The sequence below is a fragment of the Gimesia fumaroli genome, from assembly GCF_007754425.1.
Classification (GTDB): domain Bacteria; phylum Planctomycetota; class Planctomycetia; order Planctomycetales; family Planctomycetaceae; genus Gimesia; species Gimesia fumaroli.
In genome coordinates this window covers 1,087,501-1,145,171 of the sequence record NZ_CP037452.1, presented here as the reverse complement: position 1 = coordinate 1,145,171, position 57,671 = coordinate 1,087,501, and the positions used below count along the sequence as shown (strand labels likewise).

47 protein-coding genes (2 of these 47 only partly in view) are annotated in these 57,671 nt (G+C 50.6%); 14 read left to right on the top strand and 33 right to left on the bottom strand.

Annotation, left to right across the window (positions count from 1 at the left end):
- The 5 genes from Enr17x_RS04455 to Enr17x_RS04435 form a co-directional block, all read right to left on the bottom strand.
- Positions 1-451 carry the 5' portion of a PSD1 and planctomycete cytochrome C domain-containing protein gene (locus tag Enr17x_RS04455; protein WP_145306280.1) on the bottom strand. Its footprint begins 2,459 nt before the window's first position, so 451 of the gene's 2,910 nt are visible here — the first part of the coding sequence; it begins with the start codon at positions 449-451; the stop codon falls past the left edge of the window.
- Positions 452-740: 289 nt separating this feature from the next.
- Positions 741-2,192: a DUF1501 domain-containing protein gene (locus Enr17x_RS04450; protein WP_145306278.1), complete on the bottom strand. Its 1,452-nt coding sequence runs from the start codon at positions 2,190-2,192 to the stop codon at positions 741-743.
- A gap of 41 nt (positions 2,193-2,233) precedes the next feature.
- Positions 2,234-5,467, bottom strand: coding sequence for a DUF1549 domain-containing protein (locus Enr17x_RS04445; RefSeq protein WP_198000965.1), 3,234 nt, complete (start codon positions 5,465-5,467; stop codon positions 2,234-2,236).
- A gap of 79 nt (positions 5,468-5,546) precedes the next feature.
- Complete coding sequence (locus Enr17x_RS04440; RefSeq protein ID WP_145306274.1) at positions 5,547-7,244, bottom strand: FecR family protein; 1,698 nt, start codon at positions 7,242-7,244, stop codon at positions 5,547-5,549.
- Positions 7,241-7,798: a sigma-70 family RNA polymerase sigma factor gene (locus Enr17x_RS04435; RefSeq protein ID WP_145306272.1), complete on the bottom strand. Its 558-nt coding sequence runs from the start codon at positions 7,796-7,798 to the stop codon at positions 7,241-7,243. Before Enr17x_RS04435 ends, Enr17x_RS04440 begins: the two co-directional genes overlap by 4 nt.
- A gap of 474 nt (positions 7,799-8,272) precedes the next feature.
- Here Enr17x_RS04435 and Enr17x_RS04430 point away from each other — a divergent pair, with 474 nt between their 5' ends.
- The gene (locus tag Enr17x_RS04430; RefSeq protein ID WP_145306270.1) at positions 8,273-9,277 is read left to right on the top strand and encodes a DUF1559 family PulG-like putative transporter; all 1,005 of its coding nucleotides are present in this window, start codon (positions 8,273-8,275) and stop codon (positions 9,275-9,277) included.
- Positions 9,278-9,492: 215 nt separating this feature from the next.
- Positions 9,493-9,924, top strand: a complete 432-nt coding sequence (locus tag Enr17x_RS04425; RefSeq protein ID WP_145306268.1) for a transthyretin-like family protein — start codon at positions 9,493-9,495, stop codon at positions 9,922-9,924.
- A 123-nt stretch (positions 9,925-10,047) separates the two neighbouring features.
- Here the strand turns inward: Enr17x_RS04425 and Enr17x_RS04420 are convergent, their stop codons facing one another.
- The 3 genes from Enr17x_RS04420 to coaD all read right to left on the bottom strand — a co-directional run bounded on the left by Enr17x_RS04420 (position 10,048) and on the right by coaD (position 14,012).
- The gene (locus Enr17x_RS04420) at positions 10,048-12,321 is read right to left on the bottom strand and encodes a peroxidase family protein (RefSeq protein WP_145306266.1); all 2,274 of its coding nucleotides are present in this window, start codon (positions 12,319-12,321) and stop codon (positions 10,048-10,050) included.
- Positions 12,322-12,853: 532 nt separating this feature from the next.
- Positions 12,854-13,447, bottom strand: coding sequence for a thioredoxin family protein (locus Enr17x_RS04415; protein ID WP_145306264.1), 594 nt, complete (start codon positions 13,445-13,447; stop codon positions 12,854-12,856).
- Between the two features lie 52 nt (positions 13,448-13,499).
- The gene (coaD, locus tag Enr17x_RS04410) at positions 13,500-14,012 is read right to left on the bottom strand and encodes a pantetheine-phosphate adenylyltransferase (RefSeq protein ID WP_145306262.1); all 513 of its coding nucleotides are present in this window, start codon (positions 14,010-14,012) and stop codon (positions 13,500-13,502) included.
- Between the two features lie 265 nt (positions 14,013-14,277).
- On the opposite strand from coaD, the gene Enr17x_RS04405 reads away from it, so the two are divergent.
- Positions 14,278-15,612, top strand: a complete 1,335-nt coding sequence (locus tag Enr17x_RS04405) for an alpha/beta hydrolase (RefSeq protein ID WP_198000964.1) — start codon at positions 14,278-14,280, stop codon at positions 15,610-15,612.
- Between the two features lie 166 nt (positions 15,613-15,778).
- On the opposite strand, the gene Enr17x_RS04400 is transcribed toward Enr17x_RS04405, so the two are convergent.
- The gene (locus Enr17x_RS04400) at positions 15,779-15,973 is read right to left on the bottom strand and encodes a hypothetical protein (protein ID WP_145306260.1); all 195 of its coding nucleotides are present in this window, start codon (positions 15,971-15,973) and stop codon (positions 15,779-15,781) included.
- Between the two features lie 25 nt (positions 15,974-15,998).
- Between Enr17x_RS04400 and Enr17x_RS04395 the strand changes: the two genes are divergently transcribed.
- Positions 15,999-16,232 (top strand): BON domain-containing protein, encoded by a 234-nt coding sequence (locus Enr17x_RS04395; RefSeq protein WP_145306258.1) that lies wholly within the window; start codon positions 15,999-16,001, stop codon positions 16,230-16,232.
- 107 nt (positions 16,233-16,339) lie between these two features.
- On the opposite strand, the gene plsY is transcribed toward Enr17x_RS04395, so the two are convergent.
- Positions 16,340-17,032: a glycerol-3-phosphate 1-O-acyltransferase PlsY gene (gene plsY / locus Enr17x_RS04390; RefSeq protein ID WP_145306256.1), complete on the bottom strand. Its 693-nt coding sequence runs from the start codon at positions 17,030-17,032 to the stop codon at positions 16,340-16,342.
- Positions 17,033-17,308: 276 nt separating this feature from the next.
- Between plsY and amrS the strand changes: the two genes are divergently transcribed.
- Both amrS and Enr17x_RS04380 read left to right on the top strand, forming a co-directional pair.
- Positions 17,309-20,485, top strand: coding sequence for an AmmeMemoRadiSam system radical SAM enzyme (amrS, locus tag Enr17x_RS04385; RefSeq protein ID WP_145306254.1), 3,177 nt, complete (start codon positions 17,309-17,311; stop codon positions 20,483-20,485).
- 148 nt (positions 20,486-20,633) lie between these two features.
- Positions 20,634-22,547 (top strand): redoxin domain-containing protein, encoded by a 1,914-nt coding sequence (locus Enr17x_RS04380; RefSeq protein WP_145306252.1) that lies wholly within the window; start codon positions 20,634-20,636, stop codon positions 22,545-22,547.
- Positions 22,548-22,645: 98 nt separating this feature from the next.
- Here Enr17x_RS04380 and Enr17x_RS04375 read toward each other — a convergent pair whose 3' ends face one another.
- Positions 22,646-23,389 carry a HisA/HisF-related TIM barrel protein gene (locus tag Enr17x_RS04375; RefSeq protein ID WP_145306250.1) on the bottom strand — a complete coding sequence of 248 codons (744 nt, stop codon included), beginning with the start codon at positions 23,387-23,389 and terminating at the stop codon, positions 22,646-22,648.
- 169 nt (positions 23,390-23,558) lie between these two features.
- On the opposite strand from Enr17x_RS04375, the gene Enr17x_RS04370 reads away from it, so the two are divergent.
- Together Enr17x_RS04370 and Enr17x_RS04365 are read left to right on the top strand one after the other, a co-directional pair.
- On the top strand, positions 23,559-24,038 hold the full coding sequence (locus Enr17x_RS04370) for a GNAT family N-acetyltransferase (protein ID WP_145306248.1): 480 nt from the start codon (positions 23,559-23,561) through the stop codon (positions 24,036-24,038).
- 38 nt (positions 24,039-24,076) lie between these two features.
- The gene (locus tag Enr17x_RS04365) at positions 24,077-25,000 is read left to right on the top strand and encodes a carbohydrate kinase family protein (RefSeq protein WP_145306246.1); all 924 of its coding nucleotides are present in this window, start codon (positions 24,077-24,079) and stop codon (positions 24,998-25,000) included.
- Here Enr17x_RS04365 and Enr17x_RS04360 read toward each other — a convergent pair.
- The 13 genes from Enr17x_RS04360 to Enr17x_RS04300 all read right to left on the bottom strand — a co-directional run bounded on the left by Enr17x_RS04360 (position 24,997) and on the right by Enr17x_RS04300 (position 38,671).
- Positions 24,997-25,869 (bottom strand): fumarylacetoacetate hydrolase family protein, encoded by an 873-nt coding sequence (locus Enr17x_RS04360; RefSeq protein ID WP_145306244.1) that lies wholly within the window; start codon positions 25,867-25,869, stop codon positions 24,997-24,999. The two genes, Enr17x_RS04365 and Enr17x_RS04360, sit on opposite strands and share 4 nt — an antisense overlap.
- Before the next feature lie 2 nt (positions 25,870-25,871).
- Positions 25,872-26,897 (bottom strand): RluA family pseudouridine synthase, encoded by a 1,026-nt coding sequence (locus Enr17x_RS04355; protein ID WP_145306242.1) that lies wholly within the window; start codon positions 26,895-26,897, stop codon positions 25,872-25,874.
- Entirely contained in the window at positions 26,897-27,862 is a 966-nt protein-coding gene (locus Enr17x_RS04350) for a tetratricopeptide repeat protein (RefSeq protein WP_145306240.1), read from the bottom strand. The genes Enr17x_RS04355 and Enr17x_RS04350 overlap by 1 nt, the downstream gene beginning before the upstream one ends.
- A gap of 226 nt (positions 27,863-28,088) precedes the next feature.
- A complete protein-coding gene (locus tag Enr17x_RS04345) occupies positions 28,089-28,766 on the bottom strand; it encodes a hypothetical protein (protein ID WP_145306238.1) in 678 nt (225 codons plus the stop codon).
- 113 nt (positions 28,767-28,879) lie between these two features.
- Complete coding sequence (locus Enr17x_RS04340) at positions 28,880-29,563, bottom strand: hypothetical protein (RefSeq protein WP_145306236.1); 684 nt, start codon at positions 29,561-29,563, stop codon at positions 28,880-28,882.
- 259 nt (positions 29,564-29,822) lie between these two features.
- Positions 29,823-30,482, bottom strand: coding sequence for a hypothetical protein (locus Enr17x_RS04335; protein WP_145306234.1), 660 nt, complete (start codon positions 30,480-30,482; stop codon positions 29,823-29,825).
- 115 nt (positions 30,483-30,597) lie between these two features.
- Positions 30,598-31,665 (bottom strand): DUF1559 family PulG-like putative transporter, encoded by a 1,068-nt coding sequence (locus Enr17x_RS04330; protein ID WP_145306232.1) that lies wholly within the window; start codon positions 31,663-31,665, stop codon positions 30,598-30,600.
- Positions 31,666-31,728: 63 nt separating this feature from the next.
- Entirely contained in the window at positions 31,729-32,370 is a 642-nt protein-coding gene (locus Enr17x_RS04325) for a hypothetical protein (RefSeq protein WP_145306230.1), read from the bottom strand.
- Between the two features lie 87 nt (positions 32,371-32,457).
- Positions 32,458-33,498 carry a DUF1559 family PulG-like putative transporter gene (locus Enr17x_RS04320; RefSeq protein ID WP_145306228.1) on the bottom strand — a complete coding sequence of 347 codons (1,041 nt, stop codon included), beginning with the start codon at positions 33,496-33,498 and terminating at the stop codon, positions 32,458-32,460.
- A gap of 49 nt (positions 33,499-33,547) precedes the next feature.
- A complete protein-coding gene (locus Enr17x_RS04315) occupies positions 33,548-34,159 on the bottom strand; it encodes a pyridoxamine 5'-phosphate oxidase family protein (protein ID WP_145306226.1) in 612 nt (203 codons plus the stop codon).
- Between the two features lie 81 nt (positions 34,160-34,240).
- On the bottom strand, positions 34,241-35,590 hold the full coding sequence (locus tag Enr17x_RS04310) for an MFS transporter (protein ID WP_232101060.1): 1,350 nt from the start codon (positions 35,588-35,590) through the stop codon (positions 34,241-34,243).
- Between the two features lie 283 nt (positions 35,591-35,873).
- Positions 35,874-37,448 (bottom strand): tetratricopeptide repeat protein, encoded by a 1,575-nt coding sequence (locus Enr17x_RS04305; protein WP_145306222.1) that lies wholly within the window; start codon positions 37,446-37,448, stop codon positions 35,874-35,876.
- Positions 37,445-38,671: a hypothetical protein gene (locus Enr17x_RS04300; protein ID WP_145306220.1), complete on the bottom strand. Its 1,227-nt coding sequence runs from the start codon at positions 38,669-38,671 to the stop codon at positions 37,445-37,447. The genes Enr17x_RS04305 and Enr17x_RS04300 overlap by 4 nt, the downstream gene beginning before the upstream one ends.
- 344 nt (positions 38,672-39,015) lie before the next feature.
- Between Enr17x_RS04300 and Enr17x_RS04295 the strand changes: the two genes are divergently transcribed.
- The 3 genes from Enr17x_RS04295 to epmA are packed head-to-tail and all read left to right on the top strand — an operon-like array spanning position 39,016 to position 44,771.
- Complete coding sequence (locus Enr17x_RS04295) at positions 39,016-43,170, top strand: FHA domain-containing protein (RefSeq protein WP_145306218.1); 4,155 nt, start codon at positions 39,016-39,018, stop codon at positions 43,168-43,170.
- A 44-nt stretch (positions 43,171-43,214) separates the two neighbouring features.
- Positions 43,215-43,673: a DUF1499 domain-containing protein gene (locus Enr17x_RS04290; protein WP_145306216.1), complete on the top strand. Its 459-nt coding sequence runs from the start codon at positions 43,215-43,217 to the stop codon at positions 43,671-43,673.
- Between the two features lie 36 nt (positions 43,674-43,709).
- On the top strand, positions 43,710-44,771 hold the full coding sequence (gene epmA, locus Enr17x_RS04285; RefSeq protein WP_145306214.1) for an EF-P lysine aminoacylase EpmA: 1,062 nt from the start codon (positions 43,710-43,712) through the stop codon (positions 44,769-44,771).
- A gap of 46 nt (positions 44,772-44,817) precedes the next feature.
- On the opposite strand, the gene Enr17x_RS04280 is transcribed toward epmA, so the two are convergent.
- Positions 44,818-45,807, bottom strand: a complete 990-nt coding sequence (locus Enr17x_RS04280; protein ID WP_145306212.1) for a DUF1559 family PulG-like putative transporter — start codon at positions 45,805-45,807, stop codon at positions 44,818-44,820.
- A 350-nt stretch (positions 45,808-46,157) separates the two neighbouring features.
- Entirely contained in the window at positions 46,158-46,733 is a 576-nt protein-coding gene (locus Enr17x_RS04275; protein WP_198000962.1) for a 3'-5' exonuclease, read from the bottom strand.
- Positions 46,734-46,979: 246 nt separating this feature from the next.
- Here Enr17x_RS04275 and Enr17x_RS04270 point away from each other — a divergent pair, with 246 nt between their 5' ends.
- Positions 46,980-48,998 (top strand): C1 family peptidase, encoded by a 2,019-nt coding sequence (locus tag Enr17x_RS04270; protein WP_145306210.1) that lies wholly within the window; start codon positions 46,980-46,982, stop codon positions 48,996-48,998.
- Positions 48,999-49,135: 137 nt separating this feature from the next.
- Positions 49,136-51,310, top strand: a complete 2,175-nt coding sequence (locus Enr17x_RS04265) for a hypothetical protein (RefSeq protein ID WP_145306208.1) — start codon at positions 49,136-49,138, stop codon at positions 51,308-51,310.
- Positions 51,311-51,326: 16 nt separating this feature from the next.
- Here the strand turns inward: Enr17x_RS04265 and Enr17x_RS04260 are convergent, their stop codons facing one another.
- The 7 genes from Enr17x_RS04260 to Enr17x_RS04230 form a co-directional block, all read right to left on the bottom strand.
- A complete protein-coding gene (locus Enr17x_RS04260) occupies positions 51,327-52,592 on the bottom strand; it encodes a tetratricopeptide repeat protein (protein WP_145306206.1) in 1,266 nt (421 codons plus the stop codon).
- Positions 52,593-52,655: 63 nt separating this feature from the next.
- Positions 52,656-53,174, bottom strand: a complete 519-nt coding sequence (locus Enr17x_RS04255) for a hypothetical protein (RefSeq protein ID WP_145306204.1) — start codon at positions 53,172-53,174, stop codon at positions 52,656-52,658.
- A gap of 48 nt (positions 53,175-53,222) precedes the next feature.
- On the bottom strand, positions 53,223-53,540 hold the full coding sequence (locus tag Enr17x_RS04250; RefSeq protein ID WP_145306202.1) for a hypothetical protein: 318 nt from the start codon (positions 53,538-53,540) through the stop codon (positions 53,223-53,225).
- Between the two features lie 129 nt (positions 53,541-53,669).
- Positions 53,670-54,221, bottom strand: a complete 552-nt coding sequence (locus Enr17x_RS04245; RefSeq protein WP_145306200.1) for a hypothetical protein — start codon at positions 54,219-54,221, stop codon at positions 53,670-53,672.
- Positions 54,222-54,337: 116 nt separating this feature from the next.
- A complete protein-coding gene (locus tag Enr17x_RS04240) occupies positions 54,338-54,973 on the bottom strand; it encodes a tetratricopeptide repeat protein (protein WP_145306198.1) in 636 nt (211 codons plus the stop codon).
- A gap of 165 nt (positions 54,974-55,138) precedes the next feature.
- On the bottom strand, positions 55,139-56,464 hold the full coding sequence (locus Enr17x_RS04235; RefSeq protein WP_145306195.1) for a Gfo/Idh/MocA family protein: 1,326 nt from the start codon (positions 56,462-56,464) through the stop codon (positions 55,139-55,141).
- Positions 56,465-56,705: 241 nt separating this feature from the next.
- The gene (locus Enr17x_RS04230; RefSeq protein WP_145306193.1) at positions 56,706-57,122 is read right to left on the bottom strand and encodes an SMI1/KNR4 family protein; all 417 of its coding nucleotides are present in this window, start codon (positions 57,120-57,122) and stop codon (positions 56,706-56,708) included.
- 141 nt (positions 57,123-57,263) lie between these two features.
- On the opposite strand from Enr17x_RS04230, the gene Enr17x_RS04225 reads away from it, so the two are divergent.
- On the top strand, positions 57,264-57,671 hold the beginning of the coding sequence (locus Enr17x_RS04225; protein ID WP_145306191.1) for a hypothetical protein. 720 nt of this gene lie beyond the right edge of the window; the window shows 408 of its 1,128 coding nt (coding positions 1-408); the start codon lies at positions 57,264-57,266; the stop codon falls past the right edge of the window.

Below are 57,671 nucleotides of genomic sequence, written 5' to 3'. Positions count from 1 at the left end.
TATTTTTCACCGGTTGAAAAGACCAGAACGCCAATTCATCCGGGAAAACGTAATCAGCGTCAATTTTTTCCGGCTCTGGTCGCAGCGTGTGTGCACCCTGATCAACCCAGCGTTTGAGAATCGCCAGTTCTTCCTCGGGCATATGTTTGCCTTCGGGGGGCATTTCCTTGGCTTCAATGCGGGCAATTAATTCGCTTTCGCCACTTTTTCCGGGAACGATGGAGGGGCCGCTGTCGCCGCCTTTGACCATCAGACGTTTGAGACGCAGGTCGAGACTCCCCTCAGTTTCACCATTCTCACCGTGACAGTGCAGACAGTGAATTTTGAGAATTTTGCGCACATCATTTTCAAAAGAGAGGGTATCCGTTTTTTTTGCAGTGTCTTCGGCTTGAGCAGCACTCAGACTAAAAGAAACTGAAAACAGACACGCCAGGAAAAGTCGCCCGTTCATAGAAGAAGACTCTCTTGGTTATGGTTTAAGTGTGGGCTATCCCTGATGACGGGATAGTATTTTATGGAGGGCACATCGCACTCAAAGAACAATAATATCTTAGAGTTGCTTATATATTATAGTATCGGTTTAACGCGTAAGTGCAAGAGAGGATTTTCAAACGAGTTTGATTCAAGGAAAAGAGTGAAATTATCTGGTTTATGCAAAAAGCAAGGGTTTGAGCATCTTGAGACACTCAAACCCTCGCATATATCACGTAACTCTTTTTCAGAATGAGACTTAGGAACGACTAACCAGTCACCAGTTTTTTCATGAACTCACCTTCGTTCAAGGTGGGTCGTTCCGGGCTTCCCTTGTGGCGGTATTCGAGTTTCATGTTGCTCAGGCCCATCAAGTGATAAATGCTGGTATGAATGTCACGGACATGCATCCGGTCTTCCACCGCATAGAGCCCCAGCTCATCGGTTCCACCAATGGTCTGGCCGCCTTTGACACCGCCGCCCGCCATCCACATAGTGAACCCGGTCGGGTTATGATCGCGGCCGTCTCCTTTTTCACTCATGGGAGTTCGACCAAATTCGCCGCCCCAGACCACGAGCGTGGAATCTAACAGGCCGCGTTGCTTGAGGTCGGTCAGTAGACCGGAAACACATTTATCCATGCCTTTGCAAAGCGCCGCATGACGTTTCTCGATGCCGGAATGAGAATCCCATTTACTACCGGCACCATTGTAAAGTTGAACAAAGCGGACACCCCGCTCGACCAGACGACGTGCTAACAGACAGTTCGTACCATAGACCTTGGTCTCTTTCTCATCCATGCCATACATCTTATAAGTGGCTTCCGTTTCCTGCGTCAGATCGACGGCTTCCGGAGCAGCAGCCTGCATGCGAAACGCCAGCTCATAAGACTCCATCCGGGCAGCCAACTCCGACTGCTGTTTTCGCGACTCTGCATGACGTTTATTTAACTGCGCCAGTAAGTCCAGCTTGCCGGATTCCTGGGATGGGAAAATTTCTTCGGGCCGGTACAAATTGGAAATCGGTGTTTTCCCGGTATTCAAACGCGTCCCCTGATAAACGGCAGGAATAAACGCGGTTCCCCAGTTACGCGGACCGTTGACCACAGTTCCATTGTTGTCCTGAATCACAACGAATGCAGGCAGGCTTTCATTTTCCGTTCCCAGACCATAGGTCACCCAACTGCCTAAAGAAGGACGTCCGGCGAGCGGAATGCAGGTATTCATCTGACAGACGCCACCTGCATGATTGATTCCGTTCGTCCAGCAACCGCGTAAGACAGCAATGTCGTCGGCGCACTTCGCGGTGTGGGGCAACCAATCGGAAATCCAGGTTCCCGCTTCGCCATGCTGTTTCCATTTTCGTTGGGAAGGAAGCAGTGGTGCGTTGATTTCGCCCATCGCGGTAATCGGTTTTTTAAAACTCTCCGGAAGCGGTTTCCCGGCCAGTTTCTGCAATTGTGGTTTGGGATCAAACAGGTCGATATGGCTCGGGCCCCCTTCCATAAACAGGAAGATGACACTTTTCGCCGTCGCCGGAAAGTGTGTCTGTTTGGCTGAGAGAGGCGACAGTGGTTTAGCACTGGCTTTGGCAGCCGCATTGGCCTGTTCCGCCATGATCGCATTCAAGGCAAGCCCGCCGAAACCGGCACCAGCCGAATACAGCAGTTGACGTCGGCTCATCGTCGAATCAGGAAATGCCTGTGGTGATTGATTGCTCATAAGTCTATCTTTCCGCTATTACTATCGTGAGTCACGAATGATTAATCGATGTAGAGAAATTCATTGGAGTTCAAGAAGACGTGACATAAATCTGCCAGTGCCTGATGGCGAGCATCGCTGGCGCCCATCGAAGTTTCAGAGGGAGGCAAGATATGCAGTGCATTTGCCAGACTGTTTTTCAAAAGTCCGCTCTTGGTATTGAATTGCCAGAACGCAATCGTCGCTGAGGGGTTTTTCCCACTATCTTGAATCAGGAGTTCTTCCTGACTCAATGCAGCTCCCGACAGCCGCACGTTATCCAGCAGGCCATTCCAGTTACTGCCAGATGTTTTATCGCGTCCGCCCAGTACCAGATTGTTCTCAGGACGATAGTCACTGATGACTTTATGTTTGACAGAGACGCTCTGGAGCGGTTTCTTGGAAAACAGTTCTTTCACGTAAAACTGAATTCCCGATTCACCGGCTTCAGAAATTTTAACAGTCGCTGCAACATAATAAGGCTTGTTCAATTCCAGGTGCAGGTTGGAGGGCACCACTTCATAGGTCAGTTTCCCGGCCTTGTTGTTGCCCACCAGTTGTAGAATCAAATTCCGAGGTTTGTAAGCCGACTTCTTGCTGGTCACGCCCAGCGACCAGCCTCGCTGTTTGTTGTTTCCCGTCCATTGTGAGGCAATAGTACTGACGGCGGCATTGTCATAGATCGACTCTAATTGCACGTAAGCTTCGATCGTGAAATCCTGATCGGGAAGCGATTTTGATTGGGCAACATGCAGGTTGCTCAGTGTAGAACCTTTCCCGAGCTTGACGGCTTCGCCGGTCGTTTGTGTTATTTGACCGATAAAAGTTTGTTCCTGGCTGTCAGCTTCGGCTTTGATGCGTTTTTCCTGAGACTTCAGGAACCCGGACAGTAACTCAACTTCAGCAGGTTCGGGGGCTTTGCCATACGTCTTCTTATGCAAATACGTAATCAGCTCTTGATCATTGGCAAAGGACTTGGCTTTCAAAGCACGGGCCATCGCATTTGCTCGTTTGAGGAACCAGTCACCATTGATCATTAACAGGGCCTGATTTGCCGTGGTTGTAACGTCCCGTTGCGCGACGCTTTTAATCCCGCCGGGCAAATCAAATGCACCTAAAACTGGGTCTTGTACGTTACGTTTCATAATCGTATAGATACTGCGGCGTGTCTGGCTGGCTCTGACACTGGGACCTCCCAGTTTCATATCGAGTTCACCTGAGAGGAAGAGTGCCGAATCACGAATATCCTCTGCATTCAGTCGGCGAATATTGGCACGCCAATGCAGACGGTTTTGTGGATCTTTGAGTTCTGCCTGTTTCGCCGCAGGATGAAACGCAGACAGGCGATAGGTCTGCGAATTCATGATCAGACGGTGCAGATTTTTGATGCTCCAGCCGTTGTCGACAAAATAACTGGTCAGCCAGTCCAGTAGTTCGGGATGGGTGGGTGATTCGCCCATATGACCGAAGTCATTGGCAGTCGAAACCAGTCCGGTACCAAAGTGATACTGCCACACTCGATTCGTCATGACACGCGTGGTCAATCGGTTCTGAGGATCGACCATCCAGTTGGCCAGCGCTGTGCGGCGGCCTGAAGAATGGGGGGCCGTTGAAATCGGGACAATTTCCGCTTCGCCTGGCTTTAACAAAGATAGAAAGCCGGGATCAATCGGGCGATGTTCCGGATCATCGGGGATGGTTGTGATGGGGGCTGCGCCGCGCGCATCGGTTACACTCATGCCGGTCGGCAATGGTTTTGGTTTCAGATCATCAAAGGCTGCCAGTTCCTTGAGCAGCTCATTGTATTTTTTCCCATTGGGCTTCTCACTCTTTTTGAGCGATCCCAAAGCGGATTTCTGCTTGAGGTCGACCTGACGCTGTACGAGATCTGCCAACTGATGTTCCAGTGCAGTCCGTTCCAGTTCCGGTTTGGCCATAACTTCCTGCAAGTCAGGCGGGAACATTTTAATCTGACTTTTCGCGGCTTTTTCCAGTGTGCTCTTCGTCAATTCGTCAATTTGTTTACGAATCGCCGCCGTCTTCTTTTCCCAGGCATCTAATTTCTGATTGTATTCTGCCAGTTCACGTGGTGTGACAAAAGGAACATCATCGCGAGGCATGAGCGGAGCAAAGAAGGCACGCAGGCGGTAGTAGTCCTGATGCGGAATAGGATCAAACTTGTGATCGTGACAGCGGGCACATCCCATGCTGACCCCCATAAACACATCGCCGGTGGCATCGGTGATGTTGTCTAGAATATCATTCCACTGCGTACGGGAATCGCGTTGATTATATTCGTAAAGATAATGTCTGAGAAAACCGGTCGCCGCCAGTGCCTCGGGATCTTCCGGGGCAATTTCATCACCGGCCAACTGTTCTTTGACGAACTGAGAGTACGGCTTGTCGCTATTGAAGGAACGGACCACGTAGTCTCGGTAACGCCAGATTTGCGGACGAAATGCATCCTGGTTAAACCCATCGGACTCGGCGTAACGTACGACATCCAGCCAGTGCCGCGCCCACTTTTCGCCGTAGTGCGGACTCTCTAAAAGTTCATCAATCAAGCGAGGCCAGGCGTCGGGAGACGGATCATTCACGAAAGCATTGATTTGCTCTACCGTAGGCGGCAAACCGATTAAATCATAATAGGCACGTCGAATCAACGTTGTACGGTCCGCTTCACCAGCGGGGGTCAGTCCTTCTTTTTTCAAACGAGCATAAATGAAGGCATCAACCGGGTTCTTCGACCAGGCCTCTGCTTTTACTGCGGGAACTTTGGTTTGTTTCACAGGCTGAAACACCCAGAAACTGCGATCTTCTTCGGTAAAGAACGTTTCGTTCTTTCGTTGCTTGATTACAAAACCGGCGTTATCAGGCCAGTAAGCACCTGTGGTGACCCAGCGGGTTAGCGTGGCAATTTCTTTGTCTGACAGTTTCTGTTCCGGTGGCATTTCAAAGGATTCAAAGTTAATTGCTTCCACCAGCAGGCTTTCATGCGCCTTACCGGGAACGATGGCCGGTCCGCTTTCGCCCCCTTGCAACATGGCCTTGAGGGAATCCAGTCGTAATTCCCCTTTCTGCTTTTTCTCGCCGTGACATTCCAGACAGTGCTTGATCAGCAGGGGGCGTACTTCTTTCTCGAAGAAGTGGAGTTGCTTCTGATCCACTGCCGCCGCTTTGTCCGGTTTCGTTTTTTCTGCAGCATTCACCAGATTTGCAGAAACGAAAAGAAACAGACTTAGTGTAAGGAGTCGCATGAACAAGGCCTCTTTCATTATTTCGATGCGGAAGACAAAACGATTTCTATCCTCGGGTCACATCACATTAAGTTCGCTATTATTTTTTGGAGTGTTTCAAAGGGGGGAGCCCGGCAATAAATACCGGATCAATCACATCAGCGTTATCCTGGGCATCCTGAATAAACAAACCTTCGACAGTTTCCCCTTCAGCAAAACCCAGGTCAGACAGATCAATGCCGACCGCCAATGCCTTGGCACCGACGATATGCAGGTTGCCTCCGTTGCCGGAAGCAGATTCCAGCTCACTGCGGGAACCAATACCTGTCTGTTGATTTTTATTAAACAAGTGTAACCAGAATTTCTCTAACGGCTTCGCTTCAGGTGAAGCAAGGTCGATATCAAACTGCTCAATTTTGTGAGTTTTCCGTTTCGAAGTGAATGGTAACGGACTGACATAAAATGCATCGCCGGCTGTGGCATGCACGATGACCTGCAGATCAAACAGAACAATATCCGGCCCTGCGTCATTCACGACGGGCTCGCGAAACCGAATTGCCATCCCGGGTGTATTAGGCTGGTTCGGATCTTCGACTTCATTCATCACGGGAGGTTCTGTTAGCGGCGTTTCTGAACCAAAGGGATTCACCACTCCGGTCAACAGACTGCGATCCTGATCCAGCAGATGCCGGCGTAACGTCAGCGGATTCCCATCGGTAGCAGGATCAACGCCATCGTCTCGGGTCAGAAAGGATCTGCCTTTGTAATGTGTCAGCTCAATCCCGATCAAATCCTCGACCGCGTACTCATAAGCAGTTCCCCCGCGCTGAATTTTGACACTCGTCAGATCTTCTGCTTTGCGGCGCGGCCCTAAAGTCGTGTTATATGAAATCACACGATCGGGTAATTTGGAAACATATTGTGCACGGTCAAAGGGAATCTCATTCACAACAAGACCGTTGTTGGTTGTTAAACGTTGTGCCATGCCTTTGGTTAAGCGCTTGGCGGCAACCCCGGAATTCTCATCCAGCTTGATCGGTCGGACATCGGTTTCGCCTTCGATGACTTGCACATCCGTATTACCGGCTTCCGAAACATTTACAGAAAACCGGGTACCATAATCGACGACATTGGAAAGCGGCGTTTCCACCGTAAAGCCTTCGGCGCCTTCAGGAGCAAACACAGAACAGGAACCTAAGCGAACCGCCAGATGCTCGTCCCCTTCACTTTCAAACACAGCCGGTCCTGTCAGGATGACTTCCGCACCATTGGAAAATACAAGCTGTATCTGTCCTTCAGAAATCGCATATTCCTGATAAGCATCGATACACGAGCCGACTTTCAGGAACGGTGCCCCTTCTGCAAACCGCACGGCTGCAGTTTGCGTGACTTTAGCAACAGAAATATTCTCTGGTACCACATCCAGGCTGATTTGCCGGGGTGTTTCAGGAGTCTGTTTCAGAAACAGAAGTCCAATGACGGCCGCAGCACAGACAGTCGTCAATAGCAGCCACAACGCCTGAGGTGCTTTTGCCGGACGACTTGCAGGAGCCTTAGCTCCAACTGCTGGCAGTGTCTGTGTGTGAAAATGAAAATCGATCTCTGGCTCTGGCTGTTCATCGTGCAACCGCTCCAGATTCAGATGCAGTTCCATGTAGTTAAAATACTTCAATCGGGCATCGGAGTCTGTAGACAGAATTTCCTGCAGTTGTTGATGTTGCTCTGGTGTAATGCTTTCGTTACACAGCGCGCCGAAAAGTTCATACAGGAGTTCGTTTTGCTTATTGCTTTGATTCATTTTCCCTCTCCTGTATAAGACATTGTGCGTTCAATACAGTGAGTTAATTGCTGACGAATCTGGTTGAGCCTGTTATATAATGTTTGAACGGCGGACCCGACTGTTTCGGCGACATCTTTCACTGGAGTCTGATCCCGGTAGACCTGATCCACCAGTTGACGATCTTTCTCCTTCAGTTTTTTGATGCAGTCCTGTAAGGCAGTGGCCCGCTGATTGAATTTCAGCTGAGGAACCCCAGCTCTTTCATCAGCCAGTTGCTGAATCACATCTTCTCGAAATTGTAACCGTTTTCTTTGTGCAACTCGAATAAAGTTTTTCACTTCATAGAAGGCTACACCACAGGCCCACGAGAAAAAACTACATGTCGCATCATATTCCGGAAACTTCTTCCAGAGGATCAGGCTGGTTCGCTGAAAAACGTCTTCTGCATCATCCCGATTAGGCAGCAGAGAATAGATATAGGAATAAATCTGATTCCGATGCTGTGTAAACACATGCAGAAACTGCATATGTAAATCGTCGGGCAAGGCGGCATTTTCCAGATCGTTGCTCATGATACCTTCTTTTTAACGATACAAACTCTCAGCTTCTGACAAAAAACGAAGCCGCCCTATCAAGCTATCGTACAAACTTCCGCCGACTTACTTCCGAATTCTATTCATAAATGATCTTTAATACGAAAACTCGCCACTCGCTTGTCGATTCTAAACTAGATTAAGGAATCCGTCATGCAAAATAGTGACATGCGAACATGAAACAGGGCTTATTTGTGTGGAAACCGTTTATTTTTGAAAAAACTCAGGTAAACCACTGCTTTTGCATACGAATGCTTAATGAGGGCAACTTGAATATTGTTCACTAACCCCTAGGTAATTGGTGAAGCATTTCCTCAACTCCCTTTCCATCAGGTTGCTTGAATAGAGGCCTGATTCTCAGAGTTTTGCGTTTCTCTGGACTATTTTTTTATTCATTATTCCAGTTGAAGATATTGTTATCCGGATTCGGTTTAGAAAGACAGGAACGACTCTATGAACAAGTTCAGTCGCTCGCGTTCTCAACGGGGTTTTACCCTGATTGAGTTATTGGTCGTAATCGCCATTATTGCGATTTTAATTGCATTACTCTTGCCCGCTGTCCAACAGGCACGTGAAGCCGCCCGCAGAAGCACCTGTAAAAACAATTTGAAGCAAATTGGGCTTGCGATGCACAACTATCATGAAACATTCCGCACATTTCCTCCCGGGTATGTAGAAGAGATCCTGCCTTCCAATGGCGGCGTGGTAGTTGACAACGAAGGCCACTGGGCTTGGAATGCCATGTTGTTGCCTTATCTCGATCAGGCACCGCTGTTCAATCAGCTGAATGTAGGCACCGTTCCAATCTCAACGGTACTCAATAATGCCACGATTCGTACCACGATGCAGCAGACACTGCCTGTCTTCCGTTGCCCCTCAGACACCGGCCCACCAATTCATGACGAAGCAGGCCGCAGAATCAAGGCAACGGGTGGCTCAGAATACGGTCTGGCTGTGACGAACTATATTGCATCAAACAACTCCTATGGTTTGAAAAAAGACCAGGGAACCAACCCAACAAATACAGCCAATGGTGCTTTTTTCCGCAATAGTTCCGTCAAGATGCGTGATTTATCAGACGGCAGCAGTAATATCATCCTGGTTGGCGAACGTGCTTACAAACTTGGTAACAACAAAGCATTTGCCGGTGCCCTGTATGCAGCTCGTGATTATAACGCTACTGGCCCTGCCATCAGTTCTGATGGTTCCAGTTCCAACCAGGGACTGATCTCCATTTTTGGAGGTGGTGCCGCACCAATTAACGCCAATGCCTCTTCAGGGCAGGGAAGAATTGCCTTCAGCAGCCGCCATGTCGGCGGTGCGCATTTCCTGTTTGGCGATGGCCGCATTAAATTCCTCAGCGAAAATATTGACCACAATGCCGCAACCATTCCGAACGACAGTACGCTCGAGTATCTGATCGGAATCGATGACGGTAATGTTGTTGGTGAATTTTAAGCACCAGGCTTAGAACGCACTGAAGTCGGTGATTCATAAGGGGCAAGCAGTTACTATAATTGCTTGTCCCTTTTTTATTTATCTCATAAAACAGGAATCCGGACCGGACAGCGACACTAACTTGTACAGTCAGCGTGGCCTTTCTATGATTGCCCTTCTCATCTTATCCAATTTCCAGCTTTTCAATAAAGCTCATCGCGTTCAGGAGATTTTTAATGACAGTCGTAACTCAAGGGAGAATTCGTTTTCTCTTCCCACTTCTGTGCCTCATCTCAGTTGGATGTTCAGATACCCCCAGTGATCAACCCGACCGGGGCACGGTAACTGGCACCGTCACCATGGATGAAAAACCGCTGGCAGGAGTGATGGTTGTGTTTAGCCCTGAAGAGGGACGTTCTTCGATGGGCACCACTGACGATGTCGGCAAATATGAACTGGTCTATGTCGGTGATACCAAAGGTGCCAAAATCGGCACGCATAAAATCAGCATCGCAACTGCGCAGTCCGATAGTTCTGAAGAAGAAGGTGGCGCAGGCGCGGCACCATTCAAAGAAACGATTCCAGCGAAATACAACACGAAGTCCACACTGACCGAAGAAGTCAAAGCAGGCGAGAACGTATTCGACTTCCAGCTCACTTCGAACTAGTGTTTGGCAGGCCTCATCACCGGCTCCTTACCAGACCCGGAACCCAGATCAGGAGATCAAGTTCCAGGCCCGGTGAAGGCGGGGGTAGCTCAAAGTGATTTGCAGAAGGCAATCAACCAGTCACTAAGGACGGCGTTTGCCAGGAGGCATTCCTAATACAGGATCAAGGTCGTTGGAAGCAAAGACCTGATCCAGCATTTCTGGCGGCATGTCGCCATCGGCATCCCCAGACCTCTGCCGGTTCGGCCCTTGTGTGGGGCGGTGATCGTCCGGACGATGCGCCAACTGCTCTCTTCTATGGCGTCTCTCATGCATATGATCGCGGCCGATGTCATCCTGCACATCGACATCAATTTCCAGTCCATCAGCCACTTCAATCGTGTCATCCGCGTCCGTGCCTCGAATCACAATCCGCTCCATGCCGGTGAATTCCAGCTGCATGCCGCTGACATCAACATAATCCTCGTTCACGAAGATCGTGTCGCTTTGGTTTGTGCCATTCACAATCAATGTGTCAGCACGGCCTTTCCCCGCTTCGACGACCAGACCACCGGGCAGTTCTGCGACGGTAATCCCTTCAATGGTGACGTGTTGCGATCCGTTATTGGTACTCGTCAGCATCAAACGTTCCACGCTGCCCAGTGACTGACTGCCGATCACCTGCCGCGTTCTGTTGTCAATCACTTCCAGATTCCCGTTTTTCTCGCGAATGGTGACGTCGTTGGAACCGGTTACTGCCAGATCGAGCCGCATGACAGTGGGAGCAAAAAACACGTTTTCCTGCAGCCCTGAGACATCCGTGTTACGTTCAATCACATCGGCCAGTGTCGTACCGCTGATTTCGTCGAGCGCATCACCGGAGAACACGTTCTCATACCAGAAGCGATCTCCATCACGAAGCCGTTCAAACTGATCGACGATAATGGCCGTGAACGTCTCGCCCATACTTGATCCCGGCAGATGATCTTCGGCCAGACCCCCGACCCACAAATCGATATTGTCGACTGTGCCATATAGTTGTTCCAGCTTAGCGGCAACTTCCGGATCAGATGTGATGTCGGAGAAGCTTTCCACCTCAGACAGCCCCAAGGCAACGCGTGTTGCGTTGTAGTCTGCCAGTCCATGGTCGCGGCCACGCTGGATATTCAACGACGCCAGATCGAAACCGTCTGCCCCCGGAGGACCAAACAGGAAGTTGCGAACGTCATCGACGAGTTCGTTGTCGATTTCCTGTGCCACATTCACAGTGGCCCCGCGCAACAGGGAATCGACTCCATTTTGTTCCAGTTCGCTCGGGTTAAAGAATGCGTTCAACAACGCAAGATTGCCTTCATCGGAAACGTTCCCGTTCTCGTCAAGCCGCAGCAGTTCGGACGACAACATTGTGTGCCCGAAGCGATAGGCGGCATTGGAAAATTCATTGGCGATACTGGGATCGACTGTGGAATCGTATCCCGTGTATTCGCTGACGACCCCGGTGCCAAATAATGCTGGCAGGAATTCATTGAACGTAATCGCCTGTAACTCGCCAATCACAATCTGCCGAGCCTGTTGATACAGTTCTTCATCGGTCAGATCCGGGTTTTCCGCCGCCAGTTCTGCAGCAATCCGATTGTGCTCGCGAACCCAGATTGTGTGCATCGAAGTCAATGCCACGTTCTCATTGGCGCGAATATCGCCCGCCTGAAAGAATCCGTCATCTCCGTATGGCAACAGGCCATCATCACTGGTTGCCAGCATTCCCCCTTCGAAGGTTCTCAACTGGGCCGCCAGTTCTTCATCCGAACCGTAGATCATCGAACCATCGATAAATGCGGTAATCTGATTGACCTGCTGCCGCACACCATCTTCGTCTACTTCAAAAGCAGATCGGTTCAGACCAATCACGTCATCCCCGGAGCCATCCGGATCGAAGTAAACGTCACCCGTTGGTACTTCAATCGGAAATGATTCCAGCGGATTGCCGTCTTCATCATGAGCGGCTTCAGTCAGCGTAATATCGTGATCGATGAACTGTCCCCAGACCCAGAAGATGTCTGTCAGGAAACGGTCGTTGGTTTCCTCTGAATTCACCGCAGCGATGACATTACTGATTTCGCGGGCGCTCGGGCGGTCTTCACCGGCAGGAGTCGACAGGCCATCGCCGTAGGCTGCTTCGGCCAGCCTGATGAGCTGTGTACCGGGACTTCCGAGTTCCGGATTGTCGATATTGTTGCCAGTCCCATCGATGGACGCGTATTCGGTAACGGTATTCCACTCCGTATCTGAATCGATAATGTCTGTTGAGAGGGAATTCACCGCCGACAAAAGTTGACGATCTTCAAGGTGCTCAACGGCTGAAAAATGAGTTGATTGACGGGCGGCCCTGCGATGACGATTTGGTTTTCGAAATAGCATGATGAGTTCTCCTGAAGCGTAAAGTGCTTGCGCGCAGCCCTTTCGAACTGATCGACGGAAGCCACCAGACGCATGGTTGATTTTTGTATTGACGAAGGCCCGCCCTACAAAAGAGTTGATCAACCGGACGACTCAAGACAGCGAGTCGTCCCTTTAGATAGAGTCTCTAATAGGAAAACGAAAACGAATTGAAACGATCCACAGGATTCGACAGAATTTTCTGCGAATTAATCAAAGTAAGCAGTGGCACGCTGTTCATATTGCACGCGCGAAGAGCAGCCCGTTAAAGCTTCTCCAGTCCGTTCACTTGAGATCGCTGCATAACCACAACTATTTGATGAAAAACAACTTTTGATCAAACATCTGGTTCTGGTTCCACTGGTAAGCACAACCCGTGAGAGATACGACTTTCTCACTTGAAGATTTGTTTTTGACTACTTGATTCGACTTTAAATTCAGAGGATCGAGACGCATAAAAAAACTCTCTTCACAGCGAGGTGAAGAGAGTCGGGTCTCGTTGAATTAGAAAGTGCTAGACGGCAGGTTGTCCCGTGAAATATTCGGGTTCTTTGCCTTCCTGCCATTTGATGTTACAGCCGATGCTGGGTTTCTGATTTTCCGTCACAGGTGCACCGGCGATAACGGCATCGCAGGCTGCTTTGAGATCGGCACCGGTCACAGGTTTATCATTCCCCGGGCGACTATCGTCGAACTGTCCACGATAGACCAGTTTTTGTTCCTGATCAAACAGGAAGAAATCGGGAGTGCAGGCTGCCTTGTAGGCTTTGGCAACCTCCTGAGTTCCATCATACAGATAAGGGAAATTGTAACCGGCCGTTTTTGCTTCTTCGATCATTTTTTCAGGGCTGTCATCAGGGTGTGATGAAACGTCATTGGAACTGATGCCGACCACGCCCATGCCTTTGGCCATGTACTCGTCTGCAAACGCTGCCAGTGCTTCGCGCAGATGAATGACAAACGGGCAATGGTTGCACATAAAGATCACCAGCAAACCCTTGGAATCCTGAAAGTCGCTCAGGGAGACCGCTTTGCCATCGACGTTCGGCAATGAAAAATCGGGAGCCTGTGTTCCTAAAGGCAGCATTGTTGAAGCGGTTTTTACCATCGTATGTTCTCCTTTTTTTCAATCTACCAATGAAGCAGATTCCAGTTTCGTTTTAAGTTCGGGAAGCAAATTTTTCGACCAAGGGGCCAACGACCTGTTTCGGCACAAAATCTTTGAGTTTTTCTTCTGCCACATCACCGCCCAGCTGGGCGATCTGTTTGATCAGAGAGCTGGAAATATGCGTATATTTTTCACTGGCCATCAGAAAGACGGTTTCAATGTCCGAGGCCAGGGTTCTGTTTGCCAGAGACATGGTAAACTCAGCTTCCACATCGGTCAACGTGCGCAGGCCTCGCAGCATGACGCCACCTCCACATTCCTGCACGAAATTGACCGCCAGCCCCTGAAAACATTTGACTTCCACATTCGGAAAGGCGGCTAACAACCCCTGCAGCATCTGCTGGCGTTCCTCGGGAGAAAACAGCGGGCGTTTGTCAGGGTTAATCCCGATGCCCACCGTGATCTTGGAATAAATCAGAGCACCGCGCTCTACAATATCCAAGTGCCCCAATGTCGGTGGGTCAAAACTGCCAACATACACAGCATGATGTGGATCGAGCGTCATCGTCCTAAAACTGCCTTTCTCGCATAATTACGGTCCATTCCTACTCTCATTGTAGCTGGAACCATAGTCGATCCAAACGGACAGAATCCAATTTCTCAGACGAATCGGAAGATTTGAGGATGGACAGGCAAGTGAATTGCAAAACGGCCTGTCTCGTAGTGTAATAGGTTCAACAAAACATGTATCTTGACAGACAGGCGCGATTGCCGTCCGTAAGAAATCAATGAAACTCACTCACTTTAAATATTTTCAGGAGCATCGTGGAATGCGATTTTCTGTTTGCCGCTCAACAGTTCAAACTGCGTCACTGGCAGTCATACTGTTATTTTTCATCAGTTCCGTGTCAGCAGCCCCACAAAATCTGGAAGATGTCTCAAAGCTGTTAAAATCGCCCGCCAGTCAGGCGAATCAGAAACAGGTCCTCGATTATTTCCTGAAACGCTATCAGAAAGAAAAAGACTTAACCCAAGGCAACCACCGCCATTTAATTCAGAAGACTGACGATGGTGGTGGCTATGCAGGCTGGTTTTTAAAAGCGAAACCGGGCGATGATATTATCATCTTTGCTGAAAAAGACCGCCAGTGGCCCATGATCGAGTTGGGAGATTCCGGTTACTTCGCCCGCGTAGAACGCTTTCCCAATTTTTCCTCGGTTCATTATCGCTATAGCGTGAATGGCCGTCGTTTACCCGCGGGCCGATTCAGTCGCTTTGGTTTTGAAAGCTACGATTGGAAACCAGAAAGCATTCGACAGGAAGGAGTTCCGCAAGGCAAACTAACCCAGATGCCCGTTTTCAAGAGCACAAAACAATATCCGGGCACGGTCCGCGACTGGTGGGTCTATGTGCCCGCACAGTACTCAGAAACCGGTGATCCCGCCAAACTGATTGTATTCACCGACGGAGGCGGATACTGCCACGGCGATGGAAACGCCACCATTGTGCTCGACAACCTGATCCACGCGAAAAAAATCCCGGTCTCGATCGCCGTCTTTATCAACCCCGGTGTGATTCCCACGAAAACAAAAGGCAAGCCAGGTATCCGGAACCGCAGCAATGAATATGATACCTGTACCGCACAATACGCGACGTTTCTGGATGAAGAAATGCTCCCCGTCGTGCGCAAGCAGTATCGGATTTCCGAGAAACCGGAAGACCATTTGATCTGCGGTGCCTCATCCGGCGGCAGTTGTGCGTTCACCGCCGCCTGGCATCGGACCGACCTGTTTCAGAAGGTCATCTCCTTTGTCGGCAGTTTCTGTGATTTCCGAGGCATTAATGATTATCCCTCCCGAAAAGAGAATACGATCCCCCTCGATCAGTTTGGTCCCTGGAAAACAGCCCATGATTATCCCGGGCTGATTCGTAAACTGGATCCTCCCAAGCCCATCAAGGTCTTTCTGCAGGATGGCGATAATGACCTGGACAACAAGCTGGGAAACTGGTTTCTGAACAACGAGCGGATGGCAGCCGCCCTGGCTTACAGCGGTTACGACTTCTGGTTCGTCACCGGCCACGGCATGCACAGCAGTCGCCACGGCAAAGCGGTCCTGCCCGAGGCTCTGGTCTGGATCTGGAACGCAAAAGCCGACGGGAAATAAAAACCTGCTCCAGGTACGAGGTATTTCCTGCGAATCAAAACATTCGTTAAGATTTTTATTTGACGAACGAGGTGTCGGTCGATAAATTTACATCATTAAGAATCAGTCGGAGTGATTGAACTTACTTGCTTAAGCGACAGGAACCTTAAGTCAGTTTTGATTGATGTTAGAGATCGATTTTAACGAGTTCTCCCACTGAGGATTTAAAATAACAGAAAATGGATTTGTGTTCCGCTTCTGGTGGAACCGTGTTAGCCGCTTGCCGATCAAGAGTTACTGCTTCAGAGTTACCCGCCTTGAGTCCTGCGACAGCATAGATCTCGCCGCTGGCTGGAACACAAGTGATTGTCTGTCGGAACATCAACTTATTTCAAGGAGGATTGCTTATGACAGTTGAAACGTATTCACAGAAGGCCAGGAAACTTTCAGAAAAGATTGAACAGACGATTACATTTCGCACTGGTAGTCAGGTTCATTCGTTAAAAGTAGATATTCTGGGAGAGATTGTTGTACTCTCGGGACGTACTGATTCTTTTTACCACAAACAGCTGGCAACACATGCTGCGTTAAGTGAAATCGATCAGTATGCCCTGACGAACAATATCCGAGTGGAATCTTAACCGAGACCTCATTCCTGTAAGAAACAGGAATCGCGTAATAAAATATCAGAGTCAGCGATTTGATCAGGACGATCTTATTCTGCTGGCTTGATCTTTCCAGAAATCAACTACGCTTCTTCATCCTGTTTGATTTCTGAAGGGCTTTCTGCCGCCTTATTCCGGCCGCCGAACTGAAACTTCTTTTCTTCTCCTCGCAGAATCCGGCCGAGGTTGCTCCAGTGACGCACGATAATTAAAAGTGGAACGGCGATACTGAAAAGAGCGAGACTCCATTTCTGGTGCGTAAAGGTCGACGCATCCAGTTGTACAAACTGGGCCAGACCAAAGGCGAGCGCTGCGAGAATCGAGCTGAGTGCCACAATGCGCGTGACCAGAAAGGTCAAGGCAAAAGCACCGACGGCGATTAAAGTGGACCAGGGCCCCAGTACCATTATCACACCCAGACTTGTAGCAACCCCTTTGCCTCCCCGGAAACCGAGCCAGATCGGAAACATATGACCGAGAATCGTGGCAACGCCGCTCAATACGCGGGCATGGTCAAAATCGGGAGAATCAGAACTCACGAACAACGCCGGAATAAATAAAACAGGCAAGAACCCCTTCAAGGCATCCAGCAGCAGAACCAGAATCCCCCATTTCGCCCCAAGTGTCCGCGCCACATTCGTGGCACCAATATTGCCGCTACCCACTTTGCGGATATCGGTTCCGGCCACTATTTTGGCCGTCAGCAGCCCAAATGGGACCGAACCAGCCAAATATGAGGTCGCTGCCACAAAAAACCAATAATAATCTGCAAACATTAGCGGGACAGTTTCGTATAATAGATAGGGTCATCAAAGAGTCGATTCAGGGGTTCTGATGATACCCGAGAAGAGCCGAAAAGCACAGTAACAACTGCAGCAGGCTGTGAAAGAAATTGATGCAAGGTTCCTGCCGACTGGGGGATGACGGAGATTCTATTCGCGTTCCCGGTCAGAAATTTCAACATACTGTTGGCCCTGCCCTGCGGAATGAATTATTCTAAAAGGACAGGGCTCCCTTCCTTTCTCAACGCCGTTTCGCTATCCACAACGACTATGACCAAAAAAACGCTCCCTATTCTTACGCCAGACCAGCCAGCCGATCTCGCGCAAGGCCTCTACCCGGGTCGGTGGTGGCACCGTGACGGGGAAAAAATCGTCTGCGACTTATGTCCGCGTGCCTGCGCCCTGGCAGAAAATGACCGGGGTTTTTGCTTCGTTCGGCAGAACGTCGGCGGCAAGATGGCTTTGACCACCTATGGCCGCAGCACCGGATTCTGCGTCGATCCCATCGAGAAAAAACCGTTGAACCATTTTTATCCGGGTTCCAGTGTGCTCTCTTTCGGAACAGCAGGCTGTAATCTGGGATGCAAATTCTGTCAGAACTGGGACATTTCCAAATCCCGGGAAATCGAGCGGCTCAGTGCACGGGCTCTGCCTGAAGAAATTGCCGAGGTTACTGAGGAGTTAGGTTGCCAGAGTGTCGCCTTTACTTATAACGATCCGATTATCTGGTCGGAATACGCCATCGAAACCTCCAAAGCCTGCCACGCGAGGGGCGTGAAAACTGTCGCTGTCACGGCCGGGTATATTACCGAATCCGCGCGGGCTGATTTTTTTGAACATATCGACGCTGCCAATATCGATTTGAAAGCGTTCACGGAAGAGTTTTATTACCGGGTCACCCTGTCGCATCTGCAACCGGTCCTGGATACCTTGCGCTGGTTAAAACAGGAAACCGACGTCTGGTTTGAAATCACAAATCTCGTGATTCCACAAGCCAATGACGACAGCAGTGAATTTCAGCAGATGTGCGACTGGATTCTGGACAATGTTGGCGACGAAGTGCCGCTGCATTTTTCCGCCTTCCATCCGGACTTCCGCATGCTGGATCGCGGTGCCACTCCCCCTGAAACCCTGATACGTGCACGCGAGATCGCGCTCAAAGCGGGACTCAAATATGTTTATACGGGAAACGTCAACGATGCCGCACGACAGAGCACCTATTGTCCCGGATGCCAGCAGACGCTGATTGAACGGAACTGGTACCAATTAGGCAAATATGCTTTGAACCAGAATCAATGTCGTTACTGTGGCACTCAAATTGCGGGTCACTTTAATGACGAGCCTGGCACATGGGGCCAAAAAAGATTGCCCGTTGATATCCAGGCGATGCTAAAACAACATACCGACACTCACTCTCAACAGGCCGGTCCAGAGAAAGGTTCTTCACCGATGCAGGCTAATCAAACACCGCGCGACATTGAACTCTCCAGCGAGCATGAACAAAAACTCTTACAGAAGGCGGCGGCCGTCGTCGTGGGCACTGCCACACAGACCCAGCCCGAAGACTTGACGCTGGGTGAACTGGAAGAGATGGTCGTCAACGGGGCGTTTGTCAGCTTGAAACGACAGGGACAACTCCGTTCCTGCTGTGGGAACTTCGGACAACCACTGCCGCTGGGACAGGCCCTGCATCAGGCAGCAGTTCGAGCGGCCAAAGATGATCCCCGGTTTCCTCCGATTTCTTCCAGTGAATTAACACAGCTCGATCTCGAAGTCTGGCTGCTCTCCGAACTGGAAGTGGTCGAAGAACAGGGCACCGATCGCGTCAATGCAGTCACGGTCGGTCTGCACGGTTTGCAGATTCGAGCCGACGGTCGCAGCGGTTTACTGCTGCCCGGCGTTCCCCTCGATCATGGCTGGAACGCGGAAGAGTTTCTGAATCAAACCTGTATCAAAGCAGGACTCCCCCCGACTGCCTGGAAAGACCCGGGGACCACCCTCTTACGCTATCAGGGGATTTCCTGTTCCGCCAAATTAGCAGAGATGACAACAGCACCAGTTGAATCTGCCAGTCAGAAAATATTAGAACAACGCGAATTTGCACAATACTTGCAGTACGTGCAATCAACCATTGAAGCTTTAATGAGCGGGCAGGTCCCCATGTACTACTGCCCTCACGTTTCAGATACCAACATTCAAGGCGTGGCGCTGCTGCTGACGAAAACAGACACCGACGAAGAACTGGCACTTACAAAATGGACGTTGAAACAATCGTTTCCGATGCAGTCAACAGTGTTCTCACTCTGTCAACAACTGGTGCAGAACATTGCACGGCTGAATCTGCGCCCGGGAGAATTTCAGGTCAAACTGGTTCTGGCTTCCGATCCCGCAATGCACGGCACCGTGGAAGCTGCGGACCTTACCGATTTCGATTCACAAAACCGCAGCCTGTTGTTGATTGAAGGTCAGAAAACAGGCTGGTTCTTTGAGCGCGAACAGGAAGCTGCCCAACTGATCGACGCGGCACAACAGGCCGTGGGAATCACGCAACCCGAGTCAGCTCAGATATTCAGCCTGGCAGTTCAGACCGCGGCCTCCCGTTTTCAAATTGTGAATCGTCCCCGCTCAGAACTGGGGCCAGCAATCAGACCAGCCGGTGTTGCCGGCACGTTTTATCCCGCCGATCCGGGCACGCTCGAAGGGCAATTGAATGACCTGTTCCATGAACCGGGTACCCCCGAACGCTGGGCAGCTGCGATGGTCCCCCATGCCGGTTGGATGTATTCCGGGAAAATTGCCGCCGACGTTCTGAAACGAATCGAATTCCCAGCCACAATTATTGTTATCGGCCCCAAGCATACGCGTGAAGGAGTCGAGTGGGCCGTCGCCCCGCATCGAGTCTGGCAGTTACCGAACGGTGAACTGGAATCGAACGGCGATCTGGCCAAAACACTATCGGAGCAGATACCAGGACTGGAACGGGACGCCGCCGCCCACCGGCGCGAACACGCCATTGAAGTCGAGCTCCCGATGATCAAACGGCTGGCCCCCAATTCACAGGTCGTGGGAATCGCCATTGGTGGAGGCAATCTGAAACGCTGTGAAGAATTTGCCGAAGGTCTGTCGCATGTGATTCAGGGATTGGATGAACCTCCGCTGCTGCTGATATCCAGCGACATGAATCATTTCGCCACCGATGCGGAAAATCGTCGACTGGATGAACTGGCGCTGGAGAAAATGCGCAACATGGATCCGGATGGATTGCTGGAAGTAGTTCAGGAACACCATATTTCGATGTGCGGCGTCCTGCCGGCCGTCATTGTGATGAAAACACTCCAAAAAATGGGTAAGCTGAGTCGTGTAGAACAAGTTGGCTATACCACTTCGGGTCAGATTACAGGTGATCTCTCCCGCGTCGTCGGTTATGCCGGTCTGCTGTTAAATTAAACCGGCCATTTGATGTGATACAGGTGGCTTTCCCGGGAATCCTGAAAATTGAGGGTGACCTATAGACCGGTTTTCTACTAAAATCGCGACACTGTAGTTTGTCAGCCTATTTAAAGTATGCGTGCCAACGGAATCGGAGTCCTGTGATATGTCTATTGGTCGAATCTCGTTCTTAACAGTATTCGCTTCCCTCATTTTGTTCTCGAGTTCACTGCCGGCGGCTGATGCCCCGTCTGTTGAACTGGCGTTGACGTTCAAGCCAATTCAAAAAGACGTCGAAATCGAAATTCCGGAAAAGTCGGAATACAGCCGTTGTAAGGTCGAGGTCGAGCAGAACAAAAACAGTTCGGGCTGGATTGTGTATGGCCCGAATGGTCAAGTCTTGAGACGCTTCGTGGACACCAACGGCGATAATGTCGTAGATCAATGGCGTTACTTCAATCGTGGACTGGAAGTCTATCGGGATATCGATGCCAACTTTAATAATAAAGTCGATGGCTCACGCTGGATGAATCTGGCGGGAACGCGCTGGGGCATTGATAAAGATGAAGACGGCGTGATTGACGAATGGAAAATGATCTCTGCTGAGGAAGTCACCAGAGTCGCCATCGCCGCTTTAGCCAGCAACAATACAAAGCTGTTCCAGTCGCTCTTGATCACGGAAGACGAAGTCGCCGATGCCGGCATCAAGAATCCCTTTGCCGATAAAATTCGTGAATCGGCCCAGGGAGCGCCGCAGGAAATTCCTGCCATGCTTGCCAAAACCAAAATGATCACCCCGGACACAGTCTGGGTTCGCTTTGACGGAGCCATGCCCGGGCTGATCCCCGCAGATAGCATCAAAACGGACAAAGATTTGCATGTCTTCGAAAATGTGATGGCCATCATAGATACCAAAGGCAAAAGCGGCCTGATTCAATTTGGCGAACTGATTCGCGTCGGCGATGTCTGGCGACTGACTCAGGTTCCTCTGCCAATTGAAGGCGAATCGATGCAGGTGACCGAAGGGGGAACCCTGATGCAGCCGGTTGCGGGGAACGCCAGTTTGCCTACAAATTCGACAGTAGGACTTTCCAAAGAGATGCAGAGCCTACTGGATGACCTTCAGAAACTCGATCAGAACAGCCCGACTCCGGACAAAGGCCCCCAGGCGATTGCCAAATACAATGCCGACCGTGTTGTGATTATTGAAAAGCTGATTGCCGCTTCGAAAAATGAAGACGAACGGTCACAATGGACGCGGCAAATGGTTGATGGGCTGGCCGCAGCCGTCCAGACGGTCGGATACCGGGACGGATTAAAACAGCTGCAGAAAATTCGAGATCAGGTTCAGAAGAACTCACAGGATCAGGATCTGGTCGCTTATGTCACCTATCGCACACTGCTGGCAGATTACAGTTCACAGTTGCAGACAACTCAAAGCGATAAACTCCGCGATGTGCAGACCTGGTGGCTGACGCAGCTGGAAGACTTCATTAAAAAGTACCCCAACTCAGACGATTCTGCCGAAGCGATGCTGCAGTTGGCGGTCACGCAGGAATTCAGCGGAAAAGTCGCGGAGTCCAAAAAATGGTATACGAAACTGGTCGAAAGCCATGCCAGCTCGGAAGCAGGAACCCGCGGCGCCGGCGCCTTGCGACGGATGAATCTGGCGGGCAAAGAACTCGACTTAGCGGGAACGTCTCTCGGTGGCGGCAGCATTAACGCGAAGCAATATCGTGGCAAAGTGCTGCTGGTCATCTTCTGGTCCAGTTGGTGCAAACCCTGCACGGAAGATCTGCCGCAAATCCAGGAGCTTTACAGCAAATACCACAGCCAGGGTTTTGACGTATTGGGTATCAACCTTGATGCGACTCCCAAGTTAGCCGAAAAGTATATCGAACAGCACAAAGTTCCCTGGGCTCATATTCACGAAGAGGGGGGACTGGAAAGTGCCCCGGCGCGTGACTTCGGCGTGATCTCATTGCCGACCATGTTTCTCGTCGACAAATCGGGCAAGGTCGTCAATCGGAGTGCGACCGTCTCCGATCTGAAAAAAGCACTCCCCGATCTGCTGAAATAACCTGCTCTAGAGCGCATCACATTTTATCATAGCGTGTCTCATTCTAATATACTCGGTCCAGATGACCTTGGAGACGCTACAGTAAAACTGGACACAGTCTAGAAAAGGGAGAGCACTGCGTCTCTCCCGATACGTCCATCGTGCAAAGCAGATGCCACCAGGACACTGTCCGCACCGAGTTCTGCCTGCGCAAGGAGATCGGCGGCCTGACTGATGCCGCCACCTGTAATCAGCCGCAGTGCGGGATGGCGATGGCGTAAGGTTTGACAGAGTGCTTCCGTTCCGGTTCCCGTCCCCGTTCCAACTTGTGCCAGGTCCAGCAGAATCATTCGTTGCACCCCTTGCTCGAGACCAAGCTCTGCAACATCCAGCGGGTCACTCAAATTCGCAAACAGATTCTCTGATGACGGACTGACGAGCGGCTCGCCCTGTTTCAAATCGAGACTGAAAACTGTCTGCGCTGCGCCCCACTGCTGCACCAGTGTCTTCAGCTCTTGAGGACTATTGATGGTTTCCAGACCAGCAACGATGGAGACGCCTTCCAGCGAACTCAGCGGCCCGGCATCACTGGCAGACCGCAGACCACAATCGAGCAGGAACGTGAACCCCTCTTCCAGAAGACACTCGTAAAGATCCCGATTCTGCCTTTGATGCAGAATCGCATCCAGATCGGCCACATAGAATTCGGTCAAATCAAATTCATACCGCAACGCGCGGGCAATGTCGAGGGGCTGACTGGAACCCGTCAGACGGCTCTGAATCGGCTGATACAGGTCGCGCTGACCGGCGATGCCATGCACGACCGTTTGATTGAGAATGTCCAGGACCGGAATAATTTTCATCGCTGTACTTTAAGTTTCTCTGTAAAATAAAGAGACCATCTTTCAATTGTAAGCCACACTCTTTCTGAAAAAGAAGCTCCCTAAATTTTGCATGACAGATTAAAATAAACATTAGAAAAAGAATAGCTTCGACAGACAACATTACCCGATTCCTCAAGGAAAAGAAAACCTGATGAAAATCTTCGAAGCGGATCTGAGTGATCCCGAACATGCCAACGCGGTCGTATTCCTTTTAAACAGTTATGCGCACAGCCCTGAAGGGGGCGGAAAACCGCTGCCGGAGGATGTGCGATACAATCTGGCAGGCACTTTACACGGGCGGCCGGATACCTTCGTGGTACTGGCGTTTGAAAATGAAACACCTGCAGGGCTTGTGATCTGCATTGAAGGCTTCTCCACATTCTCCTGCAAACCCTTGCTCAATATCCATGATGTATTTGTGGCATCCGGCTATCGAGGACAGGGGCTGGCCCGGCAGTTATTTGATCACGTCGAGACCATTGCTAAAGCACGCGGATGCTGTAAACTCACTCTGGAAGTTCTGGAAGGTAATGAGCGTGCCCGCGCCGCGTATTCCAAATTTGGATTTTCCGGCTATGAACTTGATCCGGAAATGGGGCAGGCCCTCTTCTGGGAGAAGAAACTGTAACAACCCTGCATGCATTCGAAAAATAGAACAGCCCGTTTATGAAGTATGATGTTGTCGGCGTCGGTTTAGTGGTCGTGGATCATCTGGTAGTGTTAGCAGAACATCCGGATCAGGATACAAAAACCAATATCATCAGCGACGCCTATCAGGTTGGTGGTCCGGTTCCTACCGCACAGGTTCTGCTCAAGCGATTCGGTAAGCAGTGCGCATTTCTCGGCAGTTGGGGCGACGATCAATATGGCCCGCTGATTGCCGAAGACCTCGCTACGGAAAACCTGGACCTCTCTGCCAGCCGCATGTTACCCGGAACGCGTTCCGGCTATGCGCAGGTCTGGATCGACGAACAGGCGGGAACCCGCACAATTGCCTGCTATCGGCCCCAGCATTGGCTGCCGCCGAGCGAACTGGATGAGACACCGTTTCGCCAGACCAGAGCCGTGCACCTGGATGGCTGGCCGCCGGAAACCAGTCTGCAGGCAGCCCGGCTGGCGCGGCAGGCCGGTGCGCTCGTCTCCCTGGATACGGGCTCCTTAAAACCGGGCATGCCGGAATTGATTCCTTATCTGAATGTGATGAACTGCCCCCGGCGATTCATCACCGAGTACCTGCAAACCGACGACGTACACGCCGCCGGCAGGAAATTGCTGGCACAAGGACCTGAGATCGTCACCATTACCGATGGCACGCGCGGGGCGTGGCTGTTTACGGAAGCAGGTTGCCTGCATTGTGCGGCGCTGCCTGTGCTCTCGCTCGATACCACGGGCGCAGGCGACGTCTTCAGCGGCGCGTTGCTCTATGCCATTCTGGAAGAGTGGCCTCTAAAGCGCGTGTTGCAATTCGCGTGCGTGACGGCGGCCCTGAAATGCGAGCGATTGGGAAATCGGGATGCACTGCCCTCGCTGGCGGAAATCGAAGCAGTTCTGCAAACCAGAGCACCCGCGCTCAAAGCAATTAACAACTAGGGTGCAGCGTCTTTGACAACCGGATTGATCAGGGTACCGATCCCGCTGATTTCGATCGAGACGATATCACGATCTTCGAGCGTGAATTCATCAGGGGGCACAATGCCGGTTCCCGTTAATAAAATCGCACCACTGGGGAAGTCGTTTTCTTTCCCTAACCAGCTAATCAAATCTTCCAGCCCGCGAGCCATCTCGGCGACAGAGGTTTTCCCCTGGAAAACTTCTTCACCGCCGCGTTCGATTGTCAGAATAATTTTTGTCGCTTCCCGTTCCAGCGGTTTTTCATGCAGCAGAACAGAGGGGCCCAGGCCACAGCAGTCTTTATAGAATTTTGCCTGAGGCAGGTACAGCGGGTTTTCGCCTTCGATGTCACGGGCCGACATATCGTTGCCAACCGTGTAGCCAACAAGTCGTAAATCCGGGGAAACGATCAGTGCCAATTCGGGTTCGGGCACGGACCATTGACTATCATAACGCACGCGCACGGGTTGATTCGGACCGCAGACCCGATTGGGCGTTGCCTTGAAGAACAGCTCCGGACGGTCCGCCGTATAAACCTGATCGTAGTGAGACGCAGCCGTTTCGGACTCTTCCATTCGAGCGACCTGACTCCGTTTATACGTCACGCCGGCCGCCCAGACTTCCTGATGGTCAATGGGTGCCAGAAATTCCAGCTGATTAAAGGGAACAGGAGGCAGTTCCGTATTGATCAGAAATTTCGCCAGTCCGATGGGATCGGGCGCAAACAAAATATCTGATAAGCGATGACAGTGATCGACCTGACTGAGATCCAGAAGCTGAACGCCGTTTTCTTCCACGATGGCAACATGACGTTCTCCGTTTGACAACAAAACTTTAGCGAGTTTCATCTTCATTCTTCCTTCTGGTATTGGTCTAACGCGGCCAGTGTTTTTTCCATGTCTTCCGGTAATGGTGCCTCAAATTTCATCGGTTTTCCACTCTGAGGATGACTAAATTCCAAACAATATGCATGAAGTGCCTGGCGCTCGATTAAAACATCACTCTCCTGCTCCACTGCTGCCGCTTCGGCTTCGACACTCAGGTCTTTCATTTTCAACGCGATCCGGCCACCATAGACGCGATCCGCCACGATGGAATGACCAATATGTTGCATATGAACCCGCAACTGGTGCGTGCGCCCGGTGCGGGGCTTGAGCTTCACATAGGTAAATGCTTTATAGCGTTCGATCACTTCGTAATAGGTAAACGCATTACGGGCATTCCCCCCCTCATCGCAGACAATCATCTTTTCCCGTGCACGGGGATGCACACACATGAACGTATCGATGTAGTCGGTATCGAACTCCACGCGGCCCCAGACAATCGCCCGGTATTCCTTTTGAACTTCCCGTTTTTCAAACTGGGCGCTCAACTTCGCATGCACCTGATTATCCTTGGCAACCACCATGATGCCGCTCGTATTTCGATCAAGTCGATGTACTATGCCTGGGCGATACTGGCCGGCGACGTCACTCAATTGATCGAAGTGGTGCTGCAGGGCTCCTGCCAGAGTGCCTGCGTAATTCCCTTTTCCCGGATGCACGATCATATCCGATGGCTTATTGATGACGGCAATCCAGTCGTCTTCGTAAACGATGTCGATCGGAATATCTTCCGGAGGCAGCTGATTGTCCGGCATCTCGGGCAAGCGCACAGAAACACGATCGTTCACACGCATCCGCCGCGCCGCTTTGACGGGCAAACCGTTGACGAGTACCGCTTCCTGCTTAATCGCTTTCTGAAACAGCACACGTGTGTAATTGGGATACAGGCGACACAAATAATGGTCGATCCGCCAGCCATGAGCGCGTGCCTCGACTGTAATTTCAATCGGTTCGCTGGAGAGCTCAGGAGGTGACGAAAGTTCGTCGGACATTATGGTTTCTTTTCGGTCGCTGGTTCCGACTTCGGCTTTTCAGCGGGAGTTTCCGCTTTTTTGGCAGACTCTTCAGAAGCAGCCGGCTTTTCAGCTGATTTTGAATCTGCTTTGGCAGGTGCCTCTGGCTTGGCGTCGCCCGGTTTTGTTTCGTCCGTCTTGTTGTCATCGGTCAAAGGAGAAGACGTGATGGGATCGGGAAGCCCGGGCAGACTTGGGAGCCCGGGAAGTGCCGGAAGGCCGGGGGTTTCACTTGAACCCGTGGGTGCGCCGCCGGGTGCGGCACCAGGCATCGGCATATTAAATCCGGGTCGCTGACGATCACCGGGTTTGGGAGTCTGAGCATGGAACCATTTGTAAAATTTCTTGGTTTCTTCCTGATCCAGAACAGCGACTTTTTCGCCTTCCTCTGGTTTCACGCGTTGCTCGGCCAATTTCCGGAAGATGGAATCGGGATATTCCTGGATCAACTTTTGATAGAGTTCGATCGCATTTTTCAGATCACCATCCGACACGGATTCTTCAGTGCGGGCCATTCCAAACAGGGCACGCTCACGAATTTCCGGCAAGGTGCTGGCGGAATCGAGCAGTTGCTGAAATTGTTCTTTCGCATCTCCCAGAGCACGATCCCCGGCACTGCGATCGGTAAACGAATTGCGAATGCCGGATTGCAGATGGCTTTCTGCTGCGTGGACCAACGCCCATTGCCCGACACTGGTGCCGGAAAATTCTTCGGAAACGGTTTCAAAATCCTCAGTAGACGTACAGGCGGCTAATCGGGTCCAGCCTTCTGCTGCCTGGTCCGTTCGCGAGGAAGACCAGGCGAAATAGCCCAGCACGGCAACAAAAATAACACCGGCTGCCACGATTGCTTTCACGCCGTATTTTTCCACAAATGGTTCTGCCTGAACCATCAGTTTGCCCAGGTCGTTGGTTTGCAGATCGTGTCTATGTTCGCTCTTCATGAGAGTCTCTCGCAGTAAATATGAAATAGTCCAAAACTCATTCTCTCACAACGAGATAAATAAGTCCATCGCGCGAGTATATTGCCCCTGAATTTATGCGTCAAGCTGAGCCCCCGGCCCGAACGCGATTCAGTGTAAAGAAATTCAGATTTTTGATTCCAGAAGCCGGAATTTGGGGAAAAATAGCCGCCACTCCACAATTGATATACAAGTGTGGGAACAATTCTTAGGTCCTCAGGGCCAACGCCTTTCTCAAATAACCGATCAGATTGGCATACATCACAAAAGCAATCAGCGCACCGATGGGAAGCAGAACAATGCTCAACGGAGGAATCATCTGTGCAAGCAATAAAAAAATAATCATAATGGAAGCAATCACCATAAAGATTCCAAACACCAGCACGTGGGTGGCTTTCGACGAGAGATCCTGACGATTGATATAGAGGGCGAGTTTTTTCATAAACAGAATAAAGAGGATCAAGCCGAAAATTCCGCAATAATTCAACCCAATTTTGAAGGGAGCGGGAATCAACGTCGGGATGAAAAATTCGGTCACGGAATAGAAAATATTCGCAAACTGGCAGACAACCGAACCGATCAATAGTTCCTTAGCCCCCGATTCTTTCGGAACCGCCAGGCAGATAATCGGCCCGACGAACATCATCAGCGCACCGACAATCATGACGAAGGGCATTATCAGCAGCAGAATCGGCGGCAGCCTGGCTATCGCGACGAACATAGCTCCCAGTACCGACAAAAGCATCAAGGCAATACCGACATATTCAAAAGTCAGCCCAAGTCGGGTCTGCCGTAAGGAAGCAGATCCTTCCAGGTTCCATTGCTCACCCGGAGTCAGAGCGGCTTCTTCCGGAACATTTCCTTCGATACTGAATTCCTCTGACATGTAATCTTTCCTTTAAAATGTTAGAACCATGTGGCTACATCTGAGGTCACAGTCTATTCTCCAGATTGCCAGTCATTGGCTGGTACTTGCAATGAACGAGTCAATGAAACTGATTAAGACGGTGAAATTAACTCTTCCTTGATGCTCCCCACAATATAGGTATAAATCACCAACGCCAATATGATCCCTGTAGTAATGATGAGTGGGCTGACATTGAAAAAGATGCGGAGATGCTCAAGAAAATAAACTAACCAGACTCCCATCAAAAGCAGAACCGTTGTGACCAACAGATACTGTGCTTTCGCGGTCAGATCCGGTCGATTAATATACATCGTCAGTTTTTTTATAAACAGAACGAACAGAATCAACCCGACCACAGATGCGAGCTTCAAGAAAAGTCGCATGGGCATCGTTAAAAAACCAGGGTCAAAGAAATCTGTGCCATAATAGATGAGATTGGCACTCAAACCGACGGCCGATCCAACGAGTAAACCACGAGTCCCCGATTCCTCGGGAACGGCCAGACATAAGATCGGCCCCACAAAGATCATCAGATACCCTAACAATCCCACGAAAGGGAGCACCGTCATGGATACTATTGGCAGTCGCGATGTCAGCAGAAGATACAAGGCCGCTAATATTGAAACAACTACGAGCCCGATACCAAAGTAGACCAGATCCAGGCCTCGTTTCGTTTGTTTCAACGAAGCAGAGCCTTCCCGAATCCATAGCTCACCTGATGATAATGCCGCTTCTCTCAGATTCATTTCTGCGGCATCGGTTTCATCAGACATCATCAGGCTCCTGATCTCCTATCCCTCAAAAAATATAATTCTGCACCTACTATACAAAACACCTGACCGCCGTATAGTATTGAAATCAAATCCAAAGCGATATTTGTCGAAATTCCAATCTGGAATGACTGCTCTACAAAGGATCTTCTAATGTTTTCTTCTCACTGTGAATTGTGTTGCTAACTCGTCTTACTGTGTTTGATCATACTGCCTGGTTGAAGATAAACTCTTACGCTGCTATGGCCCGCGAGTTCGATTTCATTCATGGGGCTAATACTTTTTTGAGGCTATAGAACAGACAGGGATACAGAAACAATCCCACCAGCATCACCGAGTAAATGTGGATCAAAGTGATTTTGATCAATCCGAGATCCATCATCAGTTCCATGCACCAGGATCCCAGCAGAAACAACACCGACGTTACCAACAGGCCGTAGACTTTCACCAACTGATCGGAACGATTGAGATACAACAGCAAGTTTCTCAGGAATAGCGCAAACAGAATCAAACCAATATATGCTGCCAACTTCAGGCAGAGTGCCAAGGGCAGCCCCAGAAATCCAGGACCCCAAAAGACGGTTCCCGCAAAAATCACTTTGGCGAAAAAGCCGACTGCCGCCCCGATGAGTAAACCGCGGGAATTGACTTCTGTCGGCACTGAGAAAAGTAACAGAGCCCCTGCGAAAATAATCAGATTTCCCATCAGCGCCGTGACAGGCAGGACCTGCATGACCACAGACATCAGTTCTGTGCTGAACTCAAAATAGAGTACTCCCAGCGCCGCCAGGCAGACCAGAATGCAGCCGTAAAGAAACAGAGTAAATCCCTGCCTGGTCCGTTTCAGTGATGTCGAGGTTCCCTGAAGCCATTGCTCACCCGAAGTCCGATCTGAGTTCGACGCTACTTCTGATTCGTTATTCATGCTTCCCAGATCTCTGACTTCACTCAAAAATAGTGGTTGTTCCTATTCGACAGAGAAACATCTTAGCAGACGCAGCACCAGACACAAGATTTTGTCTGCCAGCAGAATGAAACCATCATTTTTTCAGCAATTGTTTTTGCAGCGATTCCAGCGTTTTCACATTCGCTGCAAACTGTGCGGGGCTCGTCGCTTCCGCGAGGGTTGTGGCTTTGAGAGTCGAGGCGACGTCGGTAGACGGAGTGATCTGCGATAATAAATGCAGAACTTCAATACTGGTTTTATGATATGTCAATTCTTCGGGAGTAAATCTTTTTGTGACGTGGACATTGATTTGCAACGGCGTCCCCGTTGGATTATGCAAGACCTGCACCAGATATTTGTTCTTCCCTTGCGGATCAGACTGCAGTTCAAAACGGTCCCAGTAAAAATTACCGATTTGAAAAGTCTTGTCCGGGACAGCGGTCTGGTCTCTGGTCGCAACAGGGGGCGCATTTGCCAGACGTCTTAAAATTTCGGGAGAGGTCTCATCCGAAAAAAAAGAGACACGACCATCCACAAGCAGCAGATGACCGCCGTCCCAGGCAGAGTGACCGAAACTCTCTGGCCCATCACACAGTTTGGTTCCCAGCGGTCGCCAGTTAAATGGATACCCCCATGGCTGATAATTGCCAGCGATTTCTCCCGCAAACCAGTTATGGGCAGCCCCTCCTTTCAGTTCTCTGAGTCTCACCGAACTGTTGCGGTGCATCAGATTCGGATTCCCCAGCACTTGAGTCAAACCATGACCGGCACTGGTCAATCCTAAATCTACGTCGGGAATCATATAATAAGGGATCGAACGTTTAAAAACGGGAATATTTGCCGGGTGCCCCCAGGGTTGATCATAGTCAATCATGACAGATAGCGGATTGGCATCCAGATAAGGCATGATCATCATCAACCAGCCATGCATGGCAACATCGTCTTCTCGAATGATCCCGCCAGGGGGGAAGAACCGATATGTATCATGATAATTGTGAAGTGCTAGACCGATAGACTTCAGATAATTTTTCCAACTCGCCTTACGGGCTTGTTCTCGAGCGTTCTGAACCATTGGCAGGAGTAAGGCCATCATCAGCGTCAGAATGCCGATCACAATGAACAGCTCCACCCAGGTCAGACCTGCTCGACGTTGCTGAGCCATTTTAAAAGCTCCTTCCACTGAAGGACTCCCAGACGGTGGTATCAGACACTGAATTTGAAATGATTATGTTGGCGAGAGGGCAACCCATAATTTCGCGAGTAGTTTGAGATAGAGAATCGCCATCCAAAGCGCAACGAACGGAATCAAAATCGCTCCTATCATGATACCAAAGAACGCACCGATCATTATGAAAATATATCCAAGTAACATAAAAATGGCGAAAGCAAAAAATCCCTGGGCTTCTGTTTGTAGCTCCCTTGATTGAATATACAACGCTATTTTTGCCATGAACGAAATAAAGAAGATGTAGCCCAGGGCACTGAAAATACTCAGAATAAATTGAAAAATGTCACCAAATGATTCCGAATAAAAGTAGCCTATGATAAAGGCGGCGACATTGACGATCTTACCCCCGATAGAGGCCATCAAGATCTTCCTGGCTTGTGCTTCTTCAGGAACTGTCAGACAGGCAATGGGCCCCAATACCATCAAAATCGCACCAGAGAGGCTGATAAATCGGAAGACTAAGTGGAATAACGGAGGAAGCCTGCCGATAGCAATTACTGGTCCTGCGATGATGGAAAGCAGGATGAGTACAAAACCAGCAAATTCAATTGCCACTCCCAATCTGACCTGTTTTAAGGAGCGAATTTTATCACTTGTTTCGAAAGGCTCGAGGTTTGCTTCAGCTTGAATCGTATTCATTCAAATTGTCATTCTATTGATCTCGAAATTGCACGATGAAACGAAAGCAGGTTCGTAATTTTAGCTGGAAAAGCAAGAGCCATTCTCTTAGTTCGGCACCATTTTCTGCTGTAGCGTCTGTAATGTTTTCACATTCGCTGCTAACTGTTCGGAGGTCGCGTCCTCGGCCATTGAGGTTTCTTTTAATGCCTGGGCAATGTCTGTACTGGAATCAACGCTTAACAGAAGCTGCGGAGACGGGCCACCTGTTTTTTGTGTCGATGCTCCTTTCTCAACGTAAAACACTTGAATAAGCAGCAGCTTAGCTTCACTGTTTTTCAGCGCTCTGCCAAAGTAGTTGTGCTTGCTTTCTGTATCAGACTCGAGCTTGATGGATTCCAACTGAAAGGGCCCCGTTTGAAAAACCTGGTCGGGGGTGGCTATCTGCTCCGCGGTCGCGATGGGAGGGGCTGCCGCAAAGCGTTTCAAGATTTCGGGAGAAGTTTCCTGTGAAAAAAAGGAAACGCTGCCATCAGCGAACAACAGATGACCGCCGTTCCATTCGGGGTATCCATAACTGGCGGGCCCTGCACACAGCTTTGTTCCCAGAGGCCGCCAGTTGAAGGGATAGGCCCATGGCTGAAAATTACCAGTCACTTCGCCTGCCAGCCAGGTATGTGCGGTTCCGTTTTTCATTTGGCTAAAAGTCACACCGCTGTTGCGATACAAAAGATTCGGGTTCCCCTGGTAACAGGTCAGTCCAAAACCAGAGGCAGTCAGACGCGCATTGACTCCTGGAATTAAAAAAACAGGAAGTGCCGTACCAAAAACGAACGTATTCCGAGGGCTTTGCCAGGATTCATTCAGGTCCAGCCAGCTAAAATAAGGGGTATCATCAACATAAGGGAGGATCATCGTCATCCAGCCCTGCATGGCGGTATCGTCTTCGCGGATGATGCCGCCCGGTGGGAGGCTGCCTTCAGTCTCATGATAATTCAGAACAGCCAGACCGATCTGTTTCAGATTATCTTTTGACTGTGTCTGGCGGGCCGCTTCTCGTGATCGAAAAACGGCAGGCGAAAGTAATGCAAACCCCAGCAACGCCAATCCGAGCAGCAGACCGATTGTTATCCAGCGTTGTCCTGACATCAAAGCATGCCTCTAATTTGATTATGTTTTTGTTGCAGATACATCATGTTCATGCGTATTTCCAATGGCCTTCCCATTTGTCGGTCCAGAGGAACTGGGCCGCGAGATGACCATTGCGGCGGAGCTGCAGCCAGTCCAGATGTTCGATGCGGCAGACAATCACCGCAAAGTTTTCAAAACCCAACTGAGCTTCTTCATCATTAGGCAGACGATCAAACAGAAAATCCGGCAGATTGGGCACGGCGCTCTCCGCCTTGGTGCCCGGTGCGGAAACTGTAATATAGCTCCGACGATGCTCAAGACTGCTGTTCTCCCAGTGTTGTGCGGCTCGATCATCGTTTATGTACACGGTCGCGATGCCTCGCAGACGAATCTGCACTCGTGTGACGGGATCGTAGGTCACCCATTCGATCCAGGGGGACGCTTGTAATTCGGCAACTTTATCGGACCTCCGATCCGTATAACAGATGAGCTCCCGTTCTCCCCGCTGCACGTCCCTTAGTACGACAGTCCGCACGCGAGGTCTGTCTGCGGTGACAGTCGCCAGATTTCCCAATCGCCAGGGATGGGTTTCCGTCTCAACGGCTGAGGTCAGGTGCTGCCAGGTCTGATCCAGGATTGTATTGACATTAGTGGGATTGAATTCAAATTGTCTGGTCATCGGTGCTCTGCTCGGATTGTGGATTCAACGGAAGAAACGCTTCTCTCTTCATTCTGCTTGATCTCAGACGCTGGTCAAGCCTTAGTTTGAAAGTTCAGGGGCACTATGAGCCAGGACTTCATCTTTGGGGTGATACAAGACCGCGATGGGTAGCATCACCAGAGCCAGAAACAGAAATACGTGGCTCATCGGCCAGTGGAGCGCATTGCAAACGGTCGTAAAGATCCCGAAAAACAGGGCGGAGAGCACAATGCCGACCCAGTTGATCAGATTCATAGTGCCTATCATGCGGCCTTTTTGCGATTTGGGAGGCCGAGTCTGCAGTTCCACCTGCAGCGGCACCACGAACAGGCCAGCAAAGAAGCCAAGCAGCGTAAGCACCGAGCGGGCCATCCATTCGGCCGCGTTTTTGGGGATGAAGGAATTCCATAATGAGGTGTCGGCTTCTTTCAGCGTTTCCACGCCGTCAGCAGGTCCCCACCAGCCAATGCCCGACATCACGACAAGACAAGCCACGATGCCCCAGGCACCGATGGTGACGAGTTTAAAGTTGACCCGTTTATGAGAAACGCGGCCCGCCATCACACACCCGACCGAGATTCCCACGCCCATGCAGGCAGCCATCAGACTCGTGCGGCTGACGCTGAGGTGCAGTTGACCGATGCCAAAAATATTGACCAGAGGTTGAATGATGCCACCCACGAACCAGAAGACCGAAGAGATCAACAGCACCGACAGCAGGCGGCGATCCTGGATCAGTAAGGTGCGGGTTTCTGCGTTGATACCCAGTGTCGACCAGCGAAAAGGAAGCCCGGGATGCGCCACCGGCGTTCTGCGAACCCAGAACGAGGAGATCGTACCGATCACGGCAATCGCGATACAGAAATAGCTGGTTTTCCAGAGTGCATCCGGAAAGGCCTGCTTCACAAAACCGGCCGACGCCATTCCGAAAATAATCGCCAGAAAGGTGGTCATCTGAATGACGCCGTTGGCCTGCGGCAGATCATCATCACGCAGCATTTCCGGCAGAATCCCATACTTGGCCGGCCCGAACATGGCGCTTTGCGTACTGAGCAAGCCGAGAACTACCAGCAGCGGCAGTAAATGTCCGGTAAAGAACGCGGCCATCGCCAACAGGGCGATGACAATTTCCGCGACTTTGCAGGCGATGACAATCGTGCGTTTGGAGTGGCGGTCGGCATACCAGCCTCCCAGACCGGAAAAGAAGACAAACGGCAGAGCGAAGACCGCCAGGGCGATTCCCTGTTGATCACTGGTTTGTGCCTGTAATGCCTGTTGCGCGCAGAACAATAAGACGAGCTGTTTATAGAGATTATCATTAAAGGCGCCCCAGAACTGGGTGACCGTCATGCCCCAGAAAGAGGAGTCATGATACAGAGGGGGCAGCTCTTTACTGGGCGTCAATTCCATTTCCGTCACCGCATACAGTCCTTGTTGAGGGGCAATATTGAGCCGTAATTCACCACTGACATCGAGCTGGTATTCTCGCCGAAAAAGCCCCCCTTTGCAGAATCAGACGACTCTGACAAGCAGGAGAGCACACACCAACAATACAGCGGAATTACAGGCCGCTAAACCATAGTGACTGGCCCGATTTCTGACAATGTTGATTGAGGCAAACCACTGGATCTGAACTGAATTTCACACAGAAACCCCCATCGCAGAGATATAAGGTTGACCAGTTCAGACGTCCTTATTCGACGGATGTGGCAGGGTTGGCTTCTTGAATCGGGGACTGAGCGCGCTGTGCGTTTTTGATACGGATGACTTTGAATTCGTCAGCATTCTGCTTGCGCGCCAGTTGAATAATCAAACTCTGATTGCTGGCTTCGCCGTAAATCCATAACTCGTTGATCGCACCGCCGGAAATACTGCGACCGATTTGCGTAGGTGCCCCCAACGCTTTTTTGACCTGGCTGCGATTCATACCAGCGATGACCGTACCGTTGCGAATGGCCTTGCGAATCGGGTCATCGCGAAACTCTTTGACTTCTTCCGGATTGAGCCATTTGTCTTTCTGCAGCATGAACCCGAGACGTCCCAGCAGGGCCGCTGTTTCGGCTGACTTGGGATTCAATTTCCAGGCCTCCAGCAGCAGTTTCGTCGCCGCCGGTTGATCACTGGTCAGTTCGATCAGATCGCGGGCCAGCCGAACGCGGCCGTCGGCATCACCGGCATCCAGTTTTTTGCGGCGTTGTTGCAGCCAGTTAATCAATGTCTGTTTTGCTTTTTTCGGATTGCCCCGCTTCTGATATTCCTGTGAAAGATCCAACACATACTGACGAGCCAGCTCGCCCACCCGATTGAAATCGAAATCGAGTTGCATGTTCTGATATTGCTTGACCAGATCCATGCGTTCCGGCAGTTGTTTTTCAATCCGTGCTGCAATCTCAAAACCATTGCTGCCCCCTTCAGACAGATTTTTCAAGATGCCTTCCAGTAGGATCTGAGAATAGAACCAGCGTACCAGCCGCTCACGTTTCTTCTGGTCTGCCTGGTTAAATACCTCTGTCTGATTTTCCAGATACTGCTTGCGTTCCGCCGGCATATCCTGCTTCTGAGGCGTTTTGGCCGTTGGAAAATACTCAAGTAAGTGAGTGATGAACGGTCCCAGGTCCGGTTTTTTCTGTTTCTGTAGTTCCTGCCATTCCAGGACCAATGCCTCGTGCTTGAATGCATTCACAAGCTGTGGATCGAGTTGAAATTCCTGTGCACGATCGGCCAGCTTCAATAGCAACTTCGGTTGCTTGACCAACAATTGACGGTACTCAAGATCAATTCCGTTTTGATAGGCGGTGAGTGCTTTCTGAGTCAGCTCTTTATCATCGTAGAATGCAGCCCGCTTTTTGGCCCAATCCGCCAGGGTATACCATTCCCGTGGTTTGCTTCGGTCAATTTTGGTTTCTTCGGTGACAAAATATTCGACATCGGTCGGCATTTTTTTGAGTGACTGAACTCTGAATATGATCCGCCCGTTTTCCCGTGCCAGCTCGCCTGTCACTTCGACATTTTTGAAAGTCGAGTCCAGCTTCGGAATCGGACCCGCAAAATAAAACGGAATCGGACAATTACGAAATCGCAACGACTTGGAACTAAACGTCGAAAGACGGCCCTCTAAGGTCTGAGTGACGCCCAGCAGCTTCTTCCATTGTTCGCGCTGGCTGACGAAATTTTCGATACTGCGATCCGCGGCGGCAGCAATCCCCTGATACAGGATCAGAGACAGCAGCAGGCAGAAACAAACTCGGATTCGATTCTGTGTTTTCATTTCGACAGTCCCAGGAATTGGGTTTGTTGAGTGAGAAGACGTTCAATGTGCTCGCGATTGTGGAATTCATCGAACTGAATTCCCAACTGCTCGTATAAATCCAGATGTGACCATAAAAACGTGGTTTTCCCATCGAGCTCAATAATGCCTGTATCACTCTGATCGGCCTCCTGTTGAAAGCCCTTCATCTGCGCGGCGAAGATGAGAGGCTGCCCGGGATGCCGCTTGAGATACTCAAGAAAACTCGGCGACGTCAGTTCCAGATACAACGTATATTCATCCAGCAGCACCGGAAAATTCAAACGATAGCGAGGCTCCTGCGTTTCCGGGTCCTCTGCAAGCGGAACCAGAGATGCTTCGAAGATCATCCAGGTTCCCGCATACCGCACATCGAACAGTGATTCCCAGCTTTCTGCATCGCTTTGTTTGATCTTGGTCACCGCCTCATCTGCAATTTCAAACAGCGGGGAGACGGCTTGTGAATTGATGGCCTGCAATTCCAGCGAAGTCTGACGAATCTCGTTGGCCCTCTGATCGGTCCGCCCCAGCACATTGAGCGCGTGAAACGCGTCCAGATAGGCATTGTTCGCGCCTGGCAAGTCTCCCTGTTTAAGCAGGTCTTCGCCTGCGATGGTGGCGGTTTTGAGTGTTTCCGACGCCTGATCTAATTTACGACTGTGAAGAATCCCATATGCTGTTAGTCCCACAATCAACACGATACCCGCCAGAATTCCTCTGAACGGAGTGATCAGCTTTGTACGCGGCGGCGGTAATTCGAAGGGGGACACTTTCGGTTTTGTGGTCGCTTTCGCGGCGGCCTCTCCGGCTTTCTGCGCAGCCGCCTGTTTCTGCTTGCGTTTTTCCTTGAGCTTCGCCATGAAAGGTGTATTCAGAATCAATTCGGCAAACTGCTGCGATGCAGGAACCTGCTTTTTCTTTTTGCGGGCCTTGGGCGCAGGATAACTGTTGCGGGGAAGGATGAAATAAACTTCATCACATTGCTGACAGGCATGCCGAAAGGGGGTCTTACGACGATAGCCCGACAGACTCACTCCGCAAACGCACACAATTTCATAAGGCTCTGGAATATCCTCTTCACGGCGTTTTTTTTTCGACGGAATTTTCAGCCAGTCAGCCATAAAATCTGTACCGTGTTCGGGGGTGGTAAGCCTGAGGTTGAAGGTAAATGGACCTGCATCTTTGAACAAAAAGGCCTTTACCATTATAGGCATCCCGGCTGCTGATGTCATAGGACTCTACTCATAGAGACGGTATTGATCAGCAATTTTGTCTGTTTTTCACCAGAATCCACGAAAAAATGGCGGACGTTTTATCACTACAATCACTACTTTCCCGCCCAGACACCAAAACTTTTTATTTAAGATAAATCCCTCCACCTGGGCAGCCCCAAAAGTTTGACCGACTCTGTTTTCCAAGGTATATGCCAGTAGAAATAGTATGTTTCTTTTTAGAATCATCCACTTTGATATCACATGCACGGTGGTTGGCAGGGATGCGATTCCACAGAATTGAAATTCGTTCAGAGCGCTTTTTGGGAGCAAACAGGATGTTAACCACATCATCCCCACATTCACCGGCGGCACAGAAATCAAGCGAGCTTCTGGTTTCGCTGTTGCCTTTGACACATAAAATAGCAGCCGTGGAATTAACGCGCGGCGACTACCAGATCGGGTCCTCGGCGGAGTGTCCGATTCGGATTGAAATTCCAGGCATCGCCGAACAACATGCCTGCATTCATGTGGGAACAGATGAAGTAACCCTGCAAGCCATCGATCCGCGCGTCTGGGTAAACGACCGGCCAATCCGTCAGATCACCTTAACCGCCGACATGAAGTTTTTTGTCGGACCCGTCGGCTTTCAGGTCGAATCCATTTCCGAAGTGGCCGTTGATCTGAAGCCGGAACCGGCGCATACCGAACACTCACCCATAGCAGAAACGGGTATTGAAATTCCGGAAGAACTGCAAGCCGTTGCCAAAGTTCAACAGATGCTGGCTGAACGTCAGAAATTGTTGCAAAAGATCGAATCAGAACAGGTTGAGCTGCAACGGGAAATGGAGTTACAGGAAACAGAGCTGCATCAGTTGCATGAACGTTTTTTAATTGACCCGAAGGTGAATGCCCCTGAACCGCCCCCTGCTCAACCAACTCACGATTTACACCCATCGTTTGACGAATCTATTCTGGAGCTGGATCAAAAACTGCAGCAGTTAGATCTTTTGAAGCAGGAAATGTCACAGGAACAGGCACAACTGCTGACACAACAGAATCAGGTGAATGTGCAGAGACAACAACTGCAACATCTCGAGCAGTCTCTGAAAGGGGAGCAGGCTGCACTGACACAACAGCAGCGAGATCTGTTCCATGCCTGGCTTGATCTTGAAACACAACAGACCTGCACACAGGCAGAGCAGGATCTGATTGAGGAACGTCAGCGGCTTGAGTCGTGGTCGGAAGATCTGGAAACACAAGAGAAATCACTTCAGGAACAGACAGCCGCGCTTTCTGAACAAAAGCAGAAATTAGAAGAACAACAACAGGCGACTACAAATCAGACCGAGCTACAGCAGGAACTGGAACAACAAAAAGTACAACTGCAGGACGAACTGGCGCAGCTCGAAGCAACCCGCAATGAACTGGCTGAACAACAGACGCTTCTGCAAAGTCAGACGAAAGAGTTGAATCGCCAGCAGCAGGAAACGCAAACCGTCCGCGAGGAGTTCGAGCAAAAGAGTTCCACTTTGCAGGAACTGGAATCACAAATCGCAGAACGACAAAATACACTAAACGACCAGCAGACCACCCTGGATCAACTCCAGTCGGAACTTGATTCCAAAACAGCAGATTTGGAAGCTGAGCGTGAAACATATACGCTTCAGCTAAGCCAACTTGAAGAACAGCGTACGCATTTTGAAACAGAAAAACTGGAGTGGGAGAACGCACGAACCAGTCTGGAAGAAGATCAGACGGCGTTAGAATCTCGTGCCAATGCAATTGAATCGCAAGAACAACAACATCAAGAACGGCAAGCCGAACTGGAAACTGAACGCGAACAGTTAGTTGAGCAGCAAGCAGGATTGGAACAGTATCAGTCTGAGTTGGATCTCCAGAAACAGGAACTGACAGAGCGGGAACAGTCTCTGGCCGAACAGGCGGAGCAACTCGAATCACTCCGTGAAGAACTCAATGAGCAGAAAGCCACACTCGAAACAATCCAGGCTTCCAAAGCCACGGAAAACGAACAGTCCGAAAAAGCACTCGCCGAACTCGAAACGGAACGCGAACAGTTAGTCAAGCAACAAGCGGGACTCGAACAGTATCAGTCTGAGTTGGATCTCCAGAAACAGGAACTGACAGAGCGGGAACAGTCTCTGGCCGAACAGGCGGAGCAACTCGAATCACTCCGTGAAGAACTCAACGAGCAGAAAGCCACACTCGAAACAGATCAGGCTGCCAAAGCCACGGAAAACGAGCAGTCCGAAAAAGCACTCGCCGAACTGGAAACCGAACGCGAACAGTTAGTCGAGCAACAGGCGGGACTCGAACAGTATCAGTCTGAGTTGGACCTCCAGAAACAGGAATTGACAGAACGGGAACAGTCTTTAGCCGAACAGGCGGAGCAACTCGAAATACTCCGTGAAGAACTCAACGAACAGAAAGCCACACTCGAAACTGAGCAGGCTGCCAAAACCACGGAAAATGAACAGTCCGAAACAGCACTCGCCGAACTGGAAACCGAACGCGAACAGTTAGTCGAGCAACAGGCGGGACTCGAACAGTATCAGGCTGAGTTGGACCTCCAGAAACAGGAATTGACAGAGCGGGAACAGTCTTTAGCCGAACAGGCGAAGCAACTCGAAACACTCCGTGAAGAACTCAACGAACAGAAAGCCACGCTCGAAACAGAACAGGCTGCCAAAGCCACGGAAAACGAGCAATCCGAAACAGCACTCGCCGAACTCGAAGCGGAACGCGAACAGCTGGTAGAGCAGCAGGCGGGGCTCGAACAGTATCAGGCTGAGCTGGACCTCCAGAAACAGGAACTGACAGAGCGGGAACAGTCTTTAGCCGACCGTGAGGAACTACTGACTGCCCGCGAGCAGAAAGTAGAATCAAACCAAACGGCCGACGCGCCGGTCGATCAGCCCACAGATTCAGTCGAACAGGATCGTCTCACCGAACAGCACAACGAGTTGGAGCAACTGCGTGCCGAACTGGAACAGCAACAGGAAGCGTTACAGGCACGAGAAGAACAACTGAATGCTCGGGAACAGCAAGCACCGGAGCAGGAACAAGGCCCAACGGATCAACAAGATGCGCTCGATGAACTCGCCAAAGAAAAAGAGAAGCTGGCTTTGGATCATGATCAACTGATGATTGACCGTGAAGAGATCAGCCGCCAGCGAGACAACCTGGAATCGCAGCGTTTACAAATTCAAAAAGACCAGGGAGAGCTTGAGGATCGTGAACGCATCATTCAAATTCGTGAGGAGCAGTTAAACGAGCGTGAAAGCCTGATGGCCGAAGTCGGCCTGAATCCGGAAGAAGCGACCATCGGCCCTGCTTTGGAGACGGAACACCAAGAACACGCTTCAACAGAGTCGATTGAAGAAATACCAGAGGCCTCTGGTTCTCTGCTACAGTCATTTATGGAAAACTCTGCCAATGAGGAGTCGGAAACCAATGATGAACCAGCAGCAAAATCAGGTAGCTTACTCGACTTATTCACCCAAAAGACAAACCCTGAATCTGTCGATTCAGAGCAGGCCACTGATGAGAGTCCCACAGAGACGGCTCAGACAACGGAGACCGAAGCCAACACCGAGCAGGAAGATTCTCTGGAACTGGCCGATGCAGATGATTCAGACTCGATTGCCGCTTATATGGAAAAATTACTGGAACGTTCCCGCGGGGGAAAATCAGGAGGCAGCACTCCGTCTGAAGCGAGTTCAGTGAAAGCTAACCCGGAAGCAGGATTAGAAATAGGAGCGAGCTGCCCCCTGGTGACCAGCAACCTTCTGGAAACGCAGCCCCCCACGGCAAGTATGTCGATGGAAGAGAAGCTGGAGACATTAAAGAAAGCCCCCACTCACTCCCAGGATAAAGAAGCGGTCCGCGACGCCATGAATTCCTTCCGGGATGCTGCCAACTATTCAGCCCGGATGGCAATTGCCCGACACTCCCTGAAACATCAGCGAACCGACCTGGTATTCAAAAGCGTACTGGCGGGCATTTGTGTTTTAACCTGCATTATTATCTTTGCGGAATCGATCTGGGGTGCGAACAGCCTGGGAATATTTAAATGGGCGGCTTTAGCGGTCGGCATTGCTTCCATTGCCCAGTTCCTGCGCGGGTATCAGGAAACAAAGCAATTATTCCCTGAAAAGAAGAAGTCACTGACAAAACTGTGGAAACGAACAAAAACAGCTCCAGCCGTGGAGCGCGAAGAAGAGGCAGTCACAGAGGTCGAAGAATCGGAAAGCGTAGTAGAAGAGGTCGAGGAACCACTGGAAGACGCCTTAAGTAGTATAAAAGGCATCCAGGAGCAACTGGAACAGTTGTCTGCCGAAGAGGAAGAGCTACAATCACTCGAAGAACAGTTGTTGAAAAGTGCCCGGGCTAAGATCAGCCAGGACGACACAATGAGTCAAAAAGAAAAACAAGACGGATTCTCCGATTTTGAACTGGAAGAAGACCAATAACCGCTCAACATCAATCAACATCCAAAGGGAGGCGTATTAGAAAAATGATTCTTTTCTGGTGCGTCCCTTTTTTATTAGCTGCCTATCTTGGTATTGTTCTGTGGAATACTCTGAGCGGCCCGCCCGAAAACCTGGGGGTCACCGATCGACGTTTAAGCCCCTGCCCCGATTCACCCAACTGTGTCTGCTCCCAGGACACATCTGCCTCACATGAGATCGGTCCCCTTTCGTATTCCGGCTCCCAGTCAGACGCATTACAGCATTTAACTGAAATTCTCAACAAACAGCCAAGATGCCAGATCATCACGCAAGAAGGAGACTATCTTCACGCAGAATTCCGTTCTCTCTGTTTTCGATTTGTTGACGACGTTGAGTTCCTGTTCGACTCGCGTCAGAATGTGATTCACGTTCGCTCGGCTTCTCGTGTGGGATATTCCGACATGGGTGCGAATCGTAAACGAATGGAAACCATTCGCCAAATGTTCGAAAACAGTCATGACTGAACCTTAACCTCTCTTCTGGAAATCGGTTTTCTGAGTATGAATCAGCCTGTCCCGGAATATCTTCCCACCGCATCCATCGAAACATTACAGCAACGCAGTCGTCTGCTGCAGGCGATTCGGACGTTCTTTGAAACGCGCGGCTATTGGGAAGTGGAAACGCCGATTCTTTCTCGTGATAGTGTTGTTGATGCTTATATCGACCCCTTTACCGCCGGATGGAATTCTGAGGAAGGAGCTGCGAGTTCAAACGCGGGCGCGCGATCGGAGATACGCTACCTGCAAACCTCCCCAGAGTTTGCCATGAAGCGGCTGCTGACCGCGGGCGCGGATCAAATCTATCAGATCACGCACGCCTTTCGGCAGGCAGAACGGGGAGAACGACACAACCCGGAATTTTCCATGCTGGAATGGTATCGACGGGGAGAAACGCATCACGACCAGATGACGTTTGTCGAAGCACTTGTGCGACACGTGTTTGCGACGGCTGCCTCTGGTTCAGAACAGGGTACGCAACAGGAACTCCCCGCGCAGCCTTTTGCGCGTTTCAGTTACGAGGACGCGTTTCAAAAATTTGCCGGATTGTCTGCTTTGCAATCATCGGCAGAGCAGTTTGAACAGATGGTACAACAGCACCAGATTTCAATCCCCGCTGATTTCGATACCGCTGACTGCTTGAGCTGGCAGAATTTACTGCTGGTGGAACTCGTAGAGCCAGCACTCAGCCAATATGGCGCTGTATTCCTCTATGATTTTCCTCCCCAGCAAGCCGCACTGGCACAGATTCGTTATGATGATGGGCCGGGATCAGAGGGCGTCACAGAACGATTTGAACTGTACCTGCAGGGAATCGAAATCTGCAACGGGTATCACGAACTGACTGATGCCGTTGAATTACGCAGACGCATCGAAGTGCAATCCAAGCTGCGCGAAAAAGAACATCGCCCTGCTTTGCCTGCAGAAAGTTACCTGCTGCAAGCGATGGAAGCAGGTTTGCCCGCCTGCGCGGGGACTGCGCTGGGCATCGATCGGTTAATCATGCTGGCGCTGGGAAAGCAGGCGCTGCAAGAGGTCATCGCTTTCCCCTTTAATCGCGCCTGATCTATGAACATTCAGGAACGAAAGCTCACCGAGTCTTGTTCTTCGTTTACCACTCTCCCGTAACCCGCTCTCCATCGTTGCGGATACAGAGCTGTCGGAAGAGATTGGTATCAATATTTTTTGCCATCGATTTTGCAGAACCATCGGCTAAGGCAAAATGAGCTAAATCATCGTGCCGGGAACCAAAGGTGAGATGGTATGCTTGAGTCACTTCCGGCGTCCCGTCAAAATTTTGAGCGCCATGAAAATCAGTTCCGTCACTTGCTTCCACAAATCCTGAGACCGCACTATGACTGTCGGCCCAGAAACCAAACGAAGATTCACCAAACATCAGTGTGTTCGTCTGACCGTCTGAAATATCATTGAGTTTGGTAGCACTGTTGTTACCAAAGATTCCCCCCTGAAATCTGGCAGTGTAAGGAGCATAACCGGTGAACCCTTCCAGGCGCCCGCCGACTCCTCGATAACTGGAATACCCGAGACCGCGGGGCCGATTCGTCGGCAGAGTGGCACTGGGACAGATATAACTCTCAATAGCGACCGTGCTGGCGTTTTTACTGTCATCAGAAAATTTACTTAAGTTGTAATTAATATTGACGGTCCCCTGATCCATTTCTGCCAGTATCAGCGCCTGCCAACCCCAGAACGGAGACAGCTCCCACTCGGTCAATCGATACTGCTGGTTCTGATTTTGGACCGAACGATCACGGACAGGGAACATAACTGGTTCGGGAAACGCGACATTGGCATTCTGGTAAGGAGGATCATTAGTAGGCTGCCCATCATCATCCAGAACCGTCCCATCAATCCAGCCTGCGGGGAAGCAGCGGAAGGCACTCTCGTAATTGAAAGCCGCCAGACTCAGTTGCTTCAGATTATTGATACACTGTGTGCGGCGGGCACTTTCACGGGCTCGTTGAATTGCAGGCAGCAACATGGCAGCCAGCAAGGCAATAATCGCCATAACCACTAATAACTCAATCAGAGTAAATCCACGGTGAGATGAGTGCTTGAAATTTGTTACTTTGTTGCGCATCGATAACTCCCTTAATGTGATTATCGTTTCCCCAGCCTGATGCAGTTTTGATGGGATTTTTATTTCAGATCGTGGCTTAGCGAATGGTCTTAGCTTAATTTCTATTTTCTACCCTGACCATGACGAAGTCAATTATGAATCAGCAGTCAAACGGGCAGATTCTCCTAGAACCTATGAACAGGTCATTATAAACGACCGGCGAGACGAAAGCAAATAGTGAGTTTAAATTACTTCCCGCTTTTTATAGATCGGACCGAGGATCACTCCTCAAATCAATCAAACAAAGTTGAGCCGGTAAATTAGCGCCACTCACAGATCTATAAACGTAATACGAACCCCGGCGTCTACCACTATTTTTTGCCAACAATCCAGGGCATCAGACGAGCCATATTCCGCGCATCATCAATCCCGCGATGATGCGTCCCTTCCAAAGAGATTCCAGCCCGTTTCAGAGCACCCGTCATGCCATATTTTTTAGAGTAACCCTGTGACCGTGAAAACTGTGTTTTGAGATTGAGATGGGCGGACGGAAAAGGATAGGGGATCTGGTGGTATCGGCAGTCCTGCTCAAACTGAGATTTATCATAATCACCCCAGGAACAGAACAACGCCGGTTCATAAGAGGCCATCCACTCTTTGAGTAAATTGATGGCTGCCGCAAACAGCGGTGCATCATCCACATCGGACTGCTGAATTGAGGTCAGCTCAGTACAAAACGGCGTCAACTGAGGATGCCGGACCGGCTGAATAAACGTTTGAAATTCATCGACCGCCGACAGCGAATCGTAGTCGACCATCACAGCACCGATTTCAATGATCTCCATCTCATTGCGGGGAACTGACTGCTGATTACAGCAGGTCGCCTCCAGATCAATGATCAAAAAATAGGGGTACCAGCTAAATTCTTCCTTGAACTGACTCATCATTAACGCTTCCTGTTGAGAAGACCTGCTTCGCTTCTGAATTTTTCATACATGTTTTCTTAAATCCTCGTAACGACAAAGTAAAACGCAAGCAGGTTCACTTCGTCTACTCCCCCACATGAACGAGAGCTCACATTTCCCAGAAATTCTGCTTGATCCCTACCCGCCAACCAGTAAGATAAATTCGAACACCAATACATAGTAGCACATTTCTACAAACAGCATTCTACTGAAGAGGGATCAATCCTCATGGCTCGCAAAAAATCCAAACCTGTCACGCTTACAGAACGGACACTGGATGCCCGACCTGATACACTCGACTTTCGCGACCGGATGTTTGTCCCGACCCTGACGGAAGTACCCACGTATCGTTCGCTGGAAGACTATCAACAACGAAATGTTCCCGTACTGGACCAGGGCGTCGAAGGGGCCTGCACCGGTTTTGGACTGGCCACGGTGGTCAACTATCTGCTTATGACACGCAGAGTGGTTCCCGATGCTACCCCCGTCAGTTCCCGCATGTTGTATGAAATGGCCAAACGCTACGATGAATGGCCCGGCGAAGGGTATTCCGGCTCCAGTGCACGCGGTGCAATGAAAGGCTGGCACAAGCACGGCGTCTGCACGGAAGAACTCTGGCCTTACAAAGCCGGACGCGCAGATGACAACCTGACCCCCGCACGCGCCGATGATTCTAAACACCGGCCCCTCGGTGCTTACTTTCGTGTAAATCACCGTGATCTCGTCGCCATGCACTGCGCAATTCAGGAAGCAGAGGTTCTGTACGCGACTGCCATCGTGCATGAAGGCTGGAACAAAATTGGCTCCGACGGAACCATCCCCCACAAAACCAAAACGCTGGGAGGCCACGCGTTTGCCATCGTCGCCTACGACAGCGAAGGTTTCTGGATTCAAAACTCGTGGTCTACAAACTGGGGACGGGGTGGCTTCGCTAAAATCACCTACGCCGACTGGCTGGAGAACGGAACCGACGTCTGGGTCGCTCGACTGGGAGTCCCCATTGAACTGCAAACTGCTGGCGCCATCGCCCGTGCCAATGCAGAAGTCGCCACTTCGAGTGTGGGCTATACGTTTCATGATATCAGGCCGCATATTATTAGCATCGGCAATGATGGCCGACTCCGGGAAACCGGCACATATGGGACTTCCGAAGACGCGGTCAAAAATATCTTCGAGCAGGACATTCCCCGCGTGACCGCTGGCTGGAAAAAGAAACGCATCCTGCTGTACGCCCACGGCGGTTTGACCGATGAAAAATCCGCCATTCAACGTGTTGCCGACTATCGGGAAGTGCTGCTTGAGTCCGAAATTTATCCACTGGCCTTCATCTGGAAAACCGATTATTGGACCACGCTGGTCAATATTCTGAAAGACGCCTTGAAACAACGCCGCACGGAAGGCCTGCTGGATACAGCGAAAGATTTCATGCTGGACCGACTGGACGACGCCCTGGAACCACTGGCACGCCTACTTACGGGTAAAGCACAGTGGGATGAAATGAAAGAGAACGCACTGGCTGCGTCTACCAGTGCCCAAGGGGGCGCGCGAAAAATGGCGCATCACCTGCAAAAACTGATCAAGGACGACAACTCGATTGAACTGCATATCGCCGGTCACAGCGCCGGCTCCATCTTCATGGCTCCTTTGGTCCAGCTTCTGTGCTCGAAAGGGAAAATCAAAAGCGGTCCCATGAAAAACAAAACCGGCCTGGGACAATCTGTTTCCACCTGCACGATGTGGGCGCCCGCCTGCACTGTCGAGCTTTTCAAAGAAACTTATCAGCCCGCAGTCCAAACCGGCAGCCTCTCGCAATTCGCACTGTTCACACTGACCGATAAAGCTGAGCGGGATGACCACTGTGCGAAGATCTATCACAAGTCGCTCCTGTACCTTGTCTCTAACGCGTTTGAAGACAAAGCCCGCGTCCCCCTGCTCCGCGACGGGGAACCGATTCTCGGCATGCAGAAATTTATTGAGCAAGACCCGGACCTGCAAAAATTCTTCAAGCGAAAATCGGCAGACTGGGTTCGCTCGCCGAATACGAACGACGCCGATCCGAAATCGTACTCCACTTCCCTCAGTCACGGCGGCTTTGACGACGACGAGGCCACCCTGGCCGCGACCTTCGCCCGGATTTTACAAACCAAATTCCAGCAGATCGCCAAAACCGAGATGCCCATGCAGACCTCACAAAGCGCCCTCCGCGCCACCCGCATGGGCATCGAGGCAACCGACTGGGAAGTCTAAGGCAGACAAGGACTTCCCTCTAGTGGTGAATCTGATCTCGTGCGTTTGTTAAATCCTGTATTGCTTTGTCGGCTTGAGGCAGACAAAATGAGTATCTGGATAAGGGATTTCCGACTCAGTTCAATCGAGTTTTTCAGATGGATCGAAATACGTCGCCTCACTTTAAGAGACAGTCACTTCTTTGGGTTGTCTGCCTGTGCCTGCTGACAGGCTGCGAAACGAAAGAGGAAGTCAGCACGCCGTCTATCTCCCCCAAAGTGGACTCTGACAAAACAACAGAGGCAAATGGTGCACCAGACCAGGCCCCTCAACCCTGGGAGACTCCGGAAGACCTGCTGCTCTTTGTTACCCGGCATCAACCCTCAGGATATGAAAAAGACTTCGCTCTGTCTCAAACAGCCGTGGCATGCGTTGATGCCGAGGATCTCTCTTACGCCAGCCGGACAATTCGCCTGATCCGAACACCGGAACGACAAAAGAAGACACAGAAACGACAAATCCTCAAACTGATTTATACAGACCGGAATGCGCAGGCACTGAAGCTCGCGGGAAAAATGAAATCCCCGGCTGAACGTGGCAGGGCGCAGCACCGGATCGCCTCGAAAATGATCAAAGATGGTGCTGTCACACAGGCCCGCAACATCGTGAAACAGATGACCGACTTGAATTCCAAATACAAGGTGGTCCAATTACTGTCCGGTACATTGAAAACCGAGGCCGACATCGAACAGGCGATAGAAGAGAGCCGGTCACAACTCGCCGATGAACGGGAACTGACGTTATGTTGTGTCGCTGTCCGCAGGGCGAATCTCGATCAGATTCCTCAGGCAACAGCACTCCTGCGGGAACTTCGCTCTGCAGAGTATCAACAGATTGCCGCGGGTACCCTTGCGCGGTCTCAGCTGAAAGCGGGACAGATAGGCTCGGCGATGAGCCTGGTTCGCCAGGGGGCAGTCGATCCCTATGATTCACTCCGTTACGATATCTCCCGTCAACTGAAGGACTCCAGCAACATCGAACAGGCCATCCAGGTGGCACAGGAAATGGAGTACCTCGATTACCAAACCAGAGCCATTTATTATATTGCCGATAAGCTTTTAGAACTCAACCAGCCACAACGGGCGCAGGAAGTCATTCTGCTCGTCAACAAGGCCGCACAAAACGAGGAGGAAGAAAAAGAACGCTTTTCAACCCTGGCCAGCTTTGCTGGTCAACTGCTGAAACAGGGTAACCTGGATCAGATCAAAGAGTACGCCGCAAAGCTCGACATCGAAGTTTTCCGCTATTACAAGTTCTTCAAGAAGCTGATTGAGAATCAGTTGAAACAGGGAGATCTGGAACAGGCTCTGCAGCTCACAGAGACTTTTCCGGAAGCCGACATCTACGCGGCTGCTTCGTTTCATCTGGCGAATCAAGGTCAGTTCGACCAGGCACGGGAGATCGCTTTGAAAATCAAAGACGGTTACCACCGTTCGGCGGCACTGGCGCCACTGGTTGTTCAACTGCTGAAAACAAACGAACTGGACCAGGCGTTTGCAGTACTTCAGAAAATGGACGACACCGGCTTTCAATGCACGGGTCCCGAATCCAGACAATACCATGATTCACCCCACCACTGGCACTCCGACAAATATGTTTACGAAAAGATGATCGAAAAGCTGCTGGATGCAGATCAACTCGAACGGGCACTCGCAGTGACACAGCTACTAAACGAACAAAAAGAACAAAGCGTTTATACGGGATATCTCTGCGAACAGTTGATCAAACGAGAGAAATTCCAGGCAGCCTGCGATGTGGCTTTGAATTTTTCTGCAGAAACAAAATACCAGGCCCGAGTTTTACGAACGACCTACATTGCGCTGCAGAAAGCCATAGAACGTCAGTGGGCTCGTGAGTTGACTCAACAGACATCGATTCCAGAGCTGAAGGCAGAGCTGCATTTGAAACTGGCCAGTAAATTTCGGGAACTTCAGGATCCGCCAGAATCCCAGAAAGAACGGCTTGCCGCCAAAAAGATGATTAAAAAGCTGGAACAGACCCGTTTGAACCCGGAATGTGCGCGAAATCTGGTCACGGCCCTGATTGAAGCGGGCGAGCTGACGCAGGCCACCAATATCGCCAGTCGGATTGAGGACAGGCTCGAAAAGTTACCTGCCCTGTATGCAGTCACGCAGGAGTTGACCAAAGGCACTCCGCTGGAATACAGCCCTTACCCGAAGGGCACAATCCGAGATCACAAACTGAAACCCACCTTCACGCCAGAAGAAAAACAACTGGCCCGCCAGATCGTGGCTGCAATCCAGGATGACTGAGACGAATGTCATTGTTTTATACTATAATCTCCAACTTCCATTCTGCCCGCTTTTGTTCGTAGTCATTCCGGACAGACCGATACCAGTCTGGAGGCTGGTCTTGCCAGAGATCTCCCAGTGGACCGTTCTCTCGATAGTCATCTAGTTGATCAACATCAATTCCCTGCAGTCTCTGAAAATCATCCCGCGTTGCTTGCGCCAGCTCGCTAGCGGCTGTCTTACTGACAGTCTGATCCGGCATCGCCCGTTGATAAAGGTAGGTCGCGTAGACTGCTGCCTCAGCAGCCAGCACTGCCAAATCGATGGCTTCATCGAATTCGTTTTTTCTCACTTCCTTGATCATCTGCACTGTATACCGAAACGCGGCTGTCACGACGCAGGCCACCAAATTCCCACTCAGGAAGTGACTCGGGAATGATTCCTCTGCGATCTCTTTTTTATATTCCTCTGTCGCCTCATTTCCAACACAAGCCAGAAAGGGTCCCACACGCCAGACACACCGCAGTGCATACGCCGTAACCGCGTTTGGTGCCAACGTCTCCAGTTCTGCTTTCTCCGGAAGGATACCTACAGCGGCTTTCATTTCTTCACAATCGTCAACTTCATTCAGGCATCGATAAATACGGAATTCATGTTTTTCATAACCGGCACACGTCCGAACCTGTTGAAACAATTCCTGCGACGCACCCTGAGTTCTACCGGGAAGAATCTCGGCTATATAGGTGGCATACGCGAGCTCAAACCATCCATCGGCGTCATCGGGCCAATCAGCAACATAGGTGGTTAAGACCGCAATCGCATCTTCAAAATAATGATGACTGGTCTCGCGCAAACTCACTCCCAATGCCAACTGAGCCGCCTGATGCCGAGGCTCAAGTGCAAGCACCTTTCGAAAGCAATCGACGGCGGGACGCCGAAACTCACTGAATGCCAGTACCTGGCCCAGGATAAATTGAGCCTCGACACTCTCGGGCCCCCGATCCACGGCTGACATCGCCCACCAGAGGGCCTTCTCTTTCTGCTCGTACTCCAGATAAATTTGTGAAATCAGGGTATGAATCCGCGACAGCGCCAGCCGATCACCCCATGTGAAATGCGAGGCAGAGAAACAATCCGCTAACGCATTCGAATCGTCACCCAGAAAATGCCGGAGTTGTGCCCGTTCAAACAATAAGGGGCTTAAAACCGCAGATTCCGATTCCGTTGCGATCTGCTGATTTATCACTTCCAGCCGTTTTTGCACATCTGCTGCATTGAATATCGAATCACCGGAATCTGTCATAAGCCCTCGTAATCAAAGGGGGTGAAGTTGTCGATACGGATGACACCAGAACCTCAAACAGGTTCAGGGTGTATCTTGGGTTTCGTTTCGCATCTCTATCGAAATGCTCCTCCTCTTCAATAACCACCGCAGCCCCGGTTCCAATACTAGCAGCAGCACACTCTGTACCCCATAGAGACTCATGAAAATGACTTGGTTCATTATTTCTTCATTTTTTGCGGAATGAGGCGGTTTTGCAGGAGGATTTGAATAATGGTTGATCAGATAAAACCCTTCCATCACCAGCGCCAGAATCAATAAACGCAATATGAGCGATGGTCGAAACGGCCGTTGTTTCTCACTCCAGTACAGGAGTGAGAGATCCCCGGCAAGCACCGGTAACCAGAGGGGAACGAACAGAAAAAAGACCAAAATCGTGGCAAAAATTGTGGCTAAAGAGGAGCCAGTCACTATCAGGGCAACGGGCGTGATTGCCGTCCCAATGACACACGCCACCCCAAAGGCGACGTAAGGCATCCGAGGCATCTTAACCAGCGACAGATACCACCGGGTAAACGTCGGCATCGCTTCAACAAGTTTCATCGGTTTTGGCCTCTCTCGAAAGAATGCGGAACGGTTCACGTATTTCCATCAATGCAAACTCGCAACGAATAACAACCACATCAGTACAAACAGACCGAGATTGACAATAAAGACACGGAAGAAAAACGGGGGAGAAATCCGATCCCAGATGCCGCGGATGATCAGCACGATGGTATCGATGAGGCCCACCGCAGAAATGAACAGCGTGGTAAAATAACAGAAAATGAGGAGAGCGAGTAAATTCCCGTCCATACATCCGCCTCTTCGAAATTCGAAGAGCCAATGACAATAGGGCAGAAACAGGACCGAATAAATCAGCACACTCCAGCAGATCACAGTCCGCGTACGGGAAAAATGAGTTTTCATCACTAAGTCTCTCCAGCAACAGTTTTCGGATCAAACAATCCACTGGAGACTCAGGCGGGAAGCAGGAAGAAACATCACGAAAAAAGTGACTGCATTGCCAATTATTTCAAGAATGACAGCCAGGCCGACTTATTTCACCGGGGCCAGAGTTACTTCAACCCGGTGAATCCGCAGCTGCGCGCAACCTTTGAACCGTACTGTTTCGGAATTATATCGGGCCGGTGGCATGTAAAAGCCCAGATAATGATTCCCCGTACTATTCCGGGCATCACCACAGATGCGTGACCGGCTCTCTAGTACGTTTCCACATTCATCCAGCAGACGGGCGGTCACTTGAAGTTTTCGATCGCCGGGTTTGCCGGGAAACACAAACGACACACCCACGTTGAATTCATCATCGTGCCGACTGGTATTGAGAGACCGCACCTCAGCCAGACCCGAAACATTCAGATTCCATTTATGAAACGTTTCTCCGGAAACCAGTAATTCACCGACATAGATGCCTTCACCGGGGCCGTATTTTTGTGTCGGGAAAGGACCATCAGCCGAGACCATCATCTCAGGCTGACCGGACCACACGTGATGCGAAGCAAACAGAATCAATAATTGTGTCGTGACAGCCAGCAGTGCCGTCCGGAACCGACGCCGCACAGTATTTTGTGTTTCCAATAGCGGGGCCATTCGACAACATCCTTCCTGTCTTCTGGTAAATCGAGAAACCGGCGCATACCGAAGTATACCCAATTTGAAACAAAGCCCCAATCCCGGAATGAGCCAGTCACATAAACCCCAGTTCGCTAAGGAGATATCTGCGCGAGTTGCTCCGCGAATGTATCCGTCAAATCATATTTTTGTAAGACATCCATCAATAGCTTGATATCACATTGCCAGGCATCAGCCCCGATCACGGCACTGAATTCAGCATGCCATTCTGCCAACGCCTCCAGCAGCTCAATCGGATGCGCATAATCGTCATTACTGTCGAGTTCCATTGCCTGCCTGAGAACCGGACACAGTAATTCCTCTGCTTCGAGGAATTGTTGCAAATGCAGGTGGCAACAAACGATGAGTTCCCTGATCTTGATCTGTGACCAGAGAAAATGCGGATCCAAATTGATTTTCTGAAACTGTTCCATCGCCGTGGCGTAGTTTCCTATATCAAACGTCTGATAACCCAGGTATAGATTGGCGAGATCGTGATCGGGATCGTGTGCCAATATGCCTCTGAATTCCGCTTCACAGTCCACCTGCGTGAGAACGTCCAGAAAGTGATAACCCATATAGCCCCGCAGAAATGCCTGCTCGACTTGACTCAGGTTGGCATCAGCTTCGATCTCAACCAGCAACCCATGAATGGCAGCTTCATCCGGTTCGAGTGATCCCTCTAATTCACCGATGAGATCCCGATAAGTTTCAATAAGTTCGTGGTTCAACAGTTAAGTCTCCCGATCACTTCAGCCATAATCACGAATATCTATTGTAAATGTGAGCTCCTGCTTTTCGTGTCTTTCGTGATTTTCGTGGTAGCAAAAAATCGACCTCGGCATCACCGCCCCACTTAGAGAGAACCAGACAGTCTCATCGCTTTCACTACATGTTTAAAAAAACTTGGTCTTGCCGGGTAAGGCGACGGGGGCGACTGGTAAAGGTCCGAACGTGTATTCCGGCGGCGTCAGGTCTTCTTTCGAATTCCAGGCTTCGTCCCAGCTCACGCTTTTTCCCGTGTACGAAGCCATGCGGCCCATGATGGCCATCAGCGAACTTTTGGCTGCGTACTCACCATTGCAGAGCGGCGAACTGGTCCGAATGCTGTTGAACAGGGCCGCGTGTTCCTGCACGTAGGGTAGATCCTGCACGCCGTTTCTGGCGCGGCCGCGGGCCCGGCTGTAACGCCAGGTTTTCGCACCGCTGAGCGTATTCCGATTCAAATCGGCGGTTCCCTTTTCGCCGAAGACCAGTTGCGACGTGTTGATGTCGGTGCCATCCTGCTGGCGACAAAAGGCAAAACAGCGCTCGCCCCCCTCGTATTCGTAACAGATGGCATGATGATCAAAGATGTGACCATACAACGGATCGGTCCGCGACTGTCGGCCGCCCAGCCCAAAACATTTGACCGGATATTCTTCCTGCATGACCCAGGACATCAAATCGAGTCCATGCACGTGCTGCTCCACCAGTTGGCCTCCTGAGATCCAGGTGAAGTAATACCAGTTGCGCAACTGCCATTCCATGTCGCTCCATTCGGGCTTGCGGGGATGGGACCAGAGGCCATTGATATTGTAGTTGGTCTGCAGGGTCACAATCTTTCCAAGCTGTCCGTCGTGAATGCGATTGACCGTTTCCTGCATCGCCTTACTGTAACGCAGCATCAGGCCCGACATGATCGAAAGCTGTTTCTGCCTTGCCAGGCGGCACGTTTCCATCACCGACCGCACGCCGGGCGCATCCACGGCGACCGGCTTTTCGGCGAAGACATGTTTGCCGGCTTCGATGGCGCGTTTCAGATGAGCGGGGCGAAAGTGCGGGGGCGTGGTCAGCAGCACGACATCGACGTCGGTATTTAATAATTTTTCATAAGCATCGAAGCCCACAAATTCCTGACTCGGATCGACGGCATACTGATCGCCGATCGATTTTTGAATGCGTGCCGCACTCGCTTTCAGTTTGTCTTCAAAAATATCGGCCATCGCGACAAGCCGCGCATTCGAATCCGCCTGCATCGCATTCACCGCGGCACCCGAACCACGGGAGCCACAACCAATCAGCCCCACGCGCAATGTGTCGGTATTCTTTCCAGCACCAGCCCAAACCGCCGGCGCCACAGCCAACCCCGCCGCGGTCGCCGTACTCGCCTCGCGCAGAAACGTTCTACGCGATACAGAATGGTTTTTGTTGGGGGAATGATTCTCAGTCTGATCGCTCATTTCCATCGTCTCCGGAATTCATGATTGCAACATATTTTCGCTACTATCCAGCATGACAGAGTGCAAGCGGGATGTCCAGTAGAGGCAACAGACTCGAATGAGCTCGGCACGCAAGTTTTCCTGTGAGTTACCGATTTTTTGAGTAATGAGTAGATGTAGCACTCGAAGATTTCACGGCAATTGCGTTCGATCCAAGTCGATCATATTTTGCCAGACATCTATCGGCGACACTCCCGCGGTTTCATTCCGGAAACGTGTAGCAGCAAAACCATTCTGTGAAGGAATCAAATCGTCTTTCAAATTCAGTTTCCCCCTCCAGAAAATAATACACGCCTCCATTCCAGAGAAAATAAAACTGATATCCCTGGTGCATCATGATGACAAACGAGTTCTCAGGCAACTCTTGCATTTGACGTCCCGCCAGAAGCTCTTTTCCCCATTGTTGAAGATCATTTAGTTGAGGAAACAAATAATGGCTGCCAATCAAATGGCGAATGTCAGCCTCTCGTCCCATCAGGACCAGAAACCGTCTGTAGTCCTCCGGCAGTCGAACGCCATGCATTCGCTCTAATACCGACACTTCGTTTTCTGAGCATCCCAGGACATTGTGAGTTTCAACATGGGCTTGATAAAAGGCTTCATAAGTTTGTTCGTTCATCGCTTACTGAATTTTTCTGGACTAACATTGATTGGGTGACGCGAATGCTTTGGTTGCAGTTCGCGCCCGCCCCTTGTTACCATTTGTCCATACAGCATATAAATTTCACCACCCTATTTCATCTGTAAATGCTTGATTCTCATGCCCGATTATTTCTATACGGCAACGAACCCGTCCGGCAAACGCAGGACAGAATGTATTCAGGCTGCCTCTGCACAAGATGCGCTGCGCGAACTGGAATCCTCTGGGTTTGTTGAAATCGAACTGAATACAGATGATATCGATGCTATTCTCAATGGTACGATTCCTGACCGGCTCCCACTAGATGATATTTTTTCAGAATCAGAGTTGAGAGCAATTCAACACTACAGCAACCTGCGGCTATTTCTATTCATGCTTAAAAAATCGTGCTGGTATCTGAGATGGCTTATTCTCCTGGCTCTCATCTTGTTTTCATTCTCGCTGAATGAACCCAACCCCATGCATGGTTATAATCGAGGCTTTGGCTTGCTCCTCTTGCTGCTTCCTGGCGTGTTCGCATTAAAAGCT

Excerpts from the sequence above, each read along its gene's own strand:
- Enr17x_RS04440 (WP_145306274.1), bottom strand. The coding sequence starts at position 7,244 with ATGAATCAAAGCAATAAGCAAAACGAACTCCTGTATGAACTTTTCGGC.
- Enr17x_RS04395 (WP_145306258.1), top strand. The coding sequence starts at position 15,999 with ATGACAGTTGAAACGTATTCACAGAAGGCCAGGAAACTTTCAGAAAAG.
- Enr17x_RS04325 (WP_145306230.1), bottom strand. The coding sequence starts at position 32,370 with ATGAATACGATTCAAGCTGAAGCAAACCTCGAGCCTTTCGAAACAAGT.
- Enr17x_RS04350 (WP_145306240.1), bottom strand. The coding sequence starts at position 27,862 with ATGAAGAGCGAACATAGACACGATCTGCAAACCAACGACCTGGGCAAA.
- Enr17x_RS04270 (WP_145306210.1), top strand. The coding sequence starts at position 46,980 with ATGGCTCGCAAAAAATCCAAACCTGTCACGCTTACAGAACGGACACTG.
- Enr17x_RS04380 (WP_145306252.1), top strand. The coding sequence starts at position 20,634 with ATGTCTATTGGTCGAATCTCGTTCTTAACAGTATTCGCTTCCCTCATT.
- Enr17x_RS04280 (WP_145306212.1), bottom strand. The coding sequence starts at position 45,807 with ATGCGCAACAAAGTAACAAATTTCAAGCACTCATCTCACCGTGGATTT.
- Enr17x_RS04250 (WP_145306202.1), bottom strand. The coding sequence starts at position 53,540 with ATGAAAACTCATTTTTCCCGTACGCGGACTGTGATCTGCTGGAGTGTG.
- epmA (WP_145306214.1), top strand. The coding sequence starts at position 43,710 with ATGAATCAGCCTGTCCCGGAATATCTTCCCACCGCATCCATCGAAACA.
- Enr17x_RS04310 (WP_232101060.1), bottom strand. The coding sequence starts at position 35,590 with ATGGAATTGACGCCCAGTAAAGAGCTGCCCCCTCTGTATCATGACTCC.
- Enr17x_RS04255 (WP_145306204.1), bottom strand. The coding sequence starts at position 53,174 with ATGAAACTTGTTGAAGCGATGCCGACGTTTACCCGGTGGTATCTGTCG.
- Enr17x_RS04265 (WP_145306208.1), top strand. The coding sequence starts at position 49,136 with ATGGATCGAAATACGTCGCCTCACTTTAAGAGACAGTCACTTCTTTGG.
- Enr17x_RS04425 (WP_145306268.1), top strand. The coding sequence starts at position 9,493 with ATGACAGTCGTAACTCAAGGGAGAATTCGTTTTCTCTTCCCACTTCTG.
- Enr17x_RS04305 (WP_145306222.1), bottom strand. The coding sequence starts at position 37,448 with ATGAAAACACAGAATCGAATCCGAGTTTGTTTCTGCCTGCTGCTGTCT.
- Enr17x_RS04400 (WP_145306260.1), bottom strand. The coding sequence starts at position 15,973 with ATGTTCCGACAGACAATCACTTGTGTTCCAGCCAGCGGCGAGATCTAT.
- Enr17x_RS04420 (WP_145306266.1), bottom strand. The coding sequence starts at position 12,321 with ATGCTATTTCGAAAACCAAATCGTCATCGCAGGGCCGCCCGTCAATCA.
- Enr17x_RS04235 (WP_145306195.1), bottom strand. The coding sequence starts at position 56,464 with ATGAGCGATCAGACTGAGAATCATTCCCCCAACAAAAACCATTCTGTA.
- Enr17x_RS04360 (WP_145306244.1), bottom strand. The coding sequence starts at position 25,869 with ATGAAACTCGCTAAAGTTTTGTTGTCAAACGGAGAACGTCATGTTGCC.
- Enr17x_RS04415 (WP_145306264.1), bottom strand. The coding sequence starts at position 13,447 with ATGGTAAAAACCGCTTCAACAATGCTGCCTTTAGGAACACAGGCTCCC.
- Enr17x_RS04450 (WP_145306278.1), bottom strand. The coding sequence starts at position 2,192 with ATGAGCAATCAATCACCACAGGCATTTCCTGATTCGACGATGAGCCGA.
- Enr17x_RS04330 (WP_145306232.1), bottom strand. The coding sequence starts at position 31,665 with ATGGCTCAGCAACGTCGAGCAGGTCTGACCTGGGTGGAGCTGTTCATT.
- Enr17x_RS04260 (WP_145306206.1), bottom strand. The coding sequence starts at position 52,592 with ATGACAGATTCCGGTGATTCGATATTCAATGCAGCAGATGTGCAAAAA.
- amrS (WP_145306254.1), top strand. The coding sequence starts at position 17,309 with ATGACCAAAAAAACGCTCCCTATTCTTACGCCAGACCAGCCAGCCGAT.
- Enr17x_RS04335 (WP_145306234.1), bottom strand. The coding sequence starts at position 30,482 with ATGAATAACGAATCAGAAGTAGCGTCGAACTCAGATCGGACTTCGGGT.
- coaD (WP_145306262.1), bottom strand. The coding sequence starts at position 14,012 with ATGACGCTCGATCCACATCATGCTGTGTATGTTGGCAGTTTTGACCCA.
- Enr17x_RS04345 (WP_145306238.1), bottom strand. The coding sequence starts at position 28,766 with ATGTCAGAGGAATTCAGTATCGAAGGAAATGTTCCGGAAGAAGCCGCT.
- plsY (WP_145306256.1), bottom strand. The coding sequence starts at position 17,032 with ATGTTTGCAGATTATTATTGGTTTTTTGTGGCAGCGACCTCATATTTG.
- Enr17x_RS04275 (WP_198000962.1), bottom strand. The coding sequence starts at position 46,733 with ATGATGAGTCAGTTCAAGGAAGAATTTAGCTGGTACCCCTATTTTTTG.
- Enr17x_RS04405 (WP_198000964.1), top strand. The coding sequence starts at position 14,278 with ATGCGATTTTCTGTTTGCCGCTCAACAGTTCAAACTGCGTCACTGGCA.
- Enr17x_RS04230 (WP_145306193.1), bottom strand. The coding sequence starts at position 57,122 with ATGAACGAACAAACTTATGAAGCCTTTTATCAAGCCCATGTTGAAACT.
- Enr17x_RS04340 (WP_145306236.1), bottom strand. The coding sequence starts at position 29,563 with ATGATGTCTGATGAAACCGATGCCGCAGAAATGAATCTGAGAGAAGCG.
- Enr17x_RS04295 (WP_145306218.1), top strand. The coding sequence starts at position 39,016 with ATGTTAACCACATCATCCCCACATTCACCGGCGGCACAGAAATCAAGC.
- Enr17x_RS04430 (WP_145306270.1), top strand. The coding sequence starts at position 8,273 with ATGAACAAGTTCAGTCGCTCGCGTTCTCAACGGGGTTTTACCCTGATT.
- Enr17x_RS04320 (WP_145306228.1), bottom strand. The coding sequence starts at position 33,498 with ATGTCAGGACAACGCTGGATAACAATCGGTCTGCTGCTCGGATTGGCG.
- Enr17x_RS04365 (WP_145306246.1), top strand. The coding sequence starts at position 24,077 with ATGAAGTATGATGTTGTCGGCGTCGGTTTAGTGGTCGTGGATCATCTG.
- Enr17x_RS04315 (WP_145306226.1), bottom strand. The coding sequence starts at position 34,159 with ATGACCAGACAATTTGAATTCAATCCCACTAATGTCAATACAATCCTG.
- Enr17x_RS04435 (WP_145306272.1), bottom strand. The coding sequence starts at position 7,798 with ATGAGCAACGATCTGGAAAATGCCGCCTTGCCCGACGATTTACATATG.
- Enr17x_RS04245 (WP_145306200.1), bottom strand. The coding sequence starts at position 54,221 with ATGGCCCCGCTATTGGAAACACAAAATACTGTGCGGCGTCGGTTCCGG.
- Enr17x_RS04300 (WP_145306220.1), bottom strand. The coding sequence starts at position 38,671 with ATGGTAAAGGCCTTTTTGTTCAAAGATGCAGGTCCATTTACCTTCAAC.
- Enr17x_RS04445 (WP_198000965.1), bottom strand. The coding sequence starts at position 5,467 with ATGCGACTCCTTACACTAAGTCTGTTTCTTTTCGTTTCTGCAAATCTG.
- Enr17x_RS04290 (WP_145306216.1), top strand. The coding sequence starts at position 43,215 with ATGATTCTTTTCTGGTGCGTCCCTTTTTTATTAGCTGCCTATCTTGGT.
- Enr17x_RS04355 (WP_145306242.1), bottom strand. The coding sequence starts at position 26,897 with ATGTCCGACGAACTTTCGTCACCTCCTGAGCTCTCCAGCGAACCGATT.
- Enr17x_RS04375 (WP_145306250.1), bottom strand. The coding sequence starts at position 23,389 with ATGAAAATTATTCCGGTCCTGGACATTCTCAATCAAACGGTCGTGCAT.